Here is a 55,794-nt window from a genome sequence, read left to right on the forward strand (position 1 = left end):
CCAACGCCGACACCGAAGCGGTGTTCTACTTCCCGGGCTGCGGCTCGGAGCGGCTGTTCTCGCAAGTGGGCCTGGCTACCCAGGCCATGCTGTGGGAAGTGGGCGTGCAGACCGTGCTGCCGCCGGGTTACCTGTGCTGCGGCTATCCGCAGCGCGGCGCCGGCCAGTACGACAAGGCCGACAAGATGATGACCGATAACCGCGTGCTGTTCCACCGCATGGCCAACACGCTCAATTACCTCGACATCAAGACCGTGCTGGTCTCGTGCGGCACCTGCTACGACCAGCTGGCCACCTACGAATTCGACAAGATCTTCCCTGGCTGCCGCATCATGGACATCCACGAATATCTGCTCGAAAAAGACGTCAAGCTGCAAGGAGTGAATGGTACCCGCTACATGTACCACGAGCCTTGCCACAATCCGATGAAGCTGCAGGATTCGGTCAAGACCGTCAATGCGCTGGTGTCCACGGTGGACAACGTCAAGATTGAAAAGAATGACCGCTGCTGCGGCGAGTCGGGCACCTTTGGCGTGTCGCGCCCTGACATTGCCACGCAAGTGCGCTACCGCAAGGAAGGCGAGATGGTCAAAGGCGCCGACAAGCTGCGCGAAGACGGGTTTGACGGTGACGTGAAGATCCTCACCAGCTGCCCATCCTGCCTGCAGGGCCTGTCGCGCTACAACGACGACTCGGGCACCACCGCCGACTACATCGTCGTCGAAATCGCCAAGCACCTGCTGGGCGAGAACTGGCTGCCGGAGTATGTGGCGCGGGCCAACGCGGGCGGTATCGAGAGGGTCCTGGTATGACCTGCGAACTGTGCAATCTGGCGGTACCGCCGATTTACCGCGACGACAAGCTGTCCGTGATCATGGTGGACGACCCGGCCTATCCGGGTTTCTGCCGCGTGATCTGGAACGAGCACGTGAAGGAGATGAGCGACCTGTCGCCTGCCGACCGCATGGTGCTCAACGACGCCGTCTGGCATGTGGAGCTGGCGCTGCGCGAGGTACTCAAGCCGGGCAAGGTTAACGTGGCCAGCCTGGGTAACGTGGTACCGCACCTGCACTGGCACGTGATTCCGCGCTTTGCGGACGACGCGCACTTTCCCAACCCCGTGTGGACCACTGCGGTGCGCACGACCGAAGAACCAATCCTGGCAGCGCGCCGCGCGCTGCTGCCGAAACTGGCGGCCGACATCGTGCGGCGCCTGGGTAAATAATGAATCCGACTGCACTGACCGTTCACCAGAAATCCCGCGTTCTCGACATCGCCTTCGATGACGGAAAATCGTTCTCCATCCCGTTTGAACTGCTGCGGGTGTATTCGCCGTCGGCGGAAGTAAAGGGGCACGGGCAGGGACAGGAAGTGCTGCAGCTGGGGAAGCGTGAGGTGGGTATCAGTGGGGTGGAACCGGTTGGCAATTACGCGATTCAGCCGACTTTCACTGATGGGCACAATACCGGTTTGTTCTCGTGGGATTATCTGTACAAGCTGGGCAACGAGCAGGACGCCTTGTGGCAAGACTACATGGCGCGCCTGCATGCAGCCGGTTTTGAAGGCGACAGCGGGCGCGAACCTGGCGCCGTGCGCCCAGGCGTGCCAACAGCAGCCAAAGGCTGCGGCCACAAACATTAGCCCCATCGCCCTCGCGAAGGCGGGGGCCCATACCACGTCGCCGGAGTCCTTCCGCATGCTATGGGCCCCCGCCTTCGCGAGGGCGATGTAGCGCATACTCGCGCAGCAGTCGCTCGCGCCTCGACGGCTGAAAATTAATCTTCTCCGGATCGCCGTCAACCGCCTGCAGCAACCTCGGATTCATCACCTTGAAAAACAGCGGCGGAAAATACGCCAGCAAGAACATCCCAAAATACCCATTCGGCAGCGTCGGCACATCGGCAAAATTGCGTAACGACTGATAGCGGCGCGCCGCATGCGCATGATGATCCGAATGGCGCTGCAGGTGAAACAGCATCCAGTTGGTCACCATGTGATTGCTGTTCCACGAATGATGTGGCTTGCACGGCTCCGGCTTGCCGTTGTCCGCCACTCGCCGTAACAGCCCGTAGTGCTCGATGTAATTCGCCAGCGTCAGCTGAAAATTGCCCCAGAACGCCATCGCCAGCACAAAGCCCAGAATCTGTGGACCCAGCCAAACTGCCAGGCCCGTCCACAGCAGCGCTGTCAGTGCCAGCGGCTGCAACACTTCGTTGCGCCAATGCCAGGGCGAGCCACCCAGGCGCTGCCGTTCCAGCGCCCACGCGCGCCGCCATGCTCCCGGCATTTCACGGCACACAAAGGCATAAATTGATTCCCCCATGCGTGCCGACGCCGGGTCGGTCGGCGTTGCCACATCCCGATGATGGCCACGGTTATGCTCCACGTAAAAATGCCCGTAAGCAGTGGGCGCCAGCACCAGCTTGGCCAGCGTCTGCTCGAGAAAGGTTCGCTTGTGTCCCAGCTCGTGACCGACATTAATGCAGAAGCCGCCCATCATGCCGGTGCTGATGATTACCGCTAGCACCGCATGCGCAGGCAATGGCTGCGTCGCCACAAACCAGGTTGCAAAAATGATGCACACCCACATCACCGGCACCAGGGCGTATGTGATCCAGCGGTAATAATGGTCCGCTTCCAGCCCGGGCACGGCGTCTTCGGGCGGATTGGTGCGGTCTTCGCCGACGATGGCGTCGAGCAAGGGAATCAGGAAGTAGGTAATAGCGACTGGTATCCACAGGCGCCAGGGTGTGTGGTGCCACAGGTAAAGCACGGGACCGAGCACCAAGGACGCTGGCACAAACAGCGACAGCAGCCAGGTGTGGCGTTTGGGGTCGCGATAGGCGGTCATGGAGGCTCCTGGACGGGTCTGTCTCCTATGATGTCACTGTTGTGCCCGGCTGCCAAGATAACGCTGCGCGCTGTGTGGCTTTGACACTTGTATAATGCAGGCAGTTCAACCGGCCCACCCCACTATGACAAACAGCACCCATTTCGGCTACAAGACGGTTTCGGAAGACGACAAGGTCCACGAAGTCGCCAAGGTTTTCCATTCGGTCGCCTCCAAATACGACGTCATGAACGATTTGATGTCCGGCGGTCTGCACCGTCTGTGGAAGACGTTTACGATTGCCAATGCTGCCGTGCGTCCCGGGTTCAAGGTGCTGGACATTGCCGGCGGTACGGGCGACCTGGCCAAGGCCTTTGCCAAACAGGCCGGCAAGACCGGCGAAGTGTGGCTGACGGACATTAATGAATCGATGCTGCGCGTGGGCCGCGACCGCCTGCTCAACAATGGCCTGGTCACGCCAACCTTGCTGTGCGACGCGGAAAAACTGCCATTCCCCGACAATTACTTCGACCGCGTCAGCGTGGCCTTCGGTCTGCGCAACATGACCCACAAGGACCAGGCCCTGGCAGAAATGCGGCGCGTGCTGAAACCAGGCGGCAAATTGCTGGTCCTGGAATTCTCCAAGGTCGCTGCCCCACTGCAAAAGCCGTACGACGTGTATTCGTTCTCGGTTCTGCCATGGCTGGGTCAGAAAATTGCCGGCGACGCCGACAGCTACCGTTATCTGGCTGAATCGATCCGCATGCATCCGGACCAGGAAACCTTGAAAACAATGATGCAGGAAGCCGGTCTGGAACGCGTGGAGTACTTCAACCTGACCGCAGGTGTTGCTGCATTGCACACTGGCATCAAGATGTAAGACAGATATTCGCGTCTGATTTCTTGTGCTAACGGAAAGTTGGACGCCAAACTGGTAAGATCAAAACCGCCCCCATCCAGGGCGGTTTTGCTTTGAGAAATGCGACAAGAATGCCTACTTCGACCTCCTTTGACCCGCAATCGGCTTTGATGGCGCCCGCCGTCGCCGCGATCAACCATCTGCTTGCGCAGGAGGCATGGGCGCGGGATGCCTTGGCCATGCATGCTGGCAAAGTCGCCTGTATTGATGCGGGGGCCCTGGTGCTGCGTTTGCGCGTCAGCATCGACGGCATGGTCGAGACCGACGCTTCGGATGTACCCGCCAATGTGACCATCCGCGTCAAGCTGGCCGACTTGCCCCTGATTGCGCAGAACCGCGAGCGCGCCTTTTCGTACGTCAAGATCGAAGGCGACGCCGAATTCGCCAACACCATTTCGCAATTGAGCAAGGGCCTGCGCTGGGAAGCCGAGCACGACCTAGAACGTTTCCTTGGCCCCATTGCCGCGACCCGTCTGGTGGACGGCGCCAGGACTGTCTTTGGGGCAGCCATGGCCGGTCAGCAGAAGCTGGCCGAAAACGTTGCAGAATATTTTTTGGAAGAAAAGCCCTTGCTGATCCGGCCCGTGGCCGTGGAAGACTTCGCCAGCGAAGTGAGCCGCCTGCGCGATGACCTGGAGCGCACGGCCAAGCGCATTGCCCGACTGGAAGCGAAGCTGGCGCCACCGCGCGCAGCGCCCGACACGACAACCCGCACTGCCGGGCAACAAGATTTGGACCTTTGATGATATTGAAATTTCAGCGCCTGTTTAAAATCCTTCGCGTGGCCATCAAGTATGGTCTCGATGAAATTGCCATCTCCGGCCTCAAGGTGCCGCGCACGGCCAAGCTGATCGATACGGTGATTTTCTGGCGCAATATTTCAGCCCCACGGGGCGAGCGTTTGCGTATGGCGCTGGAAGAGCTTGGTCCCATCTTCGTCAAGTTTGGCCAGGTTCTCTCTACCCGCCGCGATCTGATGCCGCCTGATATCGCGGACGAACTGGCACGCCTGCAAGACCGCGTGCCGCCGTTCAGTTCGGAACTGGCTATTGCCCAGATCACCAAGTCGCTGCGTGCCCACCCGGATCAATTGTTTGCCACCTTCGACCGCAACCCCGTGGCTTCCGCATCGATCGCCCAAGTGCACTTTGCCACGCTCAAGGATGGCAAGGAAGTCGCGGTCAAGGTGCTGCGTCCGGGCATGAAAAAATCGATCGATGAAGATGTGGCGCTGATGCACATCGCAGCTGACTGGATTGGCCGTGTATGGGCTGACAGCAAGCGCCTCAAGCCCAAAGAGGTGGTGGCCGAGTTCGACAAATACTTGCACGACGAGCTGGACCTGATGCGCGAGGCGGCCAATGCCAGCCAGCTGCGCCGCAACTTTGCCGGCTCCAACTTGCTCATGGTGCCGGAAATGTACTGGGACTATTGCTCCAGCAGCGTGATCGTGATGGAGCGCATGCATGGCTTGCCCGTGTCGCAAATCGACCGTCTGGCGGCCGCAGGCGTGGATCTGAAAAAGCTCTCCAGCGATGGCGTGGAAATTTTCTTCACCCAAGTGTTTCGCGACGGCTTCTTCCACGCTGACATGCATCCTGGGAATATCCTCGTATCTGTCGCGCCAGAAACCATGGGGCGCTACATCGCGTTGGACTTCGGCATCGTCGGCACGCTCAACGATTTCGACAAAGATTACCTCTCGCAAAACTTCCTGGCCTTCTTCCGCCGTGATTACAAGCGCGTGGCCGAAGCCCACATCGAATCGGGCTGGGCCCCGCGCGATACCCGCGTGGACGAGCTCGAGTCGGCCGTGCGCGCCACCTGCGAACCCATCTTCGACCGGCCGCTGAAGGATATTTCCTTCGGCCAGATTCTGCTGCGCCTGTTCCAGACCTCGCGCCGCTTCAACGTCGAGATCCAGCCGCAGCTGGTGCTGCTGCAAAAGACGCTGCTCAATATTGAAGGACTGGGCCGCCAGCTCGACCCTGATCTTGACCTTTGGAAGACTGCCAAGCCTTACCTGGAGCGCTGGATGGGCGAGCAAGTCGGCATTCAGGGCATGGTCGAACGCCTGAAAGACGAAGCGCCGCGCTTCACGCACATCATTCCGCAATTGCCGCGTCTGGTACATCGGGCACTGGTGAACGCGTCGGAATCGAATTCGAACAACGATGACTTGATCAAGATGCTCGTGATTGAGCAGCAAAAAACCAATCGCATGCTGGCCTTCCTGGTGTACTTTGTTGCAGCCTCGGGCGTCGCGCTTCTCAGCTTTGAAGTCTACATGCGCTGGTTCCAGGTGTAGTGTCCATGCCGACGTTTGCCACGCGCGACCCGAACAATCCGGCATTCTGGGACGAGCGCTTCGAGCAAGGCTTTATCCCGTGGGACCGGGGCGGCGTACCCGATGGCTTGCGCGCGTTTGTGGCGACACACTCGGCCATGCGGACCTTGATTCCCGGATGCGGCACGGCGTACGAGCTTGCGTTCCTGCTTGAGGCCGGCTGGGATGCGACCGCGATCGATTTTTCGCCGGCTGCCGTTGCTGCCGCCAAAGCAGGGCTGGGAAAATGGGGCAACAAAGTGGCACTGGCGGATTTTTTCGCTTGGCAACCGGGGCAGCCCTTGCAACTGATCTACGAGCGCGCGTTTCTGTGCGCCATGCCGCGTGCCGTCTGGCCCAAAGTGGCCGCTCGCTGGGCCGAACTATTGCCACCCGGTGGCCTGCTGGCGGGCTATTTCTTTTTTGACGATACGCCCAAGGGGCCGCCATTTGGTACCTCGCGGGAAGCGTTGGATGCGCTCTTGCAGCCAAATTTCGAATGCGTCGAAGACGCCGAGGTCAGCGATTCAATCCCTGTTTTTGTTGGCAAGGAGCGGTGGCAAGTCTGGCGCCGCCGTTGAGTACTGAACCGCTGAGTGATCTAAAGGACGCCACGTGAGAAGAATGAATCGGGCCGTCGCATTGTTTGCCCTGTCTGCTTTTTGTCTGAGCAGCTTGGCGCGGCCGATGGAAGGCTTGGTCAAAATTGGCGGAAAGCAGGGGCCGATTTTGTTCACGGCGCAAGAGATGGCACTCGGCGACACTGTGCAAGTCCAGTATCCAGATCCTGAGGGCAATCCCAAATGCTGCCTCACTGCGGCAGTGCTGAAAAAGATTCCCGTGCCGGACGATGAGGCCGTGTCCGATGAGCCGAACGACCGCCCGGTGCGCGCGTATCGCATCAAGATCAATGCCAAACTGGAAGAGGGGCCATTCGTCGGCATGGCGGTGATCGGCCCCAATTTGAAGGTCAGTGCCTACGGCCCCAACTTGCACATCATGGATGGCCCGGTTCGCATGCTGATGATGACCTGTCTCAGTACGGAAGGTTTGCACCTGTTCCTGTCGACGGCCAGGGAAATGAAAGGCCATCTGTACATGGGTCTGGGCTATGAGGTGGAGCAGACCTGCCCGGACGCCATTTTCGGAAATCGATGAACGGCGCCGCCTGACAGACGTAAAAAAGCCCGCACGCATGCGGGCTTTTTCGACTGTGCGACAGATTACTTCTTGACTTCAGGTGCTGGTGCTGGCGCTGGCGCTGCTGCTGGTGCCGCTGGCGCTGCGACCGCCGCTGGCTTCTCGCCAACGATATCGATCTTCGCTTTTGCTTTCATGTCGTCGAAGAACTTCTTCAGGTTCTCGCGCTGTACTTGCTGCTTGAGCTGTTCTTTGACTTGTTCCAGCGGTGGCGGGGTGATTGGACGGGAATCGTCCACCACGATCACGTGGTAACCGAACTGCGACTTGACCGGGGTTTCCGAAATCTCGCCTTTTTTCTGCGCGGTTACAGCGGCGCCGAATTCAGGCACCATGCCGGCAGGATTGAACCAGCCCAGGTCGCCGCCATTGACTTTCGAACCTGGATCCATCGATTTTTCTTTGGCCAGGGCGCCGAAGCCCTTCATGTCCTTTTTCAGCTTGGCGATGATCGCCTTCGCTTCAGCCTCGTCCTTGACCAGAATGTGGCGGGCCTTGTATTCATTGCCGCCGGCCTTGGCGTTGATCTTGTCGTATTCTGCCTTGATCATGGCGTCGGTAACAGGGTTGTTCTTGATGTAGTCTTGAACGAAAGCATTAGCCAGCAGCGATTGACGCAGCATGTCCAGCTGACGGGTCACTTCTGGCGACTTGTCCAGGCCTTTTTTGGACGCTTCGCTGGCAACCATCGATTGCATGGCCAGGTTTTCAATAATCATCTTGCGCAGTTCCGGGCTGTCCGGCTGGCCTTGGGCCGCGCGCTCTTTGACCATCATGTCGACCACGCCCGAGTAAATCGGGGTGCCATTCACGGTGGCAACAACCGTTTCTTTGCTGTCAGCAGCAGGTGGGGTGGTGGCAGCGGTGCTGTCTTTCTTGGTGCAAGCCGACAGAGCCAGCACGGAGGCGGCGCCAATGATCAAAACGCGAGACTTCATCAACATCGTTAGATTCCTTTTAAAGTTAGCCCGGCTGATGCCGATGCGGCAGGCACGCATCTTACCAGTTTGTGATGACATTGCATCATGTAGAGGGGGCACTTTATGCTGGCATACTTAAAAAAGGCTTATAATTCAGGGTTTTGACGATTTTTGCGGAGTAATCAATGCCGATTTACGCCTACCGCTGCGATGAATGCGGTTTTGCCAAAGATGTGTTGCAGAAAATTTCGGACCCGGTACTGACGGTCTGCCTTTCCTGCGGTAAGCCATCTTTCAAGAAGCAGCTGACTGCCGCGGGCTTCCAGCTCAAGGGCACTGGCTGGTATGCGACCGATTTCCGCGGTGGCACGCCGCCGTCCACCGGCACTGCAACTGGTCCGGTCGATGCAGCGCCAGCCGCACCTGCTGCGCCAGCGGCCAGTACCGCCGCGCCTGCCGCCAGCACGACGCCGGCCACCCCTGGCACCAGCAACACCTGATTGGCCGCGCCGCTAACCTTCACTGAGATTTAAATGCGCAAATATTTCATTACCGGATTGCTGATTCTGGTCCCGATCGCCATCACGGTGTGGGTCCTGAGCCTGGTAATTAATACGATGGACCAGTCGCTGCTGCTGTTACCGCAGCAGTGGCGTCCTGAAAGCTTGATCGGCTATCGCATTCCGGGCCTGGGCACGATACTCACGATCGCGATTGTTTTCCTGACCGGCCTGCTGACGAATAATCTGATCGGCAATTATCTGGTGCGCCTGTGGGAGCGCCTGCTGCACCGCATTCCGGTGGTCAGCTCGCTCTACGGCAGCGTCAAGCAGGTGTCGGATACCTTGTTTTCGTCGTCCGGCAATGCCTTCCGCAAAGCTGTTTTGCTGCCGTACCCGCATGCGGACAGCTATACCATCGGCTTTTTGACCGGCGTGCCCGGCGGCGATGTGAAGAACCACCTGACCGGCGACTACATCAGTGTTTATGTACCGACCACGCCCAACCCGACCTCGGGTTTTTTCCTGATGATGGAACGCAGCAAGGTCGTTGAACTCGACATGTCGGTCGACGCCGCTTTGAAATATATTGTCTCGATGGGTGTCGTTGCCCCCGAGAGTTTGCCAACCAAATAATTAACCTAGACTGAAAATAATATGTCCTCGATGCGTACAAACTACTGCGGCCTTGTTACTGAAGAACTGCTGGGCCAAACCGTCAGCCTGTGCGGCTGGGTTCACCGTCGCCGCGACCATGGCAAACTGATTTTCATCGACCTGCGCGACCGCGAAGGTCTGGTGCAGGTGGTTTGCGATACCGACCAGGCTGAAATGTTCAAGGTCGCCGAAGGCGTGCGCAACGAGTTCTGCCTGCGCATCACCGGCGTTGTCACGGCCCGTTCGGCCACGACCATCAACGACAACCTCAAGTCGGGCAAAATCGAAGTGGTGGCCAGCGCCGTGGAAGTGCTGAACGCATCGGTGCCGGTACCGTTCCAGCTGGACGACGACAACCTGTCCGAAACCACCCGTCTGACCCACCGCGTGCTCGACCTGCGCCGCGCGCAAATGCAGAACAACCTGCGCCTGCGCTACAAGGTCACCATGGAAGTGCGCAAGTACCTCGACGCGCTGGGCTTCATCGACATCGAAACGCCAATGCTGACCAAGTCGACCCCGGAAGGCGCGCGCGACTACCTGGTGCCGTCGCGCGTCAACGCGGGTAACTTCTTCGCGCTGCCGCAATCGCCACAGCTGTTCAAGCAGCTGCTGATGGTGGCCAACTTCGACCGCTACTACCAGATCACCAAGTGCTTCCGCGACGAAGACTTGCGCGCAGACCGTCAGCCTGAATTCACCCAGATTGACTGTGAGACCTCGTTCCTGACCGAACAGGAAATCCGCGATCTGTTCGAAGACATGATCCGCATCGTCTTCAAGAACACGCTCGACATCGACCTGCCGAACCCGTTCCCGGTGATGGACTTTGCCACCGCGATGGGCCTGTACGGTTCCGACAAGCCGGACATGCGCGTCAAGCTCGAATTCACCGACCTGACCGAGATCATGAAGTCGGTCGAGTTCAAGGTCTTCAACGGCGCCGCCAACATGGCTGGTGGCCGCGTGGTCGGCATGCGCGTACCGCAAGGCGGCAGCATGCCCCGTTCGGAAATCGACGCCTACACCCAGTTCGTCGCCATCTACGGCGCCAAGGGTCTGGCCTACATCAAGGTCAACGAGAAGGCCAAGGGCCGCGATGGCCTGCAGTCGCCAATCGTCAAGAATCTCGACGATGCCGCGCTGGCCAAGGTACTGGAACTGACGGGCGCCGAAGACGGCGACCTGATCTTCTTCGGCGCCGACAAGGCCAAGGTCGTCAACGACGCCATTGGCGCGCTGCGCGTGAAGATCGGCCACTCCGAGTTCGGCAAGAAGGCCGGCCTGTTCAACGACGTATGGGCACCGCTGTGGGTGGTCGACTTCCCGATGTTCGACTACGACGAAGAGTCGGACCGCTGGACCGCGACCCACCACCCGTTCACGGCGCCGAAAGACGGCCACGAAGATATGCTCGAAACGAATCCTGGCGCCTGCATCGCCAAGGCCTACGACATGGTCCTGAACGGCTGGGAACTGGGTGGCGGTTCGATCCGTATCCACCGCGAAGAAGTGCAGAGCAAGGTATTCCGTGCACTGAAGATCGACGCCGAAGAAGCCCAGCTCAAGTTCGGCTTCCTGCTTGACGCGCTGCAGTACGGCGCGCCACCGCACGGCGGTCTGGCCTTTGGTCTGGATCGTATCGTGACCATGATGACCGGTTCCGATTCGATCCGCGACGTGATCGCCTTCCCGAAAACCCAGCGCGCGCAGTGCCTGTTGACCAACGCGCCGTCGGAAGTCGACGAGAAGCAGCTGCGTGAACTGCATATCCGTTTGCGTACGACGGAACCGAAGATCGCCTAAAGCTTCACCACCACATCGCCCTCGCCTTCGCGAGGGCGATGTCGGTTTTCTAGCGGCCTTTGCATAAGACTGCCAAAAGCCACACCTCCACATCGCCCTCGCGTAGGCGGGGGCCCATACCATGTTGCCGAATTCGGTAAAGTGGTATAGGCCCCCGCCTTCGCGAGGGCGATGTGCGTTTTGTAGCTGGCCTTTGCTTAAGATCGCCTAAAACCCTACCCCCACATCGCCCCCGCGTAGGCGGGGGGCCATACCATCCTGCCGAATTCGGTAAAATGGCATGGGCCCCCGCCTTCGCGAGGGCGATGTGCGTTTTGGAGCTGGCCTTTGCATAAGATTCCCGAATCAGTTTTGGTCGTCATTCATACGGCCGATCTTGAAGTGCTACTGATCGAGCGCGCCGACCGCCCTGGCTTCTGGCAGTCCGTCACCGGGTCGCTCGACGCACCGGACGAGCCGCTCATCGACACCGCCGCACGCGAACTGCGCGAAGAAACCGGCATCGTTGCCGACGGCGTCGCCATCGTCCTGCGCGACTGGCAGCTCTCCAACATCTACGAAATTTACCCCGTCTGGCGTCACCGCTACGCCCCCGGCGTCACCCACAATACCGAGCATGTGTTCGGCGTGTGCGTCCCGCGCGATATCGGCGTCGTCCTCAGCCCGCGCGAGCATGTGCAGCATGTATGGCTGCCCTATATGGAAGCGGCCGATCGCTGCTTTTCCTCGTCCAACGCCGAGGCGATTTTGCAGCTGCCGCAACGCGCGCATTTGCGCTAGCGCGCGCCCCGGCCTTGCGCTATCCTTGTGTTAATGAAACGACCATTGCATCGGGTTTTCTTCGTCCTGGCCGGCCTGGCAATTGCGTCCAGCGCCGTGGCGCACCCGCATCTGTACATCAAGGCCGAATCGTCGCCCCCTTCCGCCATGATGAGTGAGGGCCAGGTCATCGGTTTTGCGACCGACAAGATCCGCCTGATCATGGAGCGTGTCGGCGTCGACTACGACATCGAAATCATGCCCTGGAAACGGGCCTACATGCTGGCCCAGACTCAGGTCGACACCTGCGTCTATTCCACCACCCGCGTGCCAGAGCGCGAGACCATGTTCCAATGGATTGGCCCCACCCACGAAAACGACTGGACGCTGTTCGGCCGCACTGGCCGCGACTATCAGATCGCGCGTATCGAAGATGCACGCCGCTACCGCATCGGCGCCTACAACGGCGATGTGCGGGGCGACACCCTGCTCGCACAGGGCTTTAATGTCGACACAGTGCCGGACAAGCTGTCGAACCCGCGCAAGCTGCTGGTTGAGCGCATCGACCTGTGGGTATCGAGCATGCGGGTCGGTACTAGCCTGATTGCCGAAAACGGCTGGAGCGAACAAATCGTGCCAGTGCTGACATTCAAACGCACGGAGCTTTATCTGGCCTGCCATAAATCCGTGCCCGATGCGCTGGTCGACAAAATGAATGCCGCGCTTCGCACCATGAACAGCGAAGGTGTTTCGGCAGCCATCGAGCGAAAGTACAACTATGTCGGCATCCCGGCGCGTCATTAGGCACCTGGCCTTCGCTGGCGCCGTGGCCGCGCTGTGTGCGCCGGTAGCTGCCACGATCACCATCACGGCTGAAACGACTGTACCGGCCGTCATGCTGGAAAAGGGCCGCGTAACGGGTCACGCCGCTGAAAAAGTCCATGAGATCATGCGCCGCGCCGGCCTGCCGTACACCATCGCCTTGATGCCGTGGAAGCGTGCCATCACTCTCGCGCATACCAACCCGAATACCTGTGTCTTCATGACCACCCGTAGCCTTGAACGGGAAACCTGGTTCCACTGGATCGGACCGATTTCGCAGGCCGACTGGGTGCTGTATGGGCGCGCCGACCGCCAATACAATATCCGTTCGCTGGACGATGCGCGCGGTTTGCGCATTGGCGCCTACAACGGTGATGTGCGAGGCGAATTCCTGCGCGAGCATGGCTTGAATGTGGAGTTCGTACAGAACGACGATTCCAATCCACGCAAGCTGATGCTCGATCGGATCGACCTGTGGGTCAACAGCACACGTTCTTCGCGCGCCGTGCTCGCGCGGGTTGGGTTGACCGGCAAGATCGTCCCGGTTCATACTTATCGCATGGTCAAACTTTACCTCGCATGCAACGCCGCCACGCCCGACGCCGATGTGGCGCGCATGCATGCCGCCCTGCGTTCGATGGAGGCCGATGGCAGCTACAAGGCCATCGAGCAGCGCTTTGAGTATCTGCAGACGGCGCCGCTGGTCAATCCATGAAGCACACCAGGCACGCGTTGATGAGCATGCTGCTCGCGGGCCTGCCTTTGCTGGCCGTGGCGGATGCTTCGCCGCGTCCGCGTCTGTATGTGGTCACAGAGCTCGGCGCACCGGCAGCCACGCTGGACAACGGCCGTCTGGCCGGTTTTGCCGTTGACAAGGTGCGCCAGATCCTGGCCAGGGCTGGCGTGGAATACGAGATCGATGTGCTGCCGTGGAAACGGGCTTACCTGCTGGCGCAAACGCGCAGCGACGCGTGCATTTTCTCGGTCAGCCGTATTCCGGAGCGCGATGCGCTTTTCAAGTGGGTTGGACCAACCCATACCACCGACTGGACCCTGTATGGCCGCGCCGGCCGCAAATATCAGGTAACGGTGCTTGAGGACGCGCGTAAATATCGCATTGGTGCCTATTTTGGTGACGTGCGCGGCGAAACGCTCAGCGCTCAGGGCTACCTGGTCGACACGGTCCACGAGCGTCTGGCCAACCCGCGCAAACTGCTGCTGGACCGGATCGACCTGTGGGTGTCCAGCACCCAGAATGGCGGGCCGCTCATTGCCGACAACGGCTGGAGCGGCAAAATCGTGCCAGTGCTCACCTTCCGCCAGACCGGCTTGTACCTGGCCTGCAACACCGACGTTGCCGACACATTGATCACCAGGATGAACATGGCGCTGTCGGCCATGAACAGCGAGGGCGTGTCAAACGCGATCGAGCGCAAATACAATTACGGCCCCCGCCGCTAGCTGCAAAAAACGCATATCGATCCTTGAATTGATTCGTTCCCGCTGCGCGCGCGCCGGCGTACGCTGGGGTGATGAAAATCGAACCTGTCGACCATATCGACCAGAGCGGCAGCAAGCCGCCCAACTGGAACCTCGGACCCGTGATCGAGGCACTGCGTGTTTCGCGCGAGGCCACCCATAACATCCGCCACCATGGCCGCGTGCGCGAACTGCCATCGCGCGAGGCGCTGTCGCAAATCGTGGATGGCCTGTCGGCGGCACTGTTCCCCACTCACTACGGCCGGCCCAACCTGACCGACGACAGCATCGACTACTTTGTCGGCGATACCCTGACGACGACGCTGAACACGCTGGTTGAACAAGTCCGGCGCGGCTTGCTGTTCGGCCCGGACGCAGAGCCCGAACATGCCGAAGCGACGATCCAGCGCGCAGCCGCCATCACGCGCGATTTCGCTGCCAGCCTGCCGACGATCCGGGCGCTGCTGGTGTCGGATGTGCAGGCCGCGCTGGCAGGCGATCCGGCCGCCACATCGGTGGCCGAAATCATGCTCTGCTACCCAGGTACCATCGCCATTTTGTACTACCGCTTCGCACACCGTTTGCACCAGCTGGGTGTGCCGTTCCTGGCGCGCTTGATATCGGATATTGGCCATTCGCTCACTGGTATCGATATCCACCCCGGCGCGCAGATCGGCGCCAGCTTCTTTATTGACCATGGTACCGGCGTGGTCATCGGCGAGACCGCCATTATCGGCGAGCGTGTGCGCCTGTATCAAGCCGTCACGCTTGGCGCCAAGCGTTTCCCCACGGACGACAGCGGCGCTTTGATCAAAGGCGTGGCGCGCCATCCGATCGTGCAGGACGACGTGGTCATTTATGCCGGCGCGACGATCCTGGGCCGCATCACCATTGGTGCCGGATCCACTATCGGCGGCAATGTGTGGCTGACCGAGAGCGTGGCGCCTGGCAGCAGCGTGAACCAGGCGCACATGCGGCAGGACTAGATTGCGTGCGCGGTTTCCAGCTGCTGCAGAACCGCCGCCTTGAGTGGACCGCCGGCGGCATCGCTGCGTTTGCGCGGGCGGTGCAAGTCCACATCAAACTGGGTGCGTACTGGTCCCGCCGTATTGTCGAGCAGGACGACGCGGTCGGCCAGAAAGAGCGCCTCATCGATATCGTGCGTGACCAGTAGCACCGTGAGTCCATGCTCGTGCGCCACGCGCTCCAGCAGCTGCTGCAGCTTGATGCGTGTGAATGCATCGACGGCGGAAAACGGCTCATCGAGCAGAAGCACTTTGGGCCTCGTGTACAGTCCACGCGCTATTGCCACTCGCTGCGCCTGACCGCCCGATAGCTGCTTGGGCAAGGCACCGCCATATCCGGTCAGGCCAACTTCGGCCAGCAGTTCGGTTACCAGCGGGTCCTCGGCAACGCCGGGCCCCTTGCTGAAGGCGATGTTCTGGGCCACGCTAAGCCAGGGGAACAGGCGCGGCTCCTGGAAAATGAACCCGATGTCGGCACTGATGCCCTGAACTGGTAGTCCGTTCAGGACGATCTGTCCGCGGTAGTGGCGGTCCAGCCCCGCGACGATGGACAGCAGGGTACTTTTGCCGCAGCCGCTGGCGCCGATCAGCGCAACGATTTCACCCGTTCGCAAGGTAAGGCGCAAGTCGCGAAGGATCTGGCGCGCACCGTAGCGCTTTTCGGCGACGAAGATATCAAGCATTTCTGTCATCGCACCGCCTCATTGTCATAGTTGTCGCGCCAGACGAGCAAGCGCTTTTCAAGTGCCACCATCAAGCTGTCGCTGGCCTTGCCCAGCAGCGCAAGCAGAACGATGGCAGCGATCACGATGTCGGCCCGGCTGGTTTCGCGCCCGTCCGACAGCAGATAGCCCAGCCCTCGGCTGGCTGCGATCAGCTCTGCCGCCACCATGAACATCCAGGCCAGGCTCAGTCCATTGCGCAGTCCCGTCAGCAACGAGGGCAGCGCAGCGGGAATGAGCACCCTGCGCGCCAGTGCCGTGCGGCTTAGCTGGTATAGCTGTGCGACTTCGACGAGCTTGCGGTCGACGCCCCGAATGCCGGACACCACGCCCATGTACACCGGGAAGAAGGCGCCAATTGCGATCAGTATCAGCTTGGGCGTTTCATCGATGCCAAACCAGAGCAGGAGCAAGGGCACCCATGCCAGCGAGGGAATGGCACGCAGGGCTTGAAAGGTTGGATCGAGCAGGGCATCAACGCGCCGGTTCAGCGCCACCGCCGCGCCCAGCACAACGGCCAGCGCAGCACCAATGCCGAAACCGGCGACCACCCTTGCGGTACTGCTGATCACATGGCTTGCCAGTCCATTCTGCACCAGATAAAACAGCGTGCCGGCGATCTCGCTGGGCGCCGGCAGCAGATTGGCGGGGATTAAACCGCTACGCACGCCAGCCTCCGCCAGCAGAAGTACGGCGCCCGGCAGCAAAATCCCGAGTGGCAGCTTCCATGCCGGCCGACGCGGCAGCGCCGTTGATTCAAGCTTGAGCAGGCGCGTGTTCATGGTCAATCAGGCTTTCGCAATCAAGGACTGCGAAAAGCGGGTGTCGACCAGCGTGGCAATTGCCTGGGTCAGGTCTGTACCTGGCTTGACCAGGCCTTCATCCAGCAAGATCGGCGCCGCCAGCTGCAGAGCCTTCAGATGTTCGGCCGACGGTTGCGGATTGCTGAAGTCACTACGCAGTTTGATCTGAAGCAGCGCCACAGGCAGCGATACCTTGGCTTCTTCAGACAAGATCTTTGCTGCGTCCGATTGGTTGGCGCGCACCCACAGACGGGCCTTTTCATAAGCGCGGATCACGCGAGCGGTTTCGGCCGCATGCGCCGCCAGGAAGTCTTCGCGTACGTTCAGGAAGCCGTAGGTATTGAAGGCGACGTTGCGGTAAATGAGACGAGAACCGCCTTCCAGTTCACTTGCCGCCATGTGCGGGTCCAATCCAGCCCAGGCATCGACCTTGCCTTGCTCCAGCGCGATGCGGCCATCGGCATGCTGTAGACCGACGTGCTCGATATCGCTGCGTTTGAGACCACCTGTCTTCAGGGCGCGCAGCAGGAACAGGTAAGGGTCGGTGCCTTTGGTGGCGGCGACCTTCTTTCCCTTCAGATCTGCAATCGTGCGAATCGGCGAATCCTTGCGCACCACCAGAGCTGTCCATTCCGGCCGCGAGTAGATGTAAGGCGTACGAATCGGGTTGCCGTTGGCCTTGGCCAGCAGCGCAGCCAAGCCTGCGCTGGAGCCGATATCAATACTGTTTGCATTGAGGTATTCCAGAGCGCGATTGCTGCCGGCGCTGTGCACCCACTTGATGGCCGTGCCGTCCGCCTTGAATTCTTCTTCCAGCCAGCCGAAACGGCGCAGAACGAGGCTGGTTGGCGAATAGTAGGCGTAGTCGAGCCGCAGTTCCTTGAGCGGTGCTGCGTGCACCGTGGCGGGAAGCAGCGACAAGGCGGCGCCGCTGGCGGCAAACTGGAGTAACTCTCTGCGTTTCATGATGTCCTTGATGTCATGCTGCCGATTGCAGCGGTACGTCGATGGTGACCTGGCGGCCGGGATGGCTTGCGGCCAGCCGCGGGCCTTTGCCGTGCAATTTGTGGCGCAAAGTGCCGGCGGTGTATTCGGTGGGGTAGCGGCCGCGCCGCTGCAGCTCGGGCACCACCAGTTCCACCACGTCGCGCATGCTGTCGTGCGAAACGGCGAAGGCGAGATTGAAGCCGTCGATCCCCGTGGCATCCATCCATGCCTCGAGCTGGTCTGCCACCTGGCCGGCGTCGCCCACCAGTACCGGTCCGCGGCCACCCAGACCGATGAACTGGGCCGCTTCATGCACTGTCCAGCGGTGCGAGGGATCGGCTTCGCTCAGCGATGCCAGCGCAGAGCGCCCGGCCTGCGTTTCGATGTAGTCGATCGTGGCGTCCAGCGGCAGCTTGCTGAAGTCGACCCCGGTCCAGCCGGACAGCAGGGCCAGTGCTGCGTCGACGTCGATGTGATTGAGGTAATCCTCGTATTTGCTGCGCGCCTCGTCATCGGTGGCGCCGGTAATGATCAGCGCCTGCGCGTAGATCAGTACCGAGGCAGGATCGCGGCCGGCCGCTTCCAGGGTGGAGCGCGTGTCGTTCACATACTTCTTTACCACGGCGATACTCGGACCGCTGACAAAGGTCGCTTCCGCGTGGCGCGCCGCAAAAGCAGTTCCGCGAGGTGAAGCACCGGCCTGGTACAGCATGGGAGTGCGCTGCGGCGACGGTTCGCATAAATGAATGCCAGGGACGGTGTAGTGGCGGCCATGGTGATTGATGGGATGAACCTTGGCCGGGTCAGTAAAGATGCCGCGTGCCTTGTCGCGCACCACAGCATCGTCGTCCCAGCTCTTTTCCCACAGCTTGTAGACCACGTCCAGATATTCGTCGGCCAGGTCGTAGCGCGCATCGTGGCCCAGCTGCTGTTCCAGTCCCAGGTTGCGCGCGGCGCTGTCAAGGTAGCCCGTGACGATGTTCCAGCCGATGCGGCCACCGCTCAAGTGATCGAGCGTGGAAATGCGCCGCGCGAAGGTGTAGGGATGCTCGTAGGTCAGCGCGGCGGTCACGCCGATGCCCAGGTGCTCGGTAGCGGCCGCGATCAGCGGCACCAGGGCCAGCGGGTCGTTGAGTGGCACCTGCACGCCGTAGCGCAGGGCGGCATCGGCGCTGCTCCCGTACACTTCGTAGACACCCAGTACGTCGGCCAGGAAGATCGCATCGAAGCGGCCCGCTTCCAGCAGTTGCGCCAGTTCGGTCCAGTAGCCTGGCTGCGTGTACCGGGAGCCTTCATCGCGCGGGTGGGTCCACAGGCCCGGCGACTGGTGGCTGGGCGCATTCATCTGGAATGCGTTGAAGCGAATCTGCTTGCTCATTGTTTTCCCTGTCCGGCTTGCAGTGCAAGCTGGTAGTCTGTTTTTGCGTAGCCGGCAAAGTGCTTGTTGGTCACGTCGAGAAATTCGCGCGAGCGGTAAGCTGCTGCCAGGTCCTTGGCAAATTGTTTGTCCTTGTCGGCGGTGCGCACGGCGACCAGATTGACGTAGTTGCTGGAGATTTTCTCCGTGATCAGCGCTTCCGTCAGTTTAAGGCCCGACGCCAGGGCGTAATTCCCGTTCACGAAGGAGTAGTCCGTGTCCTGCAATGAGCGTGGCAATTGCGCCGCTTCCAGGGGAATCAGTTTGATTTGCTTGATATTGACCGCGATGTCCTTCTCCGAAGCGCGGATTGGATCGAACTTTTCGCGCAGCTTGATCCAACCCAGCTGATTGAGCAGCACAAGCGCGCGTGCCTGGTTGGTTGGATCATTGGGCAGCGCCACAGTGGTCCCGGCCTTTACCTCCGCCAGCGACTTGTGCTTTTTGCTGTAGATCGCAATTGGTGCCGTGGGGATGGTCACCAGGCTGGTGATGGCCAGCTTGTTCTCGGTCGCGAATTTGGTCAGGTACACAATGTGCTGGAACACGTTGGCGTCCAGCGAGCCTTCCGCCAGTGCGAAATTCGGTTGAATGTAGTCGTTGAATTCGACCACCTTGATCTTGTAGCCCTGTTTCTCGAGGATCGGCTTGATGCCAAGCTTGATCTGGTCGGCGTAAGGACCGGCACTGGTGCCGATGACCAGTTCTTTTGGGTCCTTGGCGGCAGCCGATGCCGCCAGAGTGATGCCGGCAAGGGCGACGACCAGAGTACGGCGTGTGATGGACATGAATGCCTTTCGATAGAGTGGATTAGCGATGGTCGATGCGGCGTGCGAGCCGATTGCCGGCAAACTGGATCAGCTGCACCAGCAGCACCAGAATGGCGACGGTGACGATCATGATGTCGGTCTCGAAGCGGTAGTAGCCGTAGCGAATAGCAAGATCGCCAATGCCGCCGCCGCCGACCACGCCGGCAACGGCGGAATACGACAGGAAGCTGATTGCCAGCACCGTCAGCGCCAGCACCAGGCCGGAGCGCGACTCGACCAGCAGCACGCGTGTGATGATCTGGAATTCGGACGCCCCCATGGCGTGGGCAGCCTCGATGACACCGCGCGGCACCTCACGCAGGTTTTGCTCGACCAGGCGCGCAAAGTAAGGAATGGCGGCGAACGAGAGCGGCACCGATGCTGCCAGCGGACCGATCGAGGTGCCGGCGATGATGCGCGTGAGCGGTACCAGGGCGACCAGCAAAATGATGAACGGGAACGAGCGCACCGTGTTGACGAACCAGCCAAGCAGCAGTGACAGCGGGCGGTGCTGCAATGACTGCCCGTCGGCCACCAGGAACAGCAGGATGCCGAGTGGCCCGCCCAGCAGCACGGCCGACGTCAAGCCAATGGCAAGCATGGTCATGGTTTGCCCGAACGCCGTCCACAGTTCCGGCAGCATGGAGACCACATTTTCAAGCATGGGCCGCTCCCTTCCACGCCGCCTGGGCATAGCTTTCGGTGCCGTAGTAGGCCAGTTCGCGCCCAAGCGCGGTCTTGCGCGGTGCGCTGGTATCGGCCAGGTCGAATTCCTCGGCCAGCTTGCCTTCTTCGATGACGGCAACGCGGTTGCAGATCGCGCCCAGCACCGACAGCTCGTGGCTGACGATCACGATCGTCACTCCCAGGCGGTCGTTAATGTCGCGCAGGGTGTCGAGCAGGGCGCGGGTGGTTTGCGCGTCCAGCGCTGACGTTGGTTCGTCGCACAGCAGCACCGCAGGGCGGCTAGCCAGTGCGCGTGCAATGGCGGCACGCTGCTTTTGTCCCCCCGATAGCTGGGCCGGGTAATTGTCTGCCTTGTCGGCCATACCAACCAGATCCAGGCACTCGCGTACACGGGCATCGAGGCGTGGCGCATTGAGGGTGCCGTGGATGCGCAGGGGGAAGGCCACGTTCTCGTACACGCTGGCGTTCTGCAGCAGATTGAACTGCTGGAAAATCATGCCAATGTTCTGACGTGCTTCGCGCAATTCGCGCTTGCTCAGTTGCGTCAGCTCTTTGCCGGCGACGGTGACACTTCCGCTGTCGGGGCGTTCCAGAAGGTTGATGAGCCTCAGCAGGGTCGACTTGCCGGCACCGCTGGTGCCGATCAGGCCGAAAATATCGCCTTCATGCACGTCCAGGCTGACGTCGCGTACGGCGTCGAAGCGCCCGCCACGTGGCAGTGCAAAGGTCTTGGACACGTTCCGGACCTGGATCAATGGCTGTGAAAGTGGGGCCATGGTCAGGAATAAGCGGTGGGTTCAGGCACGCTGCCTTTGAGCGCATAGCGCCCAAGGTCGCGCAGCTTGTAGTCGACCGGGTCGTGCAAGGTATGCACGCGCACGTTGCGCCAGAAGCGGTCGTAGCCGAATCGTGCCGATGTAGCGCGAGCGCCTGTCAATTCGAACATCTGGCTGCTGATTTCCACACCGGCGCGATGCGACAGCACTTTCGCTTCGGCCACCGCCACCGCGACTTCACCCCGCTCGCGCGCCGTCAGCAAAGCGCCTTTTGCGAAGGCGGCATCGAGCGCCAGCGCGGCCTGATCGGCCAGCACTTCGGCAGGGCGCAGCAGCAGCCATAAGTCGCCATAGCGGTGCTGCACGAAGGGATCATCGGCGGCGGTTTCCACACCAGATGCAAACCAGGCGCGCGATTGCTCGCATGTGTATTGACGTGAAATGGCAAAGGCGCCCTGACCGATGCCCAGATAAAGGTTGGCCATGATCAGCTGCGCGATCTGCGAACGCAGCGTCGCCTGCGGCGTTGGCGTCTGGCCTGGCTGCTGCAGCACCAGGCTGGCGCGCAGCGTGACCTGGTCGAAGTGGACGTTGCCGCTGTCGGTCTGGCGCTGGCCGAACGCATCCCAGTCGGCTTGCACAGTGATGCCGGCCTGGGTGGTCGGCAGTACTGCGATCAGTGCGGCGCCAGCTTGCTCGTCCCAGGCGCTGACGGTCAGCCAGTCCGACCCGACCGAACCGGAACAGAAGCTCTTGGTGCCGTTCAGGATAAAGCCGTCGGCAGTGGCGCGCGCCACGGTGCGCTTGTCCAGCGGGTTCAGTGCGTTACCCCAGAACAGGCCGTCGTGCACCGTCGCTTCGAACAACTGGCGCTGCTGCTGGGCGTTGCCGTACAAGGTTAGTCCTGCGAGCTGCAGGTGGTGAAAGCCGAATACGTGGGCCAGCGCGCTGTCGGCGCGGGCCAGGATGCGGATCACCTCGTACACCGTGCTCCAGGAAGCGCCCTGGCCACCGAATTCGGTGGGGATCGACAGCGTCAGCAGACCCGAATCACGAATCCACTGCCGTTCAGCGGCAGCGTGACCGCCTGCGGCATCACGTTCGGCGGCATTGTGGGAGAGCCGCTCGGCGAGCGCTTCCGCGATGCTGATGGCATCTGGCAGCGCCGTGTCGGACGGCTGGCGAAGAAGTGTAGCGGGCATCGGTAATGTCCTGATTTCATTTGGTGAAAAACAGTATTGCACCGCGCTTGAGGGGAAGGGAACGAAGATATCCGACCTTCGATATACGCAAAACGCTGGAACGAAAAACGCATATTCAAGCGCGAAACCATTCGTTTTTATTTTGTGGCGTGCGGCTTACGCTGTGCTCAGTTATGCATGATCACTAACCTGATACGGACCAATCATGAGCGTTTTATTGTTGGGCGGAAGCCCTGCGGCATCGTCAAGCGGCGCCCGGCTGCTGCAGCACATCGGCGACAAGCTTGCCCTGCAGGGCCACCGCTGCAACCGACTGCAGGTGCGCGATTTGCCGGCCGAGGCACTGCTGCACGGCGACTTCAATGACCCGGCCATCGTCCGTGCCACGGCACTGGTGCTGGACGCCGACGCCATCGTCATCGCCACGCCGGTGTACAAGGCTTCCTATACAGGCATCCTGAAAGCCTTCCTCGATCTGCTGCCCCAGGATGGCCTGGACGGCAAGCTGGTGCTGCCACTGGCCACAGGTGGCAGCCAGTCGCACATGCTGGTGCTGGACTATGCACTGCGGCCGGTGCTGGCATCACTCTCGGCACGTTTCATCCTGCCCGGTATTTACGCTACGTCAGCGCAGCTGCAATGGAGCCCCGAAGCGGGCTTTGAGGCCGATGCTCCCATCGCCGCGCGCATCGCCAAGGGTGTCGCGCAGCTGTCCGCCGAATTGCAGGCGCTGCCCAGTTATCGCGCCGCGCAGCACCAATTGACCACCCCGGCCCTGGCTGCCTGACCCTCACCGAAAGAACAAGAAGATGACCCTGTATTCAAATAAACGTGCCACCCGCCGCCTGACACTTGGCCTGCTGTTGGCCACCGTACTAGCTACTGGCGTCGCTACCGACGCCAGCGCCCAGGCCAGCAAGGAAGTGCGCATCGGCTACCAGAAGTACGGCACCCTGACGCTCCTCAAGGGGCGTGGCACGCTGGAAAAGCGGCTGGCCGAAAAAGGCATCAGCGTCAAGTGGACAGAATTCCCGGCTGGCCCAGTTCTGCTGGAAGGCCTGAACGTGGGCAGCATCGACTTTGGCGCTGTAGGCGAAGCGCCGCCGATCTTTGCGCAGGCCGCCGGCGCCAATCTGGTCTACGTCGGCAACGAGCCGCCGTCGCCACAGTCGGAAGCGATCATCGTGCCGAAAGGCTCGACCATTCGCAGCATTGCTGACCTCAAGGGCAAGAAGGTCGTGCTGAACAAGGGCTCGAACGTGCACTACCTGCTGGTCAAAGCGCTGGAAAAAGCAGGCGTCAACTACAAGGATGTGCAAGTGGTATTCCTTCCGCCGGCCGACGCCCGCGCCTCCTTCGAGCGCGGCGCAGTCGATGCATGGGTGATCTGGGATCCGTTCCTGGCGGCCGCCGAAAAACAGCTTGGCGCGAAAATTCTTTCCGACGGCAAGGGCCTGGTGGCCAATCACCAGTTCTATCTGGCCTCGCGTCCCTACGCGGTGGCCAATGCTGACACGGTACGCATCGTGATCGAGGAACTGGCCAAGGTCGATGACTGGGGCCGCCAGAACCAGAAAGACGTGGCCGCGATCCTGACTGCGCAAACCGGCCTGGAGCCGTCCGTGGTCGAACTGGCCGCCAGCCGCTATGCCTACGGCGTGAAGCCAGTCACGCCGGAAGTGATCGGCGAGCAGCAGAAAATCGCCGATGTCTTCAGCACCCTCAAGCTCATTCCCAAGCCGATCGTTGTAAAAGACGCTCAGTTGCCCTACAAGCTGTAACGCAGGAGTTCCTATGTCACTCAATGTATTCTGGTTCATCCCCACCCATGGCGACAGCCGCTACCTGGGCACCAGCAAAGGCGCACGCACGGTCGACGCCGAGTATCTTAAACAGGTTGCCGTGGCGGCCGATACGCTAGGCTACGACGGCGTATTGCTGCCGACCGGCCGTTCCTGCGAAGACGCATGGGTCGTCGCCTCGTCGCTGATCGCGGTCACGCAAAAACTCAAGTTCCTGGTCGCGATCCGGCCCGGCCTGTCCAGCCCCGGCTTGTCGGTGCGGATGGCGTCGACATTTGACCGCCTGTCCAACGGACGTCTGTTGATCAACGTGGTCACCGGCGGTGACCAGGGCGAGCTGGAGGCCGACGGCGTGTTCGCCGACCACTCCAAGCGCTACGAGATTTCGGACGAGTTCCTTAAAGTGTGGCGCGCGACCATGGCAGGCGAGGGCGGCGCTGCCGGCTACGACTTTGAAGGCAAGCATATCCAGGTCAAGGGCGCCAAGACCTTGTATCCCCCGGTGCAAAAGCCTTACCCGCCGCTGTACTTCGGCGGCTCTTCCGAACCGGCCCACGAACTGGCGGCCGAACAGATGGACGTGTACCTGACCTGGGGCGAGCCACCGGCCGCCGTGAAGGAAAAGCTGGACGACATTCGGGCCCGCGCCGCCAAGCGCGGACGCACGCTGCGCTTCGGTATTCGTCTGCATGTGATCGTGCGCGAAACGAACGAAGCGGCGTGGCGCGCCGCCGATGAATTGATCAGCCATCTGGACGACGAAGTCATCGCCAAGGCGCAGGCTGCGTTTGCAAAAATGGATTCGGTGGGCCAGCGCCGCATGGCCGCCCTGCATGGCGGGCGGCGCGACCAGCTGGAAGTCTCGCCCAACCTGTGGGCGGGCGTGGGTCTGGTGCGCGGCGGCGCCGGTACCGCGCTGGTGGGCGACCCGGAAACCGTGGCAGCGCGCATGCAGGAGTATGCCGATCTGGGTATCGATACCTTCATCCTGTCTGGCTACCCGCACCTGGAAGAATCGTACCGTTTTGCCGAGCTGGTATTCCCGCTGCTGGGCAAGGGCAAGGTCCAGGGCGAGCAATCGATCACCGGACCATTTGGCGAGATGATGGCCAGCGATATCGTGCCCAAAAAGGCGGCGTGACATGAGCAAGCCATCCCTCCTGGCGCCGTGGGCATTGCCGGTGGCGCTGATCGCCGTATGGCAGGCCGCCGCGCAGGCGGGCTGGCTGTCGAGCCGAATTTTGCCTGAACCGTGGGCAGTGGCGAAGGCATTCTGGACGCTGGCCGAATCCGGCGAACTGTGGCAGCACTTGCGCACCAGCCTGTGGCGCGCCACCACCGGGTTTGCCATCGGCGCGGGTCTTGGCCTGGTGCTTGGTCTGCTCAATGGCAGTGTGAAGCGTGCAGAGACCCTGCTCGATACCACGCTGCAGATGATCCGCAATATTCCGGCGCTGGCACTGATTCCGCTGGTGATCCTGTGGTTCGGCATTGACGAAACGGCCAAGCTGTTCCTGCTTGCAATTGGCGTGTTCTTCCCGGTCTACCTGAATACCTTCCACGGCATTCGTTCGGCCGACCAGGGTTTGATCGAGATGGCGCGCAGCTATGGCGTGTCTGGCTGGCCGCTGTATCGCGATGTGATTTTGCCTGCCGCGCTACCGTCGATTCTGGTGGGCGTGCGTTTTTCACTGGGGCTGGTATGGGTGCTACTGATCGTCGCTGAAACCATTTCGGCGCAAGCGGGCATCGGCTACATGACCATGAATGCGCGCGAGTTCCTGCAAACGGACGTGGTCCTGGTTGGCATTTTGCTGTACGCCCTGCTGGGCAAGGGCGCCGACTTGTTATCGCGCGGCATGGAACGCTATTTCCTCCGCTGGAATCCAGCTTACCGCTAAAAGGACAGCATGCAAATCAATCGGATCGAAGAGAGCACGGTCGCGGCAGCGGCGCTTAAACAGCGCGGCGTGCGCTTGTCGCTACAGGGCGTCGGTAAATCCTATGGCGACAAGCTGGTGCTGTCCGGGATCGACCTCGATCTGGCGCCGGGCGAGTTTGTGGCCGTGATTGGCCGCAGCGGTTGCGGCAAGAGCACCTTGCTGCGCACCATTGCGCAGCTTGAAGCGCCGGATCGCGGTACGATGCAGATCGGTGCTGCGGACAGTGAGCCCGAAGTGCGGATCATGTTCCAGGAAGCGCGTTTGCTGCCGTGGAAGTCAGTGCTGGACAATGTTGCGCTGGGTCTGAAAAAAGACCGCAGCGCCGCAGCGGCGTCGCTTGCTACGGTAGGGCTTGCATCGCGTGGCGCGGAATGGCCGACCGTGTTATCGGGCGGTCAGCGTCAACGCGTGGCGCTGGCACGGGCGCTGGTACACGATCCGCAATTGTTGCTGCTCGACGAGCCGCTGGGTGCGCTCGATGCGCTGACCAGAATTGAAATGCAGCAATTGATTGAATCATTGTGGCGCGAACGCGGCTTTACTGCCGTCCTGGTCACCCACGATGTGCAGGAAGCTTTGGTACTGGCCGATCGTGTCCTGTTGATTGAAGACGCCAAACTTGCGCTCGACCTGCGCGTTGATTTGCCGCGCCATGGCAGACGCGGCACACAAGCGTTTGCGGCGCTTGAACAGCAACTGATTGAGCGCATACTTGGGAAAGCTGCCCTCGCCTAGAAAGCTGCCCATCCCCCCAAGTTTCAAAAAACCGCCACTTTTTCAGGCGCGGCGTCGCTTGTGCGCGGTATCCGTAAGGATGCGGTTAGAATGTTCCCATGAAGATTCGTGTCGCAACTTACAACATCCACAAAGGCGTGTCCTCCATCCGGAGCACACCACGCGTTGTCGCACTGAAAAAGGCAATCGCCCAATTCGACGCCGACGTCGTGTTTCTGCAAGAGGTACAAGGCCGGCACGACCGCTATCAGGACAAGTTTGGCGAGGAAAGCCGTGGCCATCGCCACTGGCCCCAATCGGCCCAGCACGAATTTTTCGCCGGTGAATCGCACCATTCCGCCTATGGCATGAATGCGGTCTACGACCACGGCCACCATGGCAACGCCTTGCTGTCCGCCTATCCGATCGAAAACTCGCATAACCACGACGTTTCCGACCATGCATATGAGCAACGCGGGATTCTCCATTGTGTGATCAATACCCAAACCTGCCCGATCCATTGTTTCGTCGTGCACCTGGGCTTGTTTGAATCGGGCCGCAGCCGCCAGAATCAGGCCCTGATCGACTGCGTCAACAAATCGGCGCCCAATGGCGAACCGGTCATCATCGCCGGCGACTTCAACGATTGGCGCAACACGCTCAGCGACAAGCTGCGCAATGCGCTGGACGTGGTGGAAGTGTTTGACGAACTGGGCTCGCGCTCCCGCATTGGCGACCTGGTACGTGGCCTGGCCGGACGCGACAAGCCGGTCGTGCCGGCACGAACCTTCCCGGCTGCCTTGCCGTGGTTCCGCCTCGATCGCATTTATGTGCGCGGCTTCAAGGTCGATACTGCCCAAGTGCTGCACGGTACCTTGTGGGCCAAACTGTCCGACCATGCCCCGATTGTGGCCAATCTCAAGCTGGCCTGAGGTCGCCTCACCGTCGAGCCCATGCGCGCAGTCAATCTAATCGCTCATAACGAAGTTACCTTGCTGGAAAGCGGTGTCGAACTGTTTCCGGCAATGATCGCGGCCATCGAAGATGCCCAGTACGATATCTACTTCGAAACCTACATCTTTGCCGATGACGATACTGGTCGCGCCGTCGAAGGGGCGCTCATCAAAGCTGCCCAGCGCGGCGTGAAAGTGCGGGTCGTGACTGACTGGTGGGGCACGGGCAATCAGCAGTGCAAGCGTTTGCGCGACGCCTTTGTCGAGGGCGGTGTCCATTTTCGCGCTTTCAATTCCTGGTTCCGCCGTGGCGTGGCCCGTACGCACCGCAAGGTGACCGTGGTCGACCGGACGGTGGCCTTTGTCGGCGGCATCAATATCAATGACGACTGGTTCTGTGACTACGATGCCAGGAAGCGCTTGCCCGCTCCGCGCTGGGATTTCGCAGTGCAAGTGGTGGGACCGCTGGTGTCGACCATCCACCATGAAGCCCAGGCGCAATGGGCGCGCGTGGGCCGGCTGGGCCTGATGAAGCGAATCAATCTGTTTCGCGAAATGCGCAAGCAGCCTTTGCCGGACAGCGACAAGCCGGTGCAGGCCGCATTTGTGGTGCGCGATAGTCTGCGTAACCGCCACACCATTCAGCGCGCTTACTTGCAGGCCATTGGCCGGGCGAAAAAAAGCGTCTTGCTGGTCAATCCTTACTTTGCACCCGGCCACAAGTTCCGCAAGGCGCTGGCGGTGGCGGGGCAGCGCGGGGTGGAAGTCCAGCTATTGATTGGTGTCGGTGAGATCTGGCTGCAGGACATGGTGGCGCGCTCCTTCTACCCCAAGCTGTTGGCCAGCGGGGTGAAAGTGTATGAATACCGCAAAACCCAATTGCACGCCAAGGTGGCCGTGGTGGATGACGACTGGTCGACTGTTGGCTCAAGCAACTGCGACGGCCTGTCGCTGTTCCTGAATCAGGAAGCCAATATCGTAGTCAAGGACGAAGCGTTTGCGCAAACCATGCGCGAACATATATTAGAAGGCATCGGCGACGCGGTCCCCGTGCTGGCGGAAGAATTCGAACACGTGAGCTGGATCCGGCGCAGCGGTTATGAAGCTGCCTATTTTTTATACAAAATGACCATGCGCATCTTCGCCATCGGTTACGCTTAAACAACACATGGACAACGTACGTATCGACAAATGGCTGTGGGCAGCCCGCTTCTTCAAGACCCGTTCCCTGGCCACCGATGCGGTCGACAACGGCCGGGTGCGGCTGGACGGCGAGCGGATCAAGCCGGCGCGCGCGGTCAAACTCGGGGATAAATTGCTTGTGGACAATGGGGCCGAGATCTGGGAAGTGCTGGTACTGGCCATTTCCGACCATCGCGGACCGGCGCCGGAGGCCCGTCTCCTCTATGAAGAGACCGCCACCAGTGTTGCTAAAAGGGAAAATGACGCAGAGGCGCGCAAGCTCTACCGCGAGCCCGGCACGACCATCAAAGGACGGCCCACAAAACAAGATCGTCGGGCCCTCAGCAAAGCGCGCGGCTAGAGTGAAAACAGGGGGTTTTTGGTGCGCCGCACCAATAGAACAACGCTTCTAGATTCCCGTTTGACATTTCTACAGTAGTGGATAATAGTACGAGCGTTCAGATTTCAATTCATGCGGGCGCTCATTCCAACTCATTGTGGGTACTGTTATTAACACTTCAGCAAAATTCATGCGCAAGGGCGAGCTCACCAGAGCCGCGATCCTCGATGTCGCACTCGACCTCGCCAGCCGCGACGGTCTGGAAGGCCTGACCATTGGCCTTCTTGCCGACAAAATGAACATGAGCAAGTCCGGTGTATTCGCGCACTTCGGTTCGCGTGAAGACCTGCAAATGGAAGTGCTCAAGCTGTACCACCACCGCTTCGAGCAAGAGGTGTTTTTCCCGAGTATGAAAGAAGTGCGCGGCATTGCCCGTCTGATGTCGATGTACGCACGCTGGATCAAGCGCGTCAGCGTGGAGATCGCATCGGGCTGCATCTATATCAGTGGCGCTGTCGAATACGACGACCGTCCGGGACCGATCCGCGAGGAGCTGGTCTCGATGGTGCGTGCCTGGCAGGGCGCGCTGCTGCGCTGTGTGCAGCAATCGATCGAAATCGGCGACCTCAAGTCCGATACCGACGCCCAGCAGATGGTCTACGAAATGTATGGCCTGATCCTGGCACTGCACCACGATGCGCGCTTCCTGCGCATGCCGGGCAGCGTTGATCGGGCACGCGTGGGCTTCGAGCGCCTCATCATGAATTACCAGAATCCGAAAAAGCAATCGCAAGACTAATTTTGCCCGCGCCGGTATGGTCCGGCAGGGTGTTCAATCATAGTATCGTCAGGAGAAAATCATGGGTCAGTACGTCGCGCCACTTCGGGATATGCACTTCTTGTTGCACGAATTCCTCAACGTCACCGACGAATTGAAGCAGATGCCGAAATTTGAAGATGTTGACACCGACATCATCAACCAGGTTCTGGAAGAAGGCGCCAAGTTCACGCAGAACGTGCTGTTCCCGCTGAACCACTCCGGCGACCGCGAAGGCTGCCATTTCGATGCCGCCACCAAGTCGGTCACGACCCCGAAGGGCTTCAAGGAAGCCTACAAGCAGTACGTCGAAGGCGGCTGGGCTGCGCTGGCATGCGATCCTGAATACGGCGGCCAGGGCTTGCCGATCGTGGTGAACAACTCGTTCTACGAGATGCTCAACTCGTCCAACCAAGCCTGGTCGATGTACCCTGGCCTGTCGCACGGCGCCTACGAGTGCCTGCTGGAGCACGGCACCGACGAACAGAAAAAAGTCTACCTGCCGAAGCTCGTTTCCGGCGCCTGGACCGGCACCATGTGCCTGACCGAATCGCACTGCGGTACCGACCTTGGCATGCTGCGCTCGAAAGCGCTGCCGCAGGCAGATGGCTCGTGGTCGATCACCGGTTCGAAGATCTTCATCTCGGCCGGCGAGCATGACATGAGCGAAAACATCATCCACCTGGTGCTGGCCCGCGTGCCGGACGCACCGGAAGGCTCGAAAGGCATTTCGCTGTTCCTGGTACCGAAGTTCCTGCCAAACGCAGACGGCTCGGTCGGCGAGCGCAATGGCATCGCTTGCGGCGCCATCGAAGAAAAAATGGGCATCCACGGTAACTCGACCTGCCAGATGAATCTGGACGGCGCCAAGGGCTGGATCATCGGCCAGCCGAACAAGGGCTTGAACGCCATGTTCGTGTTCATGAACGCAGCCCGCCTGGGCGTGGGCATGCAGTCGCTGGGCCTGACCGAAGTCGCGTATCAGAACGCGCTGGTCTACGCCAAGGACCGCATTCAGATGCGCAGCCTGTCGGGCGTGAAAGCACCTGAAAAACAAGCCGACCCGATCATCGTGCACGCCGACGTGCGCCGCATGCTGTTGACCGGTAAAGCCTACGCCGAAGGCGCACGCGCGTTCTCGTCGTATGTGGCACTGCAGATCGACCGCGAACTGAATCACCCTGACGAAGACGTACGCAAGGAAGCCGCTGACGAAGTGGCGCTGCTGACCCCGATCATCAAGGCCTTCATCACCGACAACGCCTGGGTGGCGACTTCGGAAGCGATGCAGGTGTACGGCGGCCACGGCTACATTTCGGAATGGGGCATGGAGCAGTATGTGCGCGACGCGCGTATCAACCTGATCTACGAAGGCACCAACACCATCCAGTCGCTCGACCTGCTGGGCCGCAAAGTCCTGATGGACAACGGCGCCAAGCTGCGCAAGTTCGGCGAGAAGATCAAGGCGTTTGTGGAAGAAAACGGTACCGACGAAGCGATGTCCGAATTCGTCACCCCGCTGGGCGACCTGGGCGACAAGGTCACCAAGCTGACCATGGAAATCGGCATGAAGGCGTTCCAGAATCCGGATGAAGTGGGCGCGGCAGCGGTACCTTACCTGCGCGTGGTCGGTCACCTGATCTACAGCTACTTCTTTGCACAGATGGCGAAGATCGCGCTGGCCAAGGAAGACTCTGGCGACAACTTCTACAAAGCGAAGCTGGCAACGGCACGCTTCTACTTCGCCCGTCTGCAGCCAGAGACCGCGATGCTGATTCGCCAGGCCCGTTCCGGTTCGGCCAACCTGCTGGCGCTTGACGCCGACTTGTTCTAATTACCTATCACATCGTCCTCGCGGAGGCGGGGACCCATGCTGAGCATCCGTGCCATGGGTCCCCGCCTTCGCGAGGACGATGTAACTTTAAAGGAAAGCCATGACCAATTTCATCGTTAAAAAAGTCGCCGTTCTGGGCGCAGGCGTGATGGGTGCGCAGATTGCTGCGCATTGCGTCAACGCCAAGGTACCGGTCGTGCTGTTCGACCTGCCGGCCAAGGAAGGTCCAAAGAACGGCATCGTGCTGCGCGCGATCGAGAACCTGAAAAAGCTCTCGCCTGCACCACTGGGCAACAAGGATGACGCGGCCCTGATCGAAGTGGCCAACTACGAAGACAACCTGGCCGCGCTGGCCGGTTGCGACCTGATTATCGAAGCCATCGCCGAGCGCATGGACTGGAAGCACGACCTGTACAAGAAGGTCGCTCCCCACATCGCGCCAAACGCGATCTTCGCCACCAACACCTCGGGCCTGTCGATCACCAAGCTGTCCGAAGGCTTCGACGCTGACCTGAAAGCACGCTTCTGCGGCGTGCACTTCTTCAATCCTCCGCGCTACATGCACCTGGTCGAGATCATCCCGACCGCAGCGACGCGTCCGGAAATCGCCGACCAGCTGGAAGGCTTCCTGACCACGACCCTGGGCAAGGGCGTTGTGCGCGCCAAGGATACCCCGAACTTCATCGCCAACCGTGTCGGTATCTTCGGCATGCTGGCGACCATCCACGAAGCCGAAAAATTCGGCCTGTCCGTGGACGTGGTCGACGACCTGACCGGCGCCAAACTGGGCCGCGCCAAGTCGGGCACCTTCCGTACCGCCGACGTGGTCGGTCTGGATACGATGGGCCACGTGATCAAGACCATGCAGGACAACCTGGCTGACGATCCGTTCTTCTCCGTCTACAAGACGCCGGACGCACTGGCCAAGCTGATCGCTGCAGGCGCGCTGGGTCAAAAAGCTGGCGCGGGTTTTTACAAAAAAGTGGGCAAGGACATCCAGCGCATCGACTTCGCTTCGGGTGAATACGTGGCCGGTGGCGGCAAGGCTGCCGACATCGTGGCGCGCATCCTGAAAGAAAAGGATCCGGTCAAGAAGTTCAAGGCCCTGCGCGAATCGACCAATCCACAGGCGCAGTTCCTGTGGGCGATCTTCCGCGACGCCTTCCACTACATCGCCGTGCATCTGGGTTCGATCGCCGACAACGCGCGCGACGTCGACTTCGCCATGCGCTGGGGCTTCGGCTGGGCCGTCGGCCCGTTCGAAACGTGGCAAGCGGCAGGCTGGTCGCAGATCGCCACCTGGGTCAAGGAAGACATCGATGCTGGCAATGCACTGTGCAATGCACCGCTGCCAGCCTGGGTATTCGAAGGCCAGGTCGCTGAAAAAGGCGTGCATACCCCAGAAGGTTCGTACTCGGCGATTAGCAACAGCTATGTGCCACGTTCGACTCTGGCCGTGTATGACCGCCAGGCCTTCCGCGCTCCGGTCCTCGGCTCGGGCGCTGTCGACGGCAAGACCGCCGGCGTGACCTTCCACGAAGACGACTCCGTGCGCATCTGGCACCAGAACGACGACGTGCTGATCATCTCGCTCAAGACCAAGATGCACGTCATCGGCGAAGGTGTGATCAACGGCCTGAAAATGGCGCAGGAAGAAGCAGCCAAGAACTTCAAGGGTCTGGTCATCTGGAACAGCGACGCAGCTGACGGCGGCGCGTTCTCGGCTGGCGCCGATCTGCAGTCGGCACTGCCACTGTTCATGCAAGGCGGCGCCAAGGCCATGGAGCCAGGCATCGCTCTGCTGCAGGACACCTTCATGGCGATGAAATACTCGAACGTACCAGTGGTGGCCGCAGTTGCTGGCCTGGCCCTGGGCGGCGGCTGCGAAATGGCGCTGCACGCGTCCAAGCGCGTGGCCTCGATCGAGTCCTACATTGGTCTGGTGGAAGTGGGCGTGGGCCTGATTCCTGCCGGCGGCGGTCTGAAAGAAGCGGCTGTACGCGCTTCGAACGAAGCCAAGGGCACCGACATTCTGCAATTCCTGAAAACTGGTTTCACCAACGCGGCCACCGCCAACGTGTCGAAGTCGGCACTGGAAGCGAAAGCGATGGGCTACCTGAAAGAAGACGACGTGATTGTCTTCAACCCGTACGAACTGCTGCACGTGGCAAAAGTCGAAGCGCGCGCCATGTTCGACGCCGGCTACCGTCCGCCGCTGCGCCGTCCTGTGACCGTTGTTGGCCGTTACGGCTACGGCACCATCAAGGCGCAGCTGGTCAACATGCGCGATGGCGGCTTTATTTCGGCGCACGACTTCAAGCTGGGCGAGATGATCGCCGAGATCGTATCGGGCGGTAACGTGGATCAGGGCTCCGTGGTGTCCGAGCAGTGGTTCCTGGACATGGAACGCAAGGCCTTCCTGGAATTGCTGAACCATCCGAAGTCGCAGGAACGGATCATGGGCATGATGCAAACCGGTAAACCGGTTCGCAACTGATCGACCGACATGTCGATCGCGACCTTAGCGTTCAAACTTTTACTGCGAGTGAGGCCTTCGATGGTGTATGACCGTATCAAGCAGCAAATGATGGACACGCTGCCGTTTGTGCAGCTGCTGGGGATCCAGATCGACGCGATTGGCAACGGCACCTCCGAGGTGTCGATGCCAGCCGACCCGAAACTGAACAACCACCTGGGCACGCCCCACGCCGGCGCGCTGTTCACGCTGGCCGAGACGGCCTCCGGCGCAGCCATGGCAGGCGGCTTTGCCGACCTGATTTTGGGTCTGCGTCCGGTCGCCAAGGAGTCGCGTATCCAGTACCAGAAAGTGGCCAAGGGCGCGACGCGCGCCAGCGGCCGCGTTCCGGGCGATATGGCGGCCCTCAAGGCGCAGCTCAAGGCCGAGGGCAAAGTGGCATTCCCGGTTGAAGTTGACATCTTCGACGAGCACGGGACCCTGGCGGCACAGGTGCAGGTCGACTGGTATTTGTCCGAAAAACGGTAATCACGAAGTCCCTTTCGAACCACAGAATTTTTGAGAGAACAACCATGAGCAAACAACTTCAAGACGCATACATCGTCTCCGCAACCCGCACCCCGATCGGCAAGGCGCCGCGCGGCATGTTCAAAACGACGCGCCCGGACGACCTGCTGGTACGCGTGCTGCAGTCGGCAATGGCGCAAGCGCCTGGCCTGGACCCGGCGCTGATCAACGACGCCATCATCGGCTGCTCGTTCCCTGAGGCCGAACAAGGTTTCAACATCGCCCGTATGTCGGTGCTGCTGGCCGGCCTGCCAAAAACCGTTGGTGGCGTGACCGTGAACCGTTACTGCGCTTCCGGCATTACCGCCATCGCCATGGCTGCTGACCGCATCCGCGTGGGCGAAGCCGACGTGATGATCGCCGGCGGCGTGGAATCGATGTCGATGGTGCCAATGATGGGCCACCACCCATCGATGAACCTGAACATGTTCACCGACGAAAACGTCGGCATGGCATACGGCATGGGCCTGACCGCGGAAAACGTGGCCAAGCAGTGGAAAGTAACGCGCGAGCAGCAGGACGCGTTCTCGGTCGAATCGCACCGCCGCGCCATCGCCGCGCAGCAGGCCGGTTTCTTCAAGGACGAGACCACCCCGGTTGAAATCATCACCCGTACGCCAAACCTGGCCACCGGCGAAATCGACATCAAGACCCGCACCGTCGACACCGACGAAGGCGCACGCGCTGATTCGACTCTGGAGTCGCTGGGCAAACTGAAGCCAGTGTTCGCCGCCAAAGGTTCGGTCACCGCGGCGAATAGCTCGCAGATGTCCGATGGCGCTGGTGCGCTGCTGATCGTCAGCGAAAAAATCCTGCGCGAGCACAACCTGACCCCACTGGCCAAGTTCTCCTCGTTCGCCGTCAAGGGCGTGCCACCTGAAATCATGGGCATCGGTCCAAAAGTGGCGATTCCTGCAGCCTGCGCGGCCGCTGGCATCACCCAGGACCAGCTGGACTGGATCGAACTGAACGAAGCGTTTGCAGCGCAGGCACTGGCTGTGATGGGCGACCTGAATCTGGATCCGGCCAAGGTCAACCCGATGGGCGGCGCGATCGCCCTGGGCCACCCGCTGGGCGCGACCGGTGCCATCCGCGCCGCCACCGTGATCCACGCACTGCGCCGCAATAACCTGAAGTACGGCATGGTCACCATGTGCGTCGGTACCGGCATGGGCGCGGCAGGTATCTTCGAACGCGTGTAAGCCTTCGGTTAAAATAATGCCATCAAGGGCGTCGTGGATTACCTCGGCGCCCTTTTCACTTTAAAGGCCGCACAACATCGTCCGCGCGAAGGCGGGACCCATGTTGCGCGGCGATGCCATGGACCCCCGCCTTCGCGAGGGTGACGGCAAGCATATAACGGAGCACTATGGACATTCTCATCACCAAAGCCGACGGCATCCTGACCCTCGAATTCAATCGCCCTGAACGCAAGAACGCGATCACCGCCGTGATGTACCAGGCCATGGCCGACGCCCTGAACGCGGCCGAAGCCGATGCGGAAGTACGCGCCATTCTCATCACCGGCAAGCCGGAGATTTTCACTGCTGGTAACGACCTCGATGACTTCATGAAGAACTCCGCGCCGGTACCTGGCGTGCCGGCCGAAGCGCGTCCCGTATTCCAATTCATGCGCGCGCTCTCGGGCAGCACCAAGCCGGTTGTGGCCGCTGTCGCGGGCGCGGCAGTTGGCATTGGCACCACGCTGCTGATGCATTGCGACCTGGTCTACGCGGCCGACAATGCCAAATTCTCGATGCCGTTTGCGCAGCTTGGCCTGTGCCCTGAATTTGCGTCGTCGCTGCTGCTGCCGCAGTTGGCAGGCTATCCGCGCGCTGCTGAAAAGCTGCTGCTGGGCGAAGCCTTCCTGGCGCAGGAAGCGCTGGAAATGGGGCTGGTATCGAAAGTTGTGCCAGCGGCTGAACTGCGCGCCTTCGCCGAAAAACAGGCGGCCAAACTGGTAGCACTGCCAGCTGCGTCGATCCGCACCACCAAGGCGCTGATGAAGCGTGCCCGCACCGGCCCAATCAACGACACCATGGCTGCAGAGAACGCGCAGTTCGGCGCCATGCTGCTGGCGCCGGAAGCGAAGGAAGCGTTCACCGCTTTCTTTGAAAAGCGCAAACCGGACTTTTCGCGGTTTTCTTGAGGCGTAACGAGGCGACGTGCGTTGCCGGTCGACCGGGCAACGCACGTCGCTTTACTGCTCCTGCATGCTACATCGAGTGTTCGCCGAACCCACGCAGGACCTGGTGTTGCGGCATGAAATCAGGTTCGTCGTTCCATCACAACGCGTGTTGGAGCAATACGAGTTAGTCAGCGCGTTTGAGGAACCGATGGCGCCCGCGATCTGCGCATAGTCGGAATTCTCAAGGGTGATCAGATCGTCATTGTCGAGCTCTACGGTGCCGTCGGCACGGATGGAAATTTTGCTTACGTCAAAAGTTGTCATGATTAATTTTCCTGTTGATAACAACGACCATTTACAGCCCCAGTACACTTGGCATTCGAACAAGTTCCATTCATCGTTTCGCTACAAGTCGTGCTGTTGGTGCATCTGGTGTTGCTAACCCAGCTACCTCCCGCGCCCGCGCTGCTGAATGTGGTGTCTTTTTCGATGGAGATTAATTCTTCGTCGTTCAAGGCAATTGCGCCTTGGGCATCGATTAAGATGCCGGTTAAGTCGAGCCTTGTCATCAATGTGCCTTATGTTAAAAGTGTAAATTGATAGAAAGCGGCAACCGTGGATCGGCTACCCGCTTACGGTTCCTGCATGCTGCACCGCCCATTACTCGCACCGCCGCACCATCTGTTGGTGCAGGTGGTGTTTAACGTGCCAGCGCAGGAGCCGTTGGTGCACGATGAGTTGCGGATTAGATCGGCATACGCGGCGCCAGCGAGCACATTGACGGCTTCTTTTTCAAGTGCGAGCAAGTCTGAGTCGCTCAAAGCGACGCAGCCGTGTTCGTCAATGGAAACGCTCGTCATGTCGAAATTCTTCATTTTCATTCCTTTTTTATGGAAATTCATGTGCGACAGCAGGTATCGGTGCTGCCTCCGTTTGCTCGTTTGCGCGGGTGAAGCGCGTCTCAAGCAATAGACAAAAAGCGGTGACCTGCACAGGGACGCGCAAGTTTTCCTTATTGCTCGATTTGGCTGCATCTGGTGTTGCGCGCGCCTGAGCATGAGCGGTTGCTGCAGTGCACATTTCCACCTGTATTCCCGTTACCGCCGCAAATGCTGTTCGTGCATACGCCGTTTGATCCAGTGCATATCGAATTCATCATGCCGCCTGCTAGCGTGACGCATGCTTCGCTTTCGAGCGTGATCAAATCTGAGTCTCCCAGTGCAACGCATCCATGCTCATCCAAAGTGACGGTGGTGATATCGAATCCAGACATGCCATTGCTCCCGTATTTGTCCTGCTCTTGTTGTGCGCGCTATAGCGTCGCCCCCTACCCGTGGTTGGCTTCCATAGCCGTCGCGACCGTCTCCACACGCTGATTGTCCACGCGGTAGACGGCATCGGCCCATTGCCATACTTCCGGACGGTGGGCGCACATGACGATGGTTTTTCCGGTTGCCTTCAATTTGCGCAGGATGCGCGCTTCGCCCTCGACTTCCAGGCCTGAAGTGGCCTCATCGAGCACGAGCAGGTTCGGCGCGCCGGCGAGTGCGCGTGCCAGCAGGATGCGCTGGCGCTGTCCGCCGGAGAGGCCGGCTTGGCCCTCGCCCACCACGGTATCAAGACGCATGGGAAGTGAACGCACAAAGGTATCGAGATCAGCAAGCGTGAGTGCTTCAAAGATCTGCTCATCTGAAATGCCTTTGCGATAGAGCCGTACATTTTCACGAATCGAATTGAGAATCAGGCGGTCACTTTGCATGACTGCACCGATTGATTCGCAGCACATCGCTGCCGGTACGCCGTCGATCAGGACGCTACCCGCAGTCGGGCTGATCAGACCACCGATCATTTTTGCCAACGTCGTTTTGCCGGCGCCTGAGGGACCGGTCAACACCACGCATTGACCTGGCTGGATCTTGAATGACGCGCCCTGCAAGATGATGGGATCGTGTTCGCCGTAGCTGAAGGCGACGTTCGATATCACGGTCCCGCCCTGCGTTATTGGCTGCGCTTTGCTGTAGGCTGCGGGCGGTTGCTCCAGCAACTCTTGTACTTCCAGGCGATGTGGTTCAAGTAATTTATATTGCTGGAACTGGTCAAATAGTGATTTCAGTGCGCTTGCGAGATGATCCTTGTAGGCACCGACGGCAACGAATGCCCCCAGACTGAAGGCGTCTGTCTGCATGAAATAAGCCGTCATGCAGACAAAGGTAAGTTGTTCGACCGAGCGCATGCTTGTGACGATGGATTCGCGGCTGCTATTGATCGCAGCGTTATTCAGATCGGCATCAGCGATATCGCGTGTACGGCGGCGAAACACCGCACGCACGGACCATAAGCTGCCGAAGCGGTGCAGCAGCGGGATTTGCGACACGACGTCCAGAACGAAGGACCGGTGGCGTTGATGGGCCAACAGCTGGCGCGTGGTCGACTTGCTCAGCGCGCGGCTGTAAGCGAGGTCAATGCCAACTGCGAGCATCATCGAGATCAGGCCTGGCAAGGCGAGCCAAGGGGAGACGAAAAATAGGGCGATAACACCGGCGGCAAGACCGAGCGCCACGCGAATGAGTGCAAGATTGAGGCGGCAGAAAAATCCCAGCTGACTACTGCAGAGCATAATCTGCTCGTAGGGATGCGATATCGGTTTGGACTCAAACCAGGCGCTGCCCTTGGCAGCGAGGCGGTCGAACAGGTCGCCCGCGACAGCAATATTGATGCGTTTTTCAAGCAGGCTGTTCTGAAACTGACCGAAAATCGTGGACAGGCTGCCAATCAGCGAAATCAACAGATAGGCTAAGCCAGCACTGGCAGCGAGCCCCAATCCTTTTCCCAGTCCGACCGCATCGATGGATTTGGAGCTCAGCAACGGCAGGCCCAGCATCAACGCCTGCGCCAACAGCGCGACCAGCAGAACAAGGACGCCCTTGCGGCTGGTCATCGCCTTGAGAGCGGCTAATTCGAGGGAATTCAAGCGGCGAGACCATTTGATGGCAGGCTGCGCGCTGGCCTCTGGAGGCGCAAGGGCGCTGACGGCAATGGCCAGGCCCGTTGCTTGCGAGGCAAGACGTCGGCTCTCGACGAAGCTCCAGCCGCGCTCCGGGTAAAACACCTCCATCGTCTTTTCGGACTTGCTGACAACGGCAATGTAATGGCCGCCCTTGAGCAGGATAATGCCGGGACAGGGGAATGACATCGCTCGTTTCGGGTCGAACATCACGGCGGTGGCCGAGGCACCGCAGGCGCGCAACGCGTCGCGCAGTTGGCGAACCGTGAGGCCACGGCTCGTCGTGCCCACGCGGGCCTTGATGTTTGCGGTGGAAAAGCGGTGCCCAGCCGCGGCATACAGTGCGGACATGCACACATAGCCGCAGTCCGTGATTCCCTGTTGTAATGCCACATTGGGCCGGCGGCGGCGCAGTACCGCGCGTCGCAAGGTGAGCGTGATCTCAGCAACGAAGGCTGACATTCTTGCAGCGATGTTCAATGCCATGGGCGTTCGACGGTTATACCAGATTGATCGGGGCGCGTTGCGACAGAGGCGAAAACTGCCTGGCCCGACCGCAGAATGAGCCAAGGCAGTTTTCTACAACCGTTACTGCTCCTGCACGCGGCAGCGGTTGTTGCTCGTTCCGCCGCAGCTCCAGTTGTTAGAGCAGCTGCTACTATTTGTGCTGCCGCCGCAGAAAGTGTTGGAGCAGGTCGAATTCACCCCGCCGCAATAGATGTTGTTTCCCCCCCCGGCGATCAATGTCGAGGCCGAGCCCTCGAGCGTGATCAAGTCCTCATCGCCGAGTTCTACGGTGCCGTCGGCACCGAGTGAGATTTTGCTTACGTCGAAAATTGCCATGACTGGAATTGCCTCCTGCTGGTTAAGAACGTGCCGGAATTGACACGATCGGTACTACCTTGCCACCCGACGGATAGGGCGATTTGAGTTCCGACGGTGCCATGCCGTCCAATGGACAAGCCGCAGCGTGCTCGGAAAGGGTGCCCAGGCCGCGGATCCACGGAAGCAGCTTGGCGTTGTTCAGCTCGATTTTTCCGTCCTCTTTGATATAGCCCAGGTCGTTGCGATCATCTGACAGCGCGACCGTGCATTTGCCCAGTCGGCCGTTGGAACGAATCAGCAAGGAGTTAGGCTTGCTGGCATAACAGATGTAGGGTTCGTCAACCGCTTGTTCGCTGGCACGCCGACTGCTGGCCGATTCGCCTTTGATGCGCTGGGTTTCAACGGTTTGCACTTGCGCAGGGAAGTCGCTAACCTGGGCGTGTCCAAGGCGCACCAGCGCGTCGTGATACACCTTGCGCATGCGCGCTTCAATCGCCGGCAATTCACTGAGTTTGATTCCATCGATAATTGTCTCGCCGCCGGCGCCGCCAAGGTCGCGCAAATGCTGGAAATCGAGACGAAAACGCGTGTCGCCCTGGAACACGGCAGCGAACTGCTCCATCAGGGTCACAATACTTTCGTGGTTATCGCGCCGAACATGAACCCGAAGTAACACTTCAAATTGCTGATCGAGTCCTTTCATCGCAATCAGGTTGTTCCAGATCGTCGAGAACGTCCCTTTGCCGTCCGCCCTGCGACGCAAGACGTTGTGTCCTTCTTCCCAGCCATCAACGGTGATCTGATAAAAATCGAGATGCATACCAATCAGTTCCGACGCCAGTTCGCTGTCGAGTGTGTAGGCATTGGTGGTGATGTTGCCCTTCAGGGCAACGCCATGTTTCTTGCAAAGGTCAAAGGCATAGCGTGTGAGACGCAACACAATTTCGCGCGCCAACAATGGTTCGCCGCCAAACCAGGAGAGCGTCAATTGTTTTAATTGCGGGACCCGATGGTCCAGGTAGCGTTCGATCCCGCGTTGCGTGCCCTTGGACATTTTGCCGAGTTCGAAGTCTTCGTAGCAATACGTGCAACGAAAATTGCATTTCTCGGTGGGGAAAAGGATCAGCTCCTGCACCTTGGACGTGATGGCGTTGGCGATTTGAGGCCGGGTAAAACCGTTTGGCAGGCTCGTTTGCTCCTGTTGCGCGGGACTTACTTGCATTTCGTTTAATACTTCCACCCTACCCCCTGTTGTGATTTGAGTGACGGCCAAGATGCCGAGCGCTTGAAAAACGTATCGACTTAAGTTGCTAGTTGTTTAACGGCAGAGTAACGATATGTGAAGTTAATCGGGATTTCAAGAAACAAAAATTCACAAAAATATGTCATACGCATTGACATTTTTGCTAAAAAAAACTTACTAAAAAAATACTTTGCGTAGGATTGTGCAAACCGTAGAATGCGGGACTGATCTGGCCCCCCCAACAGCGTGACCCCACGCGTGTACGGGCAGTGCTAGGGCTCCTGCATAGGGTTGTTTTCTACATGGCTTTTTTTAATCGCGGAAAGTGGAACGGACGGGTGCTGGCGGGCGTACTGATCGCGTCGTTGGTCGTGCTGACGCTTTGGATATGGCAGCGCGGGGTGGCAGCGCAACCAACTGAGCAAAAGACCGTGGTGGTAACTGTTGGTGATATCGAACGCCAGGTACGCACCACCGGTACCCTGGTCCCAGTACTGAAAGTTGACGTGGGCGCTCAAGTCACCGGCCAAGTGCGCAAACTGTTTGTGGAGCTGGGACAGCAGGTCGAGAAAGGTGAGCAGGTGGCACTGATCGACCCTACTCTGGCGCTCCAGGATTTGCGGCAACAAGAAGCCTTGCTTGAGCAGCAGACAGCGCAACTGGCAGCCAAATCCATCGACTTGAAAGCGGCAGAGCGGGAACTGGCGCGCCAAATGGCGCTGACTGCAGGCGAAGCGACCTCGCTTGCCGAACGCGAAGCAGCCCAGGATGCGGTACAAAAATTAAAGGCTGAAATTCGTGGCAATTCGGCCTTGCTGCAGCAGAGCCGGATCCTGATCGACAGTGCCAAGGCCAAGCTTGCCTATACCCGGATCACGGCCCCGGTCTCCGGCCAGGTCATTGCCATTGCAGTCCAGGAAGGGCAGACCGTCAATGCGGTGCAACAAGCGCCGACCTTGCTGACGATTGCGCAAATGGAAAAAATGACCGTGCGTGCGCGCGTGCCGGAGGCCGATATCACGCGCGTGCGGCGCGGCCAGCCTGTGTATTTCACTACGCTTGGCAATGACAAAGTGCGTCACACCGGCACGGTGCGGGCCGTACAACCGGCACCTGAAAAAATCAATACCGCGCTGTTTTACAACGCGTTGTTCGAAGTCCCTAATCCAGGCGCCGTGCTCTGGCCCGACATGACCGTGCAGGTGGTGTTCGTGACCGAGGCGCGCAGGCAGGTTGCAACCATTCCGAGCGCGCTGCTGGGCCCCATCGGTGAAGACCGCAAAGCCACGGTCAGGGTGCTCGGTCAGGATGGCAAGAGCGTGCCGCGCACCGTCACGGTGGGCATTGACGACGGCAGCCGCGCGGAAATCACGGCCGGGCTGCGCGTTGGCGAACGCGTGCTCGAGGTACCGGCCTTGTCCGGAGGCTGATGCATGCCCTTGTTATCGCTACATCATGTGGTTCAACGGTTCAAGGTCGGCCAGGACCCCATCGTGGTCCTCAACGATGTGACACTGTCGATTCACCGTGGGGAATTCGTTGCCATCGTAGGTCCATCCGGCAGCGGCAAGTCCACCTTGCTCAATGTGCTGGGATGTCTGGCGCGGCCCAGCGCAGGGACCTACCGCATCGCAGGCGAAGAAACGTCCAGCATGGGCGCCGACGCCCTGGCACGCATTCGCAGCACGCACATCGGTTTTGTATTCCAGCGCTACAACCTGCTGCCGCAGCTGTCCGCGCTGGAGAACGTGGCCTTGCCCGCCTTGTATGCCGGCGCACCAAAGGCCGATCGCAACGCTCGTGCGCAGACTTTGTTGACCCAGTTCGGACTTGATCAACGCCTCGACCACCGTCCTGCCCAGTTGTCGGGCGGGCAGCAACAACGCGTGTGCGTGGCGCGTGCGCTGATCAACGACGCTGAAGTGATCCTGGCCGACGAACCCACCGGGGCCCTCGACAGCGAAAATGGACAAGCGCTGCTCGATTTACTGCGCCGGCTGCATGAGGCTGGCCGGACGATCGTGTTGGTGACCCATGATCTGGATGTGGCCGCAGTGGCTGAGCGTACTATCCAAATGAAAGATGGAATCATCGTGCATGATTCGGGCACGCCGGCGCGCTACCTTGCTGGCGATACAATGCCGGCCGGCCCACACGCTGGTGCACGCCTGCCGCGCTCGTATGCGCTGGTCGGACAGGGGCTGGCCGCGCTGACGGTGGCGCTGCGTTCCATGGTCGGCAAGCGCTTGCGCAGCGCGCTGACGATGTTGGGCGTGTTCATCGGCACTGCCGCTGTGGTGACCAGCGTGGCGGTCAGCCAGAGTGCCAAAACTGAAATCACCAAGAACTTGAACAAGTTGTCCCGCAGCGCGCTGGAAATCAAACGTGGTCTGACCTGGAACGATCCGGCCGCTGCGTCCATTGTCAGTTTGACTGCCAGCGACTTGCCGGCATTGAGCCGGCTGCCGGTCATTGCCAGCGCCGTGCCCATGGTGGAGACCACTGCCAGAATGCGCTATCGGCACAAAGATACGGACGGATTTGTGATGGGCACCGGCAGTGGCGGCGTTGCCGCGGCGGGAATGAATACCGCCGATGGGCGCGATCTGTCTGAATCCGATATTGCGCAGGCGCGCAATGTGGTTTTCATCGATGCCAATGCTAAACATGAATTGTTCGGCCACGACGAGCCATTGGGCGCGCAGCTGGTGATTGGCGAAGTGCCGTTCACGGTGATCGGGGTCGGCAAGAAAGGCCTGTACGACGATGGCAAACCGGTGGTCTGGGTGCCCCATTCGAGCTTGCTGCAACGTATTCTTGGCCGCAATTTCTACGATGGCATCCGGGTGTATTTCCGTGACGGAAGCACGCCCGAGCAAGTTGAACAACAGGTGACAGCAGTCATGACCGGCCTGCACGGACGCAAGGATTTTCACGTCACCAATACCGCTGCCTTCTGGCAAGAGATGGAGCAAGTGACCATGATTGCGGCGCTGGCGTTCGGTCTGCTGGCGGCGATCTCGCTGCTGGTCGGCGGCATTGGCGTCATGAACATCATGCTGGTTGCGGTTGTGGAGCGCACGCAGGAAATTGGCGTGCGCATGGCGATCGGCGCGCGCCAGAGCGACATCGGGCGCCAGTTTCTGACTGAGTCGGTGCTGTTATGCGTGATGGGCGGCGCCGCCGGGCTGGTTCTGGCGGCCGTGTTTTGCGCCGTCATCGGAATGGCAACTGACAAACTGCACCCGGCTATCACGCTCACATCGGGCCTGGTTGCATTTTTTACCTGCACCGTGATCGGCATGTTGTTTGGCTGGTTCCCGGCCCGCCACGCCGCCCGTCTCGATCCCATTTTGGCACTCTCGCGCGAATGACCATGCTGCCCTTTTTCCCCCGCTACCGCCGCTGCGCGCTGCTGTGTTCCCTGCTGCTGGCGTGGGCGTTCTTGCCGGGATGCGCCACGCTACCGGACCACGCCAAGACGCTGCCGCCGTTACCGGTCCAGTGGGACAGTATCCGCGCGGGCGAGCAAGCCGGCCCGCCTGCAAGGTGGTGGGTCGCGCTGGGCGATCAGCAACTGAACGATCTGATCGAAACCGCACTGGCGCGCAACCGCGATCTGAGCCGCGCACGGCTGGCGGAGCGGGTGGCCCAGGTCAATACCGCGCTGGACCAGGCTGGCTTTGGACTACAGTTGCAAGGAGGCCTTTCTGCCTCCAAATCGATTGCACCCGCCGCGCGGGTGGTCAAAGGCGCGTCGCTGTCCGGCAGCTACGCTCTGGATGTGTGGGGGCGACAAGATGTCATCATCGCGATTGACCGCTTGACGCTGGGCATGCGCATGGAGGAGACCGAAGCGGCGCGCTGGACGCTGACGGTGCGGGTGGCCGAGCTGTACTGGCTGCTGGCAGTGATCGACAAAAAGACACCGCTGCTGCAGGCCAATGCCGATGACGCCAGTGCGGCACTGGATGCCGCGCAGGCGCGCTTCGATACCGGTGTGGCGCGGGTGGCCGAGCTCAACCAGCGCAAGACGGACCTGGCACTGACGCGCGCGGCGCTGGCAGGCGCAGATGCGCAGCGGCGCGGTACGCAGCTGAGTCTGGCCATCTTGCTCGATGCGGTGCCGCAAGGCTTTTCGGTTGCGCACGCGGTCTTGCCGACTGCGCCCGCGCCCGACTTCGCAGCCGGGGTCCCAGCGGCCTTGCTCGACCGCCGACCGGATGTGCGGGCCGCCCGGCTTGCGCTGGAAAGCGCGCTGCAACAGCAGGTGCTGGTGAAGTCTCAAGCGTATCCAGCGCTGAGCTTATCAGGCGTGCTCAGCTCTGGTGACGCGATCAGGAAGATATTGACCGATCCCTTGGCGAGCATTGCACTTGGCCTGGATTTGCCGTTTCTTCACCCTTCGCGCGTGAGGGCAGAACGGTCATTGGCCCAGATCCGCGTCGACGATGCGGTGGTGGCGTATCGTGACGTGCTGTACGGCTCGCTTAAACAAGTTGAGCAATTGTTTATCGACCGCGATGAGATCGACAGCGTGGTCGCTGCGCAGCAGGCCTTGCTGGATGAGGCGAACAGCTACGCTGATGTGATACGCGGGCGCTACGAACTGGGCATGGAGCGCAAACAGGCGCTGCGCACCGCGACCGCGAATCAACGTCTTGCAGCTGTGGCATTAATTGAAGCGCGGCAGCGCATCTGGCTCAACTATGTCGCCCTGTGCGCAGCTTTGGGCGGGCCGGTATTGGGGCCACCTTGATGGGACAGGTGGGACGTGGCGCTGTCAGCGTGCACCAGAAAGGCTGATTATGCAATATTGATAATATTGAAATGCAATGCTAAGATGGCATCTCGACTCGCTTGTGCTTTTACGTCCATGCTTCTAAATTTAGTTCACTTGCACCACCGTGCGCTGGCCGCTGCCACCATGGCTGTGGTGCTTTGTTTTTTGTCCGGCTGTGAACGCAGCAGCGACAACGTCTTTGAAGCGGCCGGCGGCAACCCCGACATGGTCGAGGCCATCCGTCAGGCGCGCGCTTCGCTCGATACGTTCCTTGCCACCGCCGCCACGCCGCCAGCGGGAACCGAAGGCTTCAAGCTGAAGGTGGCGCTGCACGAAGGCGAATTGAGCGAGCATTTCTGGGTCACGCCGTTTCGTGTGACCGAGGACGGTTTCGAAGGCACGCTGGTCAGCGATCCGACCGTGCTTAAAATGGTCAAGTCGGGGCAGCGCATTCACTTTACCCGGGACGAAGTCGCGGACTGGGGCTACCGCAAGAACGGTCATCAGGTGGGCAGTTACACCATGTGCGCCAAACTCAAGACGATGCCGAAGTCTGAAGCCGATTTTTACCGTAACAATAGCGGTTTCGACTGCTGAGCAGGCACGCTATTGGATCGCCAGTTCAAAATGCATCCCGTCACAGCTGCTGCCCGAGAAGTGGCCGCCCCAGGCAAAGCCGAAATCGGCAAAGAAGGGCTGGATCTCGCGCACGCTGCCGATTAAGCCCGCGCCCTGCGGGCGTACACCGTAGCCATTCCATTCGACGTTCAAGTCAATTGCCACACCCCAGGTATGTGAGCTGATTGGGCGCGCAGGATTGCGGCCAATGTGGCGCGGTACGAACGCACCGCCACAGGTGAGCAGCCGATCGCCGAACCCCGGACCGGCGGCTGCAATGGCGTCGAACACGGCCTGGAACGCGGCGATTGCCTGCGCGTTAACCCACAAGTGCGGCACATCCATTTGCGCCAGCAGCATGTGCTGAAACTGGCTGATATTGGCGCTGCGCCAAGCCGGGTCAAGATTGATGGTGCCATTAGTATTTGATGAGATGGCGGTGGTGCCGTACTTGCTTTGCAAGACCTGGGCGCCGAGCGGCTTGATCGTGCCATCGGGGCGCCGTAGCACATTCGGCTTGCTGGCGCCTGGCCGTAGCGAAGCCGGCGCGATGTCGTCGACGCCACCGGCCCAGAAAAAATTGCCGGTTCCCGATTCCCGGTACCATAGCGAGTTGTCGAGAAATGCCTCCGCGTCGACCAGCCGGTCGGCCACCAGAATGGCCGGGGGCGCGCATTGGCGTACCTTGCGCGCGGAGCGCGATGGGTCGCTGCGGATGTTGAGCGGCGTGCGCACAGCCAGTTTCGTCCCGTTGGTGTACTCCTTGATCAATTCACCGCTATCCAACATGGTCATCCTCCTCCGAGAGCGCGCTATTGTGCAGCAGGCTCACTGCCTGCAAGTCGCTCAGTTCGCCATTTTCGGACAGGCCGTTCAGCTTCTGCCAGGCGGCCAGCTTGTTGCGCGTGGCCAGATCCAGGCGGCCACTCTGTTCGGTTGCAGCCATTCCCAGCGCGCGCTGGATGTGGACGATTTCATCGGTTCGCAAAGCGCGTTCGAGTTCGTTCATTGCGTCATCTGATACGCCGGTTGCCGCATCGTCGCCGTCTTTTCCCTTGGACAGGGTCGATGGCTTGGGTATCTCGGCGTTGCCGGTCTTGTCCTCTGCATTCGACTTGTTGCCGCTGCTGCGCACCTTGACCAGTTTGCCAAGGATATCGAACCAGAAGGGGGCGCCAAGCGTGATGCCGATGGCGGTGATCAGCCAGCCACCCAGCGCGATCCCCCAATTGCCGACGTCGCCCAGCGATCCAATCGCAGGGCCCGCGTCGTTCGCCTCGCGCAGGCAGCGGCGCTTCGCGCTGGCCTTTTGCTTGTCTGCGCAGTCATTCCAGACGTGGGGCCAGGTGGCGCCCGACCAGCCGATCGGGATCGCCGGCTGGCCCGATGCATCCTGCGCGCGCAGTTGTTCGCACAGCGCCTCGACCTCGGCGTCTGCGGTGCTGTCGCAGCGTTCAAGAAGGCGATAGCGCGCTGCGGTGCTGCCGCCGCCGAAGGCATCGCGCGCATCGCGCTCGAGCGCTATGTCCTGCAGGGCCCGATTGACGGCAAGGTGGATAGGCGCGCTGGCTTGGCACAGGGCCTGCGAAACCTGGGCGCGCTTGATGCAATCGGCATCGGGGGCAGTCAGATGCCCGATGGTCTCCAGCTGCAGATCGAATTTGGCGGCTGTCTCGTCGCGCAGGCGCTGCTGCTTGGCGTCGTTGCCTGAGGCGTTGCGCTCTTGCGCGAGCAGGCTGCGCAAGGTGCCGGCGTCCGTGATCAAGGTGGCCAGTGCCAGCGCGCGGCCATCGCGAAATTCCTGGTCGGGCGGGCGCTGCAGGCTCGCGAACGCGACTTGCATCGTGGTCAGGTGCCGGTCCAGTGAGCGGATTGTGACCGGGGCCGCAGCCGCTTGCGGCGCCGCCTTGGTCTCTGCCAACGGGGGCGCGCTATCGGGACGGTAGCCCAGCAGCGCCAGGCCGGCTTGTTCGACAAAACTGCCGCGCAGGGCGCCGTCGGACCAGAGTGCCTTGCAAATGACAACCACGTTGATGTTCAGCGCGACTGCCAGCGCCAGCCCGATCCAGAATACCTGCAGCTGATTGGCGCGCTTGTACCAGCCGCTCGAGCGCTCGGCGACGGCATCGAACCAGGCCTTGAGCCGCAGCTCGAAACCAGGCCAATCGTTCTCCGTGCCGGCCACCAGTGTTTCCAGGCTGGTGATGAAGCTGCTGTCGGCCTTGTCCATCTTGCGCTTGAGCGTGTCCACCATCTGCTGCGGCGACGCGGGACGGACCCGGTCGAGGTACTCCTGGGTCAGAAAACCGAGCAGCCCGGTGACGAAGACATCGCCATCCAGATACGACGGGCGGCGCTGAGAGCCGTTCTTCAGCTCCATCGACATCGTGGTGAGAAAAGGATGGTTCAGTATTTTTTGCGACAGCGCACTGTTATCGCCAACCAGCGAGCAGACCAGACGCACCAGATTTTTGCCGCGTTCGTTCCGGACCGCGACATGGGCCTCCTGAATGGCGGTGGTCATCAGGCTGAGGATGGCAAAAACCAGCACCAGGCCGATTGCAACGTCGAGCATGCGGTTGTCCATGATGTCAATCTATATCGTTGTAAAACAAGTGCCGCCCCACCTGCGCGCAACGCACGTGGCCGCGCGCCCATTTCGGCAGTGGATGCAGGGTGCCGGCGTGGTAGTGGGTTGCGCCAGCGGTATTGTCCGCCAGTGCGTTTGCCAGTGCCGCTTGCGCCACCACCAGCGCCAGGGCGTAGGCGGGATCGCTGGCGTCCGCGCGCAGCATTTTTTCGCGGTTGGGGTCCGTGCTGTTCCAGCAGCTGAACTGGTTCGGCTTGCAGCAGACCTGGCTCGGCGTGCGTCCCCACCAGGTCTGGCGCCTGACGCGGTTGAGGACCACGTTGGCCACCGCCTCCATGCCGGCCCGGCCTTCCCCCCGCGCTTCGCCCCACAAGGTGCGCGCCAGTGTGATCTGCGCCGATGACACCGGTGGCGCGGGCGTGGCCGCCAGCGTCGGCAGGCTTGCCGTGGCGGCGCTGCCCAGCGCCGCCGCCGAGGCCCGGTCGACCAGCTCGCAGCCGAACAGGTTGAGCACGCGTTGCACGGGCACTGCAAGGCCGTTGCCGGCCTCGCCCCCGGCGCCAGCGCCAATGTGCATGGCCACCAGCCGCTCCTGCGCATCCCACAACGGTGCGCCGCTGTCGCCCGCCTGCGGCGCGCTTGCGGCCTGGTAGGCCAGGCCTTCGATGATGCAGTAATCGTGGGTGGCGCCGCCGTCGCCCAGATTCATCCAGGCGGCCGTGTAGCCGATCATCTCGGCTGCGATACTCTGGTCCCGCGTGCGCAGCAGCATGCCGTTGTTCAGCGCCGGTGTGGCGACGCCGACAGGCAAGTCCAGCCCGAGCTCGAGCAGCTCACGCGCATGTTGCAAAGGGATGCGCGCCAGGCCAGCATCGACATAGGTGTCCGGGGAACCGGCATGAAACGCTGGCGCCCAGCGATCCAGTTTGCCGCTGACGCAGCGGTCTGCCTGGTCGCTGCGCAGCGTGACCTGGTCACCAATTTGCGCGCCGCTGCTGCCGCCCATGACATGGCCCGCGCTTAAAGCGTACAGTGCGGCGCTGGCGGCACGCCGGACGATGCCGGTGAGCGTGCCCGTGCCAGACGAGCAATCGACGTTTTCAAGCTGGATCGAGCGATGCAGCTGGAGGCGCGGCGTCCGTATGGCGTGCACCGGCAGGGTGATGCCCTGGCCGCAAAGGCGCCGCGGCAGCACGCAGCCGTCGGTGAAGCCCAGGTGTAATGCGATGCCGGCACTTGTCGGCAGCCACGTCACGGAACACAAGGCAGCGCGCTGGGCATCGGTCAGCATGGCGCGGAACTGGCCGTGCCGCGCGGGCTGCGTCAACAGGCGGTACAGGCGGCCACTGGCAGCGCTCATTTCCATGGCAGCCCCTTGCATTTGCCCGCTGTGATCACGTCGGCGATGGCATCCCAGCGCCTGGCATTGGGCGCCACACCGAGGTGCTGCTGGCATTGTTCGATACGCGACGCCAGGTCGCCGAGGGTGGGCTGGCCGGGGAAATCGAGTCCGTTCCAGATCTGGGCGTCTGCATCGGGCAGGGGCGTGGCCTGGTTATCCTTCGGCGCGCTGACCACGGGCGCTGCCGGCGTGACGTTTTTGGTCGCCGCCAGGGCAATCCCCTGCACCACTTCATCCGCGCTGGACCGACAGCGGTCGATTTGCTCGAAGGACAGTGGCGGCATCGTGTTCTGATCGAGAATCGACTGCAGTTGCTGGTGGCGCCAGCGCGCGGCGCGCAAGCTCTTGTTGAGCGCCATGAGCGCGTCTGCTTCCGGCGAATACAGTTCCAGCTCTCGGGCGCTGTTTGCCACCGGCGTTGCACGGTTCGATTGCGCTTGCTGCGCAGGTGCCGGCGCAAGCGCGCTGGTGCCGGGCGCTTGCGTCTGCTGCGCCATGAAGCTTTTTGCGCGCGCGATCGCATCGAGCGGGTCGGCAATGGTGCCCCGCACGAGGTCGCTGGTATTGCTGACGATGAAGTTCGAGTTTTCCCACAGCCGCACGCCCATGCCACGCGATGCGGCATAGATGGTGCTTGCGCGCTTCAGACTGGCGCGCATTTCTACGGCCAGCTCGCTGGCACGCGAGAGTGCGGCCGACACTTGCGGGGGCGGAGCCTGCTTGACTGCCGCTTGCGCTGCGACGTTGCAGGCACGGTTGGCGTCCTTGCTCCACAGTTTGCCTTGCCAGGGGCAGACTGAACGGGCCTGGCTGGCAGGCTTCTTGACCAGCACGATATCGTAGGGGCGCAAGGCGTCGATATCGCTGTCGAGGCTGGCCAGCGCATATTGGTTCATCTTGATTGCCCGGGCCAGGGTTGTTGTGCCGCTATTGTCTTTATCGTCTTCAGAGCTCATGATGCGATACGTCGACGCGGCGCTCAGCGAGCAGTTCAGGCGCCGGAATCCATCGGTATAGGCGCCGGCGCGGGCACTGAGTTTGTTGCTGGTGCCGTAAGCGTAGGCGGCCGAGCCGACCGCCGCCGCGGCCGCAATGTTGGCGGTGGTGGGGTGGGTCACGCCTTTGTACAGGCCAAAGGTAGTAAGGGCGATCAGGAAGTTGCTCAGGTCCGCAGAGCGGCCGTCGACTGCCATTGACTCCCACAGGTACTGGCGCATCGTGTCCTGCACGGTTTCCACGGATGTTTCCAGACTGTCCGGCGGTTGCATGGCGCCGGCCAGTTCCGGGGCAGGCAGCGTTTCGCCGCCTTGCTGTTTGGTGGGCATTGCGTACGCGCGTGGGATGACCTGCGGCGTGCTGCAAGCGGTGAGGCTGCACAGCATGCAAAGCGCGATACAGAGGGTGGTGAGTGGCGCCACGCTTGCCTCCATGAAGGAGAAAACAATCGGCATTTCGTAGGAGTAGTCTTACAAGTTTGCAGCAAATTCCTACTCGCAGTCTCACCAAAAGTCACATTTTTATTAAAATTTTGATATCAAATTTACGATGACGATAGTCTATAGTTGGAAGCGACTACACACGCGGCGCGGGGGCCAATAAAATGAGCCACCTGACCCTCGAAGCGATGCAGGAAATGTTCGATAACATCGACAGTGGTGCGGGCTGGGACATGAGCGAGCCCAAACTCTGGGGCTACTTCTTCTACGATCCATCGGCCGAAAAACTGGGCGACGCGTCCTACGGACTGGAAGACATGGGCTTTCGGACGGTGAAGGTGTTCGTGCCCGAACTGGAAGAGGGCGAAGCCGAATTTTATGTCCTGCACGTCGAGCGTGAAGAAGTGCATACGCCCGAATCGCTGCATGCGCTCAATGGCGAACTCGATGCCTTCGCCCATAGCCACGGTCTGGCCGGTTACGACGGGATGGATGTCGGGCCAATCGCCTGATCGACAATGGTGTCATTGACGCCGTCGTCCCACCAGGTCTGCGCCAGGATGACAGGAACGCGATAGTGTTCATCCATCTGTTCAGTGTAGATCGCAATGCCCAGTGCATGCGCCAGTGCGATGTTATGCGCGCGGAAGGCGGCCCGCAATGCGGCATCTGCGCTGACCGGGTAAATATCGAAACACACCAGCCGCTCCAATTCGTCGATAGCCAGTAACTGACGCGCCAGAACGCGGCCTTCCTGGTCTCGCGCGTACACCACTTGCTTATTGGCGTCGAGCAGGCAGGCCACTGCGGAATCCTCCATCATGCCGCCCAGGCCCAGGCAACTGCCGACGTAAGTTCCGAGCATCAGAACTTCAAGCGGATCGGTTTCAATGTCGATGCAAATGCCTTTTTCCTGGCGCTGTGTGCCACGTTGCGCGCCGAGCCAGATCGCGGCATCGATGCGGGGGTGGCGCGCCAGCCAGGCGCGATTGAGCGAATGGTCGAGGTACACGCGCTCGCGTCCCTGTGAATAGTCGAGAAGAAAACGCCGCAAGGCCTTGCGGTTGTACTCCAGTCCCGCCAATAGCCGCACCGCGTGATTGGCGGCGATTGATTTGGCGCGCATGTTGAACGGGGCGTCGATGCTGGACCAGATCTGCCGCTCCAGCGCTTCCAGTAATGCATATGGAAGACGCTGCAGGGCGATGCGGCAGTGACGTTCGATCTGCGGTGCCGATAGCGTCAGCTGTCCCTCCAGGTATTCGCGCAGGCGGCGTGGCAGGGGACTACTCACACCTGTTTCGCGGCACAGGAGGTTAATTGCTTTGCAGGCCTCGACAGGTGCCATGCTTTCCCAATCGCTGCTGAACCAGGCATGCTGTGAAGTCTGTCCCAGGAAATGCAGCCGCCGCGCGTATGACAGGCAGCCAAGCAGCCGTGCCGTGCGTAGCAAGCGGCGTGGTGCCGCGCTAAATGCGCGCAGGGCAAAGTCCGGCCAGCGCATGGACAGACCGTATAGTCCTCGGCGGATCAAACCTCTGTCGTTGTCGCGGCGGCAGGCGCGTTCAACGCTGAGCCAATGGCGCTCGCTTGCGTGAATCAGCGTCTGCCAGCCTGGCTCCTTCAGATTGATCGTCATTGAAGACGGCGCACCACACTGTGAAGCACAACATCAAGGGGCGACGCAGGTGCTGCGTTCAGGGGGGACTTCAGACTGGCCATGGCCGCATTCTATCAGCGCCGGCAGCGCGGCCTGAAGACGGGCGCATTTCAGGTACCATGACGGCTTCACGTTTTTGGAGCATGCCGTGTCGTCATCGCTTCTTTCAGCCCTGCACAGTTTTCCCGATCAGCTGGAGCAGTTGTACGCCAGCGTGCCCGTGGCGTGCGCAAACTGGACGCCGGCGTCCTGGGAAGGCATTCCCAGCGAAACCTTCACTGCGATCGAGCAGTTGTGCCACATCCGCGATATCGAGATCGACGGCTATCATGTGCGCTTCCGGCGCCTGCTGAACGAAGCGGCACCGAGCCTGGCCTCGATCGACAGCTACGCCGTGGCGCGCGAGCGTGGCTACCCGGATGCGCGGCCCACCGAAATACTGGCCGACTTTCGCGCCGCGCGCGCCGATACCTTGCGCATGCTGCGCACCCTGACCGAGGCGGACTGGCAGCGGCGCGGCACCTTCGAAGGCTATGGCCCCGTCACCGTGCGCGGCCTGGCGCACTACCTGTGCAGTCACGACCAGCAGCACCTGGCCGGTCTGCACTGGCTGCTGGGCGCTTACGACGCCCGCTAGTCCAGCAGCGCGTCGCCGATCCGGTATGCCTCGGTGAAGCGGTCCAGCCCATGCACACCGCCGTTGACCAGGCGGCGTGCTGCCTGCATGTTGCCATGCAGGAGGGCATCCTTGATCTGCAGCTCGCGGTCCGCCAGGAACAGGCTGAGCAGATCGGCGGCCACCGGCGCCGAGTTGGCCAGGTCGGGCGTTGC

At 60.7% G+C, this 55,794-nt stretch carries 57 protein-coding genes (2 of these 57 only partly in view); 36 read left to right on the plus strand and 21 right to left on the minus strand.

The window, feature by feature from the left end; all coding sequences use genetic code 11:
- The 3 genes in view from BUC24_RS23610 to BUC24_RS23620 are tightly spaced (each overlapping or abutting the next) and all read left to right on the plus strand, a layout consistent with a single transcriptional unit that may run on beyond the window.
- On the plus strand, positions 1–812 hold the 3' portion of the coding sequence (locus tag BUC24_RS23610) for a DUF3683 domain-containing protein (RefSeq protein ID WP_073222721.1). 3,205 nt of this gene lie to the left of the window's left edge; 812 of the gene's 4,017 nt are visible here — the last part of the coding sequence; its start codon lies off the left edge, out of view; its stop codon occupies positions 810–812.
- On the plus strand, positions 809–1,225 hold the full coding sequence (locus BUC24_RS23615) for an HIT family protein (protein ID WP_073222723.1): 417 nt from the start codon (positions 809–811) through the stop codon (positions 1,223–1,225). The genes BUC24_RS23610 and BUC24_RS23615 overlap by 4 nt, the downstream gene beginning before the upstream one ends.
- Positions 1,225–1,641, plus strand: coding sequence for a gamma-butyrobetaine hydroxylase family protein (locus BUC24_RS23620; protein WP_073222724.1), 417 nt, complete (start codon positions 1,225–1,227; stop codon positions 1,639–1,641). Before BUC24_RS23615 ends, BUC24_RS23620 begins: the two co-directional genes overlap by 1 nt.
- Positions 1,642–1,699: 58 nt before the next feature.
- On the opposite strand, the gene BUC24_RS23625 is transcribed toward BUC24_RS23620, so the two are convergent.
- Complete coding sequence (locus BUC24_RS23625) at positions 1,700–2,701, minus strand: alkane 1-monooxygenase (protein ID WP_229448624.1); 1,002 nt, start codon at positions 2,699–2,701, stop codon at positions 1,700–1,702.
- 274 nt (positions 2,702–2,975) lie between these two features.
- Between BUC24_RS23625 and ubiE the strand changes: the two genes are divergently transcribed.
- The 5 genes from ubiE to BUC24_RS23650 all read left to right on the plus strand — a co-directional run bounded on the left by ubiE (position 2,976) and on the right by BUC24_RS23650 (position 7,233).
- Entirely contained in the window at positions 2,976–3,710 is a 735-nt protein-coding gene (gene ubiE, locus BUC24_RS23630; protein ID WP_073222728.1) for a bifunctional demethylmenaquinone methyltransferase/2-methoxy-6-polyprenyl-1,4-benzoquinol methylase UbiE, read from the plus strand.
- Positions 3,711–3,820: 110 nt separating this feature from the next.
- Positions 3,821–4,492 (plus strand): ubiquinone biosynthesis accessory factor UbiJ, encoded by a 672-nt coding sequence (locus tag BUC24_RS23635; RefSeq protein ID WP_229448626.1) that lies wholly within the window; start codon positions 3,821–3,823, stop codon positions 4,490–4,492.
- On the plus strand, positions 4,492–6,057 hold the full coding sequence (gene ubiB, locus BUC24_RS23640) for a ubiquinone biosynthesis regulatory protein kinase UbiB (protein WP_073222730.1): 1,566 nt from the start codon (positions 4,492–4,494) through the stop codon (positions 6,055–6,057). Before BUC24_RS23635 ends, ubiB begins: the two co-directional genes overlap by 1 nt.
- A 5-nt stretch (positions 6,058–6,062) precedes the next feature.
- Positions 6,063–6,656, plus strand: a complete 594-nt coding sequence (locus BUC24_RS23645; RefSeq protein ID WP_073222732.1) for a methyltransferase — start codon at positions 6,063–6,065, stop codon at positions 6,654–6,656.
- A 61-nt stretch (positions 6,657–6,717) separates the two neighbouring features.
- Positions 6,718–7,233: a hypothetical protein gene (locus tag BUC24_RS23650; RefSeq protein ID WP_143167635.1), complete on the plus strand. Its 516-nt coding sequence runs from the start codon at positions 6,718–6,720 to the stop codon at positions 7,231–7,233.
- A gap of 65 nt (positions 7,234–7,298) precedes the next feature.
- Here the strand turns inward: BUC24_RS23650 and BUC24_RS23655 are convergent, their stop codons facing one another.
- On the minus strand, positions 7,299–8,213 hold the full coding sequence (locus BUC24_RS23655) for a peptidylprolyl isomerase (RefSeq protein WP_073222925.1): 915 nt from the start codon (positions 8,211–8,213) through the stop codon (positions 7,299–7,301).
- Between the two features lie 167 nt (positions 8,214–8,380).
- Here BUC24_RS23655 and BUC24_RS23660 point away from each other — a divergent pair, with 167 nt between their 5' ends.
- The 8 genes from BUC24_RS23660 to epsC all read left to right on the plus strand — a co-directional run bounded on the left by BUC24_RS23660 (position 8,381) and on the right by epsC (position 15,204).
- On the plus strand, positions 8,381–8,695 hold the full coding sequence (locus BUC24_RS23660; protein ID WP_073222737.1) for an FmdB family zinc ribbon protein: 315 nt from the start codon (positions 8,381–8,383) through the stop codon (positions 8,693–8,695).
- 33 nt (positions 8,696–8,728) lie between these two features.
- Entirely contained in the window at positions 8,729–9,331 is a 603-nt protein-coding gene (locus BUC24_RS23665; RefSeq protein WP_073222738.1) for a DUF502 domain-containing protein, read from the plus strand.
- 30 nt (positions 9,332–9,361) lie between these two features.
- A complete protein-coding gene (gene aspS / locus BUC24_RS23670; RefSeq protein WP_178372612.1) occupies positions 9,362–11,158 on the plus strand; it encodes an aspartate--tRNA ligase in 1,797 nt (598 codons plus the stop codon).
- Positions 11,159–11,485: 327 nt separating this feature from the next.
- Positions 11,486–11,938, plus strand: coding sequence for a dihydroneopterin triphosphate diphosphatase (nudB, locus tag BUC24_RS23675; protein WP_073222742.1), 453 nt, complete (start codon positions 11,486–11,488; stop codon positions 11,936–11,938).
- Positions 11,939–11,971: 33 nt separating this feature from the next.
- Positions 11,972–12,721: a substrate-binding periplasmic protein gene (locus tag BUC24_RS23680; RefSeq protein ID WP_073222744.1), complete on the plus strand. Its 750-nt coding sequence runs from the start codon at positions 11,972–11,974 to the stop codon at positions 12,719–12,721.
- Positions 12,696–13,454 carry a substrate-binding periplasmic protein gene (locus BUC24_RS23685; RefSeq protein ID WP_083599121.1) on the plus strand — a complete coding sequence of 253 codons (759 nt, stop codon included), beginning with the start codon at positions 12,696–12,698 and terminating at the stop codon, positions 13,452–13,454. Before BUC24_RS23680 ends, BUC24_RS23685 begins: the two co-directional genes overlap by 26 nt.
- A 20-nt stretch (positions 13,455–13,474) precedes the next feature.
- The gene (locus tag BUC24_RS23690) at positions 13,475–14,200 is read left to right on the plus strand and encodes a substrate-binding periplasmic protein (RefSeq protein WP_073222929.1); all 726 of its coding nucleotides are present in this window, start codon (positions 13,475–13,477) and stop codon (positions 14,198–14,200) included.
- A 71-nt stretch (positions 14,201–14,271) separates the two neighbouring features.
- Positions 14,272–15,204 carry a serine O-acetyltransferase EpsC gene (gene epsC, locus BUC24_RS23695; RefSeq protein ID WP_073222746.1) on the plus strand — a complete coding sequence of 311 codons (933 nt, stop codon included), beginning with the start codon at positions 14,272–14,274 and terminating at the stop codon, positions 15,202–15,204.
- Here epsC and BUC24_RS23700 read toward each other — a convergent pair.
- The 8 genes from BUC24_RS23700 to BUC24_RS23735 are packed head-to-tail and all read right to left on the minus strand — an operon-like array spanning position 15,201 to position 22,646.
- Positions 15,201–15,935, minus strand: a complete 735-nt coding sequence (locus BUC24_RS23700; protein ID WP_073222748.1) for an ABC transporter ATP-binding protein — start codon at positions 15,933–15,935, stop codon at positions 15,201–15,203. The genes epsC and BUC24_RS23700 overlap by 4 nt on opposite strands.
- The gene (locus BUC24_RS23705) at positions 15,932–16,747 is read right to left on the minus strand and encodes an ABC transporter permease (RefSeq protein WP_073222930.1); all 816 of its coding nucleotides are present in this window, start codon (positions 16,745–16,747) and stop codon (positions 15,932–15,934) included. The genes BUC24_RS23700 and BUC24_RS23705 overlap by 4 nt, the downstream gene beginning before the upstream one ends.
- 6 nt (positions 16,748–16,753) lie before the next feature.
- Positions 16,754–17,734, minus strand: a complete 981-nt coding sequence (locus tag BUC24_RS23710; RefSeq protein WP_073222749.1) for an aliphatic sulfonate ABC transporter substrate-binding protein — start codon at positions 17,732–17,734, stop codon at positions 16,754–16,756.
- 13 nt (positions 17,735–17,747) lie between these two features.
- Entirely contained in the window at positions 17,748–19,133 is a 1,386-nt protein-coding gene (locus BUC24_RS23715) for an LLM class flavin-dependent oxidoreductase (protein ID WP_073222751.1), read from the minus strand.
- Positions 19,130–19,960, minus strand: a complete 831-nt coding sequence (locus BUC24_RS23720; protein WP_073222753.1) for a MetQ/NlpA family ABC transporter substrate-binding protein — start codon at positions 19,958–19,960, stop codon at positions 19,130–19,132. Before BUC24_RS23720 ends, BUC24_RS23715 begins: the two co-directional genes overlap by 4 nt.
- A gap of 22 nt (positions 19,961–19,982) precedes the next feature.
- On the minus strand, positions 19,983–20,645 hold the full coding sequence (locus BUC24_RS23725; RefSeq protein WP_073222755.1) for a methionine ABC transporter permease: 663 nt from the start codon (positions 20,643–20,645) through the stop codon (positions 19,983–19,985).
- Positions 20,638–21,444, minus strand: coding sequence for a methionine ABC transporter ATP-binding protein (locus BUC24_RS23730; protein WP_073222757.1), 807 nt, complete (start codon positions 21,442–21,444; stop codon positions 20,638–20,640). Before BUC24_RS23730 ends, BUC24_RS23725 begins: the two co-directional genes overlap by 8 nt.
- 2 nt (positions 21,445–21,446) lie before the next feature.
- Complete coding sequence (locus BUC24_RS23735) at positions 21,447–22,646, minus strand: acyl-CoA dehydrogenase family protein (RefSeq protein WP_073222759.1); 1,200 nt, start codon at positions 22,644–22,646, stop codon at positions 21,447–21,449.
- A gap of 205 nt (positions 22,647–22,851) precedes the next feature.
- Here BUC24_RS23735 and ssuE point away from each other — a divergent pair, with 205 nt between their 5' ends.
- The 14 genes from ssuE to BUC24_RS23805 all read left to right on the plus strand — a co-directional run bounded on the left by ssuE (position 22,852) and on the right by BUC24_RS23805 (position 37,423).
- Positions 22,852–23,433, plus strand: a complete 582-nt coding sequence (gene ssuE, locus BUC24_RS23740; protein WP_073222761.1) for an NADPH-dependent FMN reductase — start codon at positions 22,852–22,854, stop codon at positions 23,431–23,433.
- Between the two features lie 22 nt (positions 23,434–23,455).
- Positions 23,456–24,427, plus strand: a complete 972-nt coding sequence (locus BUC24_RS23745; protein ID WP_073222763.1) for a sulfonate ABC transporter substrate-binding protein — start codon at positions 23,456–23,458, stop codon at positions 24,425–24,427.
- A 13-nt stretch (positions 24,428–24,440) separates the two neighbouring features.
- Complete coding sequence (gene ssuD / locus BUC24_RS23750; RefSeq protein ID WP_073222765.1) at positions 24,441–25,589, plus strand: FMNH2-dependent alkanesulfonate monooxygenase; 1,149 nt, start codon at positions 24,441–24,443, stop codon at positions 25,587–25,589.
- Between the two features lies 1 nt (position 25,590).
- On the plus strand, positions 25,591–26,349 hold the full coding sequence (gene ssuC / locus BUC24_RS23755; RefSeq protein ID WP_143167636.1) for an aliphatic sulfonate ABC transporter permease SsuC: 759 nt from the start codon (positions 25,591–25,593) through the stop codon (positions 26,347–26,349).
- A 9-nt stretch (positions 26,350–26,358) separates the two neighbouring features.
- Positions 26,359–27,126 carry an ATP-binding cassette domain-containing protein gene (locus BUC24_RS23760; RefSeq protein WP_073222769.1) on the plus strand — a complete coding sequence of 256 codons (768 nt, stop codon included), beginning with the start codon at positions 26,359–26,361 and terminating at the stop codon, positions 27,124–27,126.
- A gap of 98 nt (positions 27,127–27,224) precedes the next feature.
- Positions 27,225–28,037, plus strand: a complete 813-nt coding sequence (locus tag BUC24_RS23765) for an endonuclease/exonuclease/phosphatase family protein (protein ID WP_073222771.1) — start codon at positions 27,225–27,227, stop codon at positions 28,035–28,037.
- Between the two features lie 21 nt (positions 28,038–28,058).
- Positions 28,059–29,219: a cardiolipin synthase ClsB gene (gene clsB, locus BUC24_RS23770; protein ID WP_073222773.1), complete on the plus strand. Its 1,161-nt coding sequence runs from the start codon at positions 28,059–28,061 to the stop codon at positions 29,217–29,219.
- A gap of 7 nt (positions 29,220–29,226) precedes the next feature.
- Positions 29,227–29,601 (plus strand): RNA-binding S4 domain-containing protein, encoded by a 375-nt coding sequence (locus BUC24_RS23775; protein ID WP_073222775.1) that lies wholly within the window; start codon positions 29,227–29,229, stop codon positions 29,599–29,601.
- 169 nt (positions 29,602–29,770) lie between these two features.
- On the plus strand, positions 29,771–30,379 hold the full coding sequence (locus BUC24_RS23780; RefSeq protein ID WP_073222777.1) for a TetR/AcrR family transcriptional regulator: 609 nt from the start codon (positions 29,771–29,773) through the stop codon (positions 30,377–30,379).
- Positions 30,380–30,440: 61 nt separating this feature from the next.
- Entirely contained in the window at positions 30,441–32,231 is a 1,791-nt protein-coding gene (locus BUC24_RS23785; protein ID WP_073222779.1) for an acyl-CoA dehydrogenase C-terminal domain-containing protein, read from the plus strand.
- A gap of 100 nt (positions 32,232–32,331) precedes the next feature.
- Entirely contained in the window at positions 32,332–34,728 is a 2,397-nt protein-coding gene (locus BUC24_RS23790) for a 3-hydroxyacyl-CoA dehydrogenase/enoyl-CoA hydratase family protein (protein ID WP_073222781.1), read from the plus strand.
- A gap of 60 nt (positions 34,729–34,788) precedes the next feature.
- The gene (locus tag BUC24_RS23795; protein ID WP_073222783.1) at positions 34,789–35,235 is read left to right on the plus strand and encodes a PaaI family thioesterase; all 447 of its coding nucleotides are present in this window, start codon (positions 34,789–34,791) and stop codon (positions 35,233–35,235) included.
- A 44-nt stretch (positions 35,236–35,279) separates the two neighbouring features.
- Positions 35,280–36,476 (plus strand): acetyl-CoA C-acyltransferase, encoded by a 1,197-nt coding sequence (locus tag BUC24_RS23800; protein WP_073222785.1) that lies wholly within the window; start codon positions 35,280–35,282, stop codon positions 36,474–36,476.
- A gap of 167 nt (positions 36,477–36,643) precedes the next feature.
- Positions 36,644–37,423: an enoyl-CoA hydratase gene (locus BUC24_RS23805; protein ID WP_073222787.1), complete on the plus strand. Its 780-nt coding sequence runs from the start codon at positions 36,644–36,646 to the stop codon at positions 37,421–37,423.
- A 51-nt stretch (positions 37,424–37,474) separates the two neighbouring features.
- On the opposite strand, the gene BUC24_RS23810 is transcribed toward BUC24_RS23805, so the two are convergent.
- From BUC24_RS23810 to BUC24_RS23830, 5 genes are all read right to left on the minus strand, one after another.
- Positions 37,475–37,726 carry a hypothetical protein gene (locus BUC24_RS23810; RefSeq protein WP_073222788.1) on the minus strand — a complete coding sequence of 84 codons (252 nt, stop codon included), beginning with the start codon at positions 37,724–37,726 and terminating at the stop codon, positions 37,475–37,477.
- Between the two features lie 308 nt (positions 37,727–38,034).
- Positions 38,035–38,277, minus strand: a complete 243-nt coding sequence (locus tag BUC24_RS23815) for a hypothetical protein (protein ID WP_073222790.1) — start codon at positions 38,275–38,277, stop codon at positions 38,035–38,037.
- 452 nt (positions 38,278–38,729) lie between these two features.
- Entirely contained in the window at positions 38,730–40,892 is a 2,163-nt protein-coding gene (locus tag BUC24_RS23820; protein WP_083599122.1) for a peptidase domain-containing ABC transporter, read from the minus strand.
- 102 nt (positions 40,893–40,994) lie between these two features.
- Positions 40,995–41,249, minus strand: a complete 255-nt coding sequence (locus BUC24_RS23825; protein WP_073222794.1) for a hypothetical protein — start codon at positions 41,247–41,249, stop codon at positions 40,995–40,997.
- A gap of 22 nt (positions 41,250–41,271) precedes the next feature.
- The gene (locus BUC24_RS23830; RefSeq protein WP_143167637.1) at positions 41,272–42,471 is read right to left on the minus strand and encodes a radical SAM protein; all 1,200 of its coding nucleotides are present in this window, start codon (positions 42,469–42,471) and stop codon (positions 41,272–41,274) included.
- A 305-nt stretch (positions 42,472–42,776) separates the two neighbouring features.
- On the opposite strand from BUC24_RS23830, the gene BUC24_RS23835 reads away from it, so the two are divergent.
- The 4 genes from BUC24_RS23835 (at position 42,777) to BUC24_RS23850 (ending at position 47,854) form a co-directional block, all read left to right on the plus strand.
- Complete coding sequence (locus BUC24_RS23835; RefSeq protein WP_073222798.1) at positions 42,777–43,904, plus strand: efflux RND transporter periplasmic adaptor subunit; 1,128 nt, start codon at positions 42,777–42,779, stop codon at positions 43,902–43,904.
- A gap of 3 nt (positions 43,905–43,907) precedes the next feature.
- Positions 43,908–45,848, plus strand: a complete 1,941-nt coding sequence (locus BUC24_RS23840; RefSeq protein ID WP_073222800.1) for an ATP-binding cassette domain-containing protein — start codon at positions 43,908–43,910, stop codon at positions 45,846–45,848.
- Positions 45,849–45,850: 2 nt separating this feature from the next.
- Positions 45,851–47,233 (plus strand): TolC family protein, encoded by a 1,383-nt coding sequence (locus tag BUC24_RS23845; protein WP_178372609.1) that lies wholly within the window; start codon positions 45,851–45,853, stop codon positions 47,231–47,233.
- A gap of 117 nt (positions 47,234–47,350) precedes the next feature.
- Positions 47,351–47,854 carry a YegJ family protein gene (locus BUC24_RS23850; protein ID WP_073222804.1) on the plus strand — a complete coding sequence of 168 codons (504 nt, stop codon included), beginning with the start codon at positions 47,351–47,353 and terminating at the stop codon, positions 47,852–47,854.
- A 9-nt stretch (positions 47,855–47,863) separates the two neighbouring features.
- On the opposite strand, the gene BUC24_RS23855 is transcribed toward BUC24_RS23850, so the two are convergent.
- Genes BUC24_RS23855 through BUC24_RS23870 form a run of 4 tightly spaced genes read right to left on the minus strand, consistent with a single transcriptional unit; the run spans position 47,864 to position 53,192 of the window.
- Entirely contained in the window at positions 47,864–48,664 is an 801-nt protein-coding gene (locus tag BUC24_RS23855) for a M15 family metallopeptidase (RefSeq protein ID WP_073222805.1), read from the minus strand.
- Positions 48,654–50,450, minus strand: coding sequence for a hypothetical protein (locus BUC24_RS23860; RefSeq protein ID WP_143167638.1), 1,797 nt, complete (start codon positions 50,448–50,450; stop codon positions 48,654–48,656). The genes BUC24_RS23855 and BUC24_RS23860 overlap by 11 nt, the downstream gene beginning before the upstream one ends.
- 16 nt (positions 50,451–50,466) lie before the next feature.
- Positions 50,467–51,831, minus strand: a complete 1,365-nt coding sequence (locus tag BUC24_RS27135) for a cell wall hydrolase (protein ID WP_218606537.1) — start codon at positions 51,829–51,831, stop codon at positions 50,467–50,469.
- Positions 51,822–53,192 (minus strand): hypothetical protein, encoded by a 1,371-nt coding sequence (locus tag BUC24_RS23870; RefSeq protein WP_143167639.1) that lies wholly within the window; start codon positions 53,190–53,192, stop codon positions 51,822–51,824. Before BUC24_RS23870 ends, BUC24_RS27135 begins: the two co-directional genes overlap by 10 nt.
- A gap of 275 nt (positions 53,193–53,467) precedes the next feature.
- Between BUC24_RS23870 and BUC24_RS23875 the strand changes: the two genes are divergently transcribed.
- Positions 53,468–53,815 (plus strand): ribonuclease E inhibitor RraB, encoded by a 348-nt coding sequence (locus tag BUC24_RS23875; RefSeq protein WP_218606538.1) that lies wholly within the window; start codon positions 53,468–53,470, stop codon positions 53,813–53,815.
- On the opposite strand, the gene BUC24_RS23880 is transcribed toward BUC24_RS23875, so the two are convergent.
- Positions 53,782–54,942, minus strand: coding sequence for a hypothetical protein (locus tag BUC24_RS23880; RefSeq protein ID WP_073222811.1), 1,161 nt, complete (start codon positions 54,940–54,942; stop codon positions 53,782–53,784). The genes BUC24_RS23875 and BUC24_RS23880 overlap by 34 nt on opposite strands.
- Before the next feature lie 169 nt (positions 54,943–55,111).
- On the opposite strand from BUC24_RS23880, the gene BUC24_RS23885 reads away from it, so the two are divergent.
- Positions 55,112–55,600 (plus strand): DinB family protein, encoded by a 489-nt coding sequence (locus BUC24_RS23885; RefSeq protein WP_073222813.1) that lies wholly within the window; start codon positions 55,112–55,114, stop codon positions 55,598–55,600.
- Here BUC24_RS23885 and BUC24_RS23890 read toward each other — a convergent pair.
- Positions 55,597–55,794 carry the end of a peptidoglycan-binding protein gene (locus BUC24_RS23890; protein WP_143167640.1) on the minus strand. It continues 603 nt past the right edge of the window, so the window shows 198 of its 801 coding nt (coding positions 604–801); its start codon lies off the right edge, out of view; it ends in the stop codon at positions 55,597–55,599. The two genes, BUC24_RS23885 and BUC24_RS23890, sit on opposite strands and share 4 nt — an antisense overlap.

Origin of the sequence: Massilia sp. CF038, assembly GCF_900129765.1 — a bacterium.
In the GTDB taxonomy this organism is placed as follows: domain Bacteria; phylum Pseudomonadota; class Gammaproteobacteria; order Burkholderiales; family Burkholderiaceae_D; genus Telluria_A.

What these genes read in the sequence shown, in the direction of transcription:
- ubiB (WP_073222730.1), top strand. Translation starts at nt 4,492, where the DNA reads ATGATATTGAAATTTCAGCGCCTGTTTAAAATCCTTCGCGTGGCCATC.
- BUC24_RS23815 (WP_073222790.1), bottom strand. Translation starts at nt 38,277, where the DNA reads ATGAAGAATTTCGACATGACGAGCGTTTCCATTGACGAACACGGCTGC.
- BUC24_RS23880 (WP_073222811.1), bottom strand. Translation starts at nt 54,942, where the DNA reads ATGACGATCAATCTGAAGGAGCCAGGCTGGCAGACGCTGATTCACGCA.
- BUC24_RS23660 (WP_073222737.1), top strand. Translation starts at nt 8,381, where the DNA reads ATGCCGATTTACGCCTACCGCTGCGATGAATGCGGTTTTGCCAAAGAT.
- BUC24_RS23835 (WP_073222798.1), top strand. Translation starts at nt 42,777, where the DNA reads ATGGCTTTTTTTAATCGCGGAAAGTGGAACGGACGGGTGCTGGCGGGC.
- BUC24_RS23685 (WP_083599121.1), top strand. Translation starts at nt 12,696, where the DNA reads ATGTCGGCATCCCGGCGCGTCATTAGGCACCTGGCCTTCGCTGGCGCC.
- BUC24_RS23700 (WP_073222748.1), bottom strand. Translation starts at nt 15,935, where the DNA reads ATGACAGAAATGCTTGATATCTTCGTCGCCGAAAAGCGCTACGGTGCG.
- BUC24_RS23805 (WP_073222787.1), top strand. Translation starts at nt 36,644, where the DNA reads ATGGACATTCTCATCACCAAAGCCGACGGCATCCTGACCCTCGAATTC.
- BUC24_RS23745 (WP_073222763.1), top strand. Translation starts at nt 23,456, where the DNA reads ATGACCCTGTATTCAAATAAACGTGCCACCCGCCGCCTGACACTTGGC.
- BUC24_RS23845 (WP_178372609.1), top strand. Translation starts at nt 45,851, where the DNA reads ATGCTGCCCTTTTTCCCCCGCTACCGCCGCTGCGCGCTGCTGTGTTCC.
- BUC24_RS23810 (WP_073222788.1), bottom strand. Translation starts at nt 37,726, where the DNA reads ATGACAACTTTTGACGTAAGCAAAATTTCCATCCGTGCCGACGGCACC.
- BUC24_RS23875 (WP_218606538.1), top strand. Translation starts at nt 53,468, where the DNA reads ATGAGCCACCTGACCCTCGAAGCGATGCAGGAAATGTTCGATAACATC.
- ssuD (WP_073222765.1), top strand. Translation starts at nt 24,441, where the DNA reads ATGTCACTCAATGTATTCTGGTTCATCCCCACCCATGGCGACAGCCGC.
- ssuC (WP_143167636.1), top strand. Translation starts at nt 25,591, where the DNA reads ATGAGCAAGCCATCCCTCCTGGCGCCGTGGGCATTGCCGGTGGCGCTG.
- BUC24_RS23680 (WP_073222744.1), top strand. Translation starts at nt 11,972, where the DNA reads ATGAAACGACCATTGCATCGGGTTTTCTTCGTCCTGGCCGGCCTGGCA.
- BUC24_RS23760 (WP_073222769.1), top strand. Translation starts at nt 26,359, where the DNA reads ATGCAAATCAATCGGATCGAAGAGAGCACGGTCGCGGCAGCGGCGCTT.
- BUC24_RS23620 (WP_073222724.1), top strand. Translation starts at nt 1,225, where the DNA reads ATGAATCCGACTGCACTGACCGTTCACCAGAAATCCCGCGTTCTCGAC.
- ubiE (WP_073222728.1), top strand. Translation starts at nt 2,976, where the DNA reads ATGACAAACAGCACCCATTTCGGCTACAAGACGGTTTCGGAAGACGAC.
- BUC24_RS23710 (WP_073222749.1), bottom strand. Translation starts at nt 17,734, where the DNA reads ATGAAACGCAGAGAGTTACTCCAGTTTGCCGCCAGCGGCGCCGCCTTG.
- BUC24_RS27135 (WP_218606537.1), bottom strand. Translation starts at nt 51,831, where the DNA reads ATGGAAATGAGCGCTGCCAGTGGCCGCCTGTACCGCCTGTTGACGCAG.
- BUC24_RS23850 (WP_073222804.1), top strand. Translation starts at nt 47,351, where the DNA reads ATGCTTCTAAATTTAGTTCACTTGCACCACCGTGCGCTGGCCGCTGCC.
- BUC24_RS23715 (WP_073222751.1), bottom strand. Translation starts at nt 19,133, where the DNA reads ATGAGCAAGCAGATTCGCTTCAACGCATTCCAGATGAATGCGCCCAGC.
- BUC24_RS23655 (WP_073222925.1), bottom strand. Translation starts at nt 8,213, where the DNA reads ATGAAGTCTCGCGTTTTGATCATTGGCGCCGCCTCCGTGCTGGCTCTG.
- BUC24_RS23840 (WP_073222800.1), top strand. Translation starts at nt 43,908, where the DNA reads ATGCCCTTGTTATCGCTACATCATGTGGTTCAACGGTTCAAGGTCGGC.
- BUC24_RS23705 (WP_073222930.1), bottom strand. Translation starts at nt 16,747, where the DNA reads ATGAACACGCGCCTGCTCAAGCTTGAATCAACGGCGCTGCCGCGTCGG.
- BUC24_RS23665 (WP_073222738.1), top strand. Translation starts at nt 8,729, where the DNA reads ATGCGCAAATATTTCATTACCGGATTGCTGATTCTGGTCCCGATCGCC.
- BUC24_RS23765 (WP_073222771.1), top strand. Translation starts at nt 27,225, where the DNA reads ATGAAGATTCGTGTCGCAACTTACAACATCCACAAAGGCGTGTCCTCC.
- aspS (WP_178372612.1), top strand. Translation starts at nt 9,362, where the DNA reads ATGCGTACAAACTACTGCGGCCTTGTTACTGAAGAACTGCTGGGCCAA.
- BUC24_RS23860 (WP_143167638.1), bottom strand. Translation starts at nt 50,450, where the DNA reads ATGCTCGACGTTGCAATCGGCCTGGTGCTGGTTTTTGCCATCCTCAGC.
- BUC24_RS23735 (WP_073222759.1), bottom strand. Translation starts at nt 22,646, where the DNA reads ATGCCCGCTACACTTCTTCGCCAGCCGTCCGACACGGCGCTGCCAGAT.
- BUC24_RS23825 (WP_073222794.1), bottom strand. Translation starts at nt 41,249, where the DNA reads ATGGCAATTTTCGACGTAAGCAAAATCTCACTCGGTGCCGACGGCACC.
- BUC24_RS23730 (WP_073222757.1), bottom strand. Translation starts at nt 21,444, where the DNA reads ATGGCCCCACTTTCACAGCCATTGATCCAGGTCCGGAACGTGTCCAAG.
- BUC24_RS23870 (WP_143167639.1), bottom strand. Translation starts at nt 53,192, where the DNA reads ATGCCCACCAAACAGCAAGGCGGCGAAACGCTGCCTGCCCCGGAACTG.
- BUC24_RS23725 (WP_073222755.1), bottom strand. Translation starts at nt 20,645, where the DNA reads ATGCTTGAAAATGTGGTCTCCATGCTGCCGGAACTGTGGACGGCGTTC.
- BUC24_RS23855 (WP_073222805.1), bottom strand. Translation starts at nt 48,664, where the DNA reads ATGTTGGATAGCGGTGAATTGATCAAGGAGTACACCAACGGGACGAAA.
- BUC24_RS23635 (WP_229448626.1), top strand. Translation starts at nt 3,821, where the DNA reads ATGCCTACTTCGACCTCCTTTGACCCGCAATCGGCTTTGATGGCGCCC.
- BUC24_RS23690 (WP_073222929.1), top strand. Translation starts at nt 13,475, where the DNA reads ATGAGCATGCTGCTCGCGGGCCTGCCTTTGCTGGCCGTGGCGGATGCT.
- BUC24_RS23795 (WP_073222783.1), top strand. Translation starts at nt 34,789, where the DNA reads ATGGTGTATGACCGTATCAAGCAGCAAATGATGGACACGCTGCCGTTT.
- BUC24_RS23720 (WP_073222753.1), bottom strand. Translation starts at nt 19,960, where the DNA reads ATGTCCATCACACGCCGTACTCTGGTCGTCGCCCTTGCCGGCATCACT.
- BUC24_RS23645 (WP_073222732.1), top strand. Translation starts at nt 6,063, where the DNA reads ATGCCGACGTTTGCCACGCGCGACCCGAACAATCCGGCATTCTGGGAC.
- epsC (WP_073222746.1), top strand. Translation starts at nt 14,272, where the DNA reads ATGAAAATCGAACCTGTCGACCATATCGACCAGAGCGGCAGCAAGCCG.
- BUC24_RS23785 (WP_073222779.1), top strand. Translation starts at nt 30,441, where the DNA reads ATGGGTCAGTACGTCGCGCCACTTCGGGATATGCACTTCTTGTTGCAC.
- BUC24_RS23820 (WP_083599122.1), bottom strand. Translation starts at nt 40,892, where the DNA reads ATGGCATTGAACATCGCTGCAAGAATGTCAGCCTTCGTTGCTGAGATC.
- BUC24_RS23780 (WP_073222777.1), top strand. Translation starts at nt 29,771, where the DNA reads ATGCGCAAGGGCGAGCTCACCAGAGCCGCGATCCTCGATGTCGCACTC.
- BUC24_RS23800 (WP_073222785.1), top strand. Translation starts at nt 35,280, where the DNA reads ATGAGCAAACAACTTCAAGACGCATACATCGTCTCCGCAACCCGCACC.
- BUC24_RS23775 (WP_073222775.1), top strand. Translation starts at nt 29,227, where the DNA reads ATGGACAACGTACGTATCGACAAATGGCTGTGGGCAGCCCGCTTCTTC.
- BUC24_RS23615 (WP_073222723.1), top strand. Translation starts at nt 809, where the DNA reads ATGACCTGCGAACTGTGCAATCTGGCGGTACCGCCGATTTACCGCGAC.
- clsB (WP_073222773.1), top strand. Translation starts at nt 28,059, where the DNA reads ATGCGCGCAGTCAATCTAATCGCTCATAACGAAGTTACCTTGCTGGAA.
- BUC24_RS23790 (WP_073222781.1), top strand. Translation starts at nt 32,332, where the DNA reads ATGACCAATTTCATCGTTAAAAAAGTCGCCGTTCTGGGCGCAGGCGTG.
- ssuE (WP_073222761.1), top strand. Translation starts at nt 22,852, where the DNA reads ATGAGCGTTTTATTGTTGGGCGGAAGCCCTGCGGCATCGTCAAGCGGC.